Annotated in this window: 46 protein-coding genes, 1 pseudogene and 1 riboswitch (1 of these 48 cut by a window edge); of the genes and pseudogenes, 28 read left to right on the top strand and 19 right to left on the bottom strand. The window is 67.1% G+C overall.

Annotation, left to right across the window (positions count from 1 at the left end; genetic code table 11):
• The 4 genes and pseudogenes from AC5P5R_RS04865 to lpxC all read left to right on the top strand — a co-directional run.
• A pseudogene (locus AC5P5R_RS04865) lies at positions 1-104 on the top strand (cell division protein FtsQ/DivIB); its annotated part reaches 574 nt to the left of the window's first position; the annotation flags it as partial.
• Between the two features lie 68 nt (positions 105-172).
• A complete protein-coding gene (gene ftsA, locus AC5P5R_RS04860) occupies positions 173-1,408 on the top strand; it encodes a cell division protein FtsA (RefSeq protein WP_005408083.1) in 1,236 nt (411 codons plus the stop codon).
• A 169-nt stretch (positions 1,409-1,577) separates the two neighbouring features.
• Positions 1,578-2,813 (top strand): cell division protein FtsZ, encoded by a 1,236-nt coding sequence (gene ftsZ, locus AC5P5R_RS04855; RefSeq protein ID WP_005408084.1) that lies wholly within the window; start codon positions 1,578-1,580, stop codon positions 2,811-2,813.
• A gap of 192 nt (positions 2,814-3,005) precedes the next feature.
• Complete coding sequence (gene lpxC, locus AC5P5R_RS04850) at positions 3,006-3,917, top strand: UDP-3-O-acyl-N-acetylglucosamine deacetylase (RefSeq protein WP_005408085.1); 912 nt, start codon at positions 3,006-3,008, stop codon at positions 3,915-3,917.
• Positions 3,918-4,199: 282 nt separating this feature from the next.
• Here the strand turns inward: lpxC and AC5P5R_RS04845 are convergent, their stop codons facing one another.
• Positions 4,200-4,649, bottom strand: coding sequence for a DciA family protein (locus AC5P5R_RS04845; RefSeq protein ID WP_162292030.1), 450 nt, complete (start codon positions 4,647-4,649; stop codon positions 4,200-4,202).
• A gap of 12 nt (positions 4,650-4,661) precedes the next feature.
• Here AC5P5R_RS04845 and AC5P5R_RS04840 point away from each other — a divergent pair, with 12 nt between their 5' ends.
• From AC5P5R_RS04840 to AC5P5R_RS04830, 3 genes are all read left to right on the top strand, one after another.
• Complete coding sequence (locus AC5P5R_RS04840; RefSeq protein ID WP_005408087.1) at positions 4,662-5,618, top strand: M23 family metallopeptidase; 957 nt, start codon at positions 4,662-4,664, stop codon at positions 5,616-5,618.
• A gap of 278 nt (positions 5,619-5,896) precedes the next feature.
• Positions 5,897-8,629 carry a preprotein translocase subunit SecA gene (gene secA / locus AC5P5R_RS04835; RefSeq protein WP_088431937.1) on the top strand — a complete coding sequence of 911 codons (2,733 nt, stop codon included), beginning with the start codon at positions 5,897-5,899 and terminating at the stop codon, positions 8,627-8,629.
• A gap of 102 nt (positions 8,630-8,731) precedes the next feature.
• Positions 8,732-9,688: a Nudix family hydrolase gene (locus AC5P5R_RS04830; protein WP_100438880.1), complete on the top strand. Its 957-nt coding sequence runs from the start codon at positions 8,732-8,734 to the stop codon at positions 9,686-9,688.
• Between the two features lie 51 nt (positions 9,689-9,739).
• On the opposite strand, the gene AC5P5R_RS04825 is transcribed toward AC5P5R_RS04830, so the two are convergent.
• Complete coding sequence (locus tag AC5P5R_RS04825; RefSeq protein WP_005408090.1) at positions 9,740-10,324, bottom strand: DUF4124 domain-containing protein; 585 nt, start codon at positions 10,322-10,324, stop codon at positions 9,740-9,742.
• Between the two features lie 40 nt (positions 10,325-10,364).
• Positions 10,365-11,192 carry a methylenetetrahydrofolate reductase [NAD(P)H] gene (gene metF, locus AC5P5R_RS04820; protein WP_033834442.1) on the bottom strand — a complete coding sequence of 276 codons (828 nt, stop codon included), beginning with the start codon at positions 11,190-11,192 and terminating at the stop codon, positions 10,365-10,367.
• A 203-nt stretch (positions 11,193-11,395) separates the two neighbouring features.
• Here metF and AC5P5R_RS04815 point away from each other — a divergent pair, with 203 nt between their 5' ends.
• The 3 genes from AC5P5R_RS04815 to AC5P5R_RS04805 are packed head-to-tail and all read left to right on the top strand — an operon-like array spanning position 11,396 to position 14,121.
• Positions 11,396-12,322: an alpha/beta fold hydrolase gene (locus AC5P5R_RS04815; RefSeq protein WP_060380071.1), complete on the top strand. Its 927-nt coding sequence runs from the start codon at positions 11,396-11,398 to the stop codon at positions 12,320-12,322.
• A 24-nt stretch (positions 12,323-12,346) separates the two neighbouring features.
• Positions 12,347-13,393, top strand: coding sequence for a sensor histidine kinase (locus AC5P5R_RS04810; protein WP_059036362.1), 1,047 nt, complete (start codon positions 12,347-12,349; stop codon positions 13,391-13,393).
• Positions 13,390-14,121 carry a LytR/AlgR family response regulator transcription factor gene (locus AC5P5R_RS04805; protein WP_005408094.1) on the top strand — a complete coding sequence of 244 codons (732 nt, stop codon included), beginning with the start codon at positions 13,390-13,392 and terminating at the stop codon, positions 14,119-14,121. Before AC5P5R_RS04810 ends, AC5P5R_RS04805 begins: the two co-directional genes overlap by 4 nt.
• Before the next feature lie 6 nt (positions 14,122-14,127).
• Here the strand turns inward: AC5P5R_RS04805 and AC5P5R_RS04800 are convergent, their stop codons facing one another.
• On the bottom strand, positions 14,128-15,645 hold the full coding sequence (locus tag AC5P5R_RS04800; protein ID WP_100438882.1) for an amidohydrolase family protein: 1,518 nt from the start codon (positions 15,643-15,645) through the stop codon (positions 14,128-14,130).
• A 137-nt stretch (positions 15,646-15,782) separates the two neighbouring features.
• On the opposite strand from AC5P5R_RS04800, the gene AC5P5R_RS04795 reads away from it, so the two are divergent.
• Complete coding sequence (locus AC5P5R_RS04795; RefSeq protein WP_033834446.1) at positions 15,783-16,340, top strand: DUF3228 family protein; 558 nt, start codon at positions 15,783-15,785, stop codon at positions 16,338-16,340.
• A 75-nt stretch (positions 16,341-16,415) separates the two neighbouring features.
• Here the strand turns inward: AC5P5R_RS04795 and AC5P5R_RS04790 are convergent, their stop codons facing one another.
• The 3 genes from AC5P5R_RS04790 to ahcY all read right to left on the bottom strand — a co-directional run bounded on the left by AC5P5R_RS04790 (position 16,416) and on the right by ahcY (position 19,021).
• Positions 16,416-16,901, bottom strand: a complete 486-nt coding sequence (locus tag AC5P5R_RS04790; protein WP_033834447.1) for a hypothetical protein — start codon at positions 16,899-16,901, stop codon at positions 16,416-16,418.
• On the bottom strand, positions 16,901-17,374 hold the full coding sequence (ybaK, locus tag AC5P5R_RS04785; protein WP_100438883.1) for a Cys-tRNA(Pro) deacylase: 474 nt from the start codon (positions 17,372-17,374) through the stop codon (positions 16,901-16,903). The genes AC5P5R_RS04790 and ybaK overlap by 1 nt, the downstream gene beginning before the upstream one ends.
• 201 nt (positions 17,375-17,575) lie before the next feature.
• Entirely contained in the window at positions 17,576-19,021 is a 1,446-nt protein-coding gene (gene ahcY, locus AC5P5R_RS04780) for an adenosylhomocysteinase (RefSeq protein WP_004154241.1), read from the bottom strand.
• Between the two features lie 36 nt (positions 19,022-19,057).
• A riboswitch (S-adenosyl-L-homocysteine riboswitch) is annotated at positions 19,058-19,141 on the bottom strand.
• Positions 19,142-19,261: 120 nt separating this feature from the next.
• Between ahcY and AC5P5R_RS04775 the strand changes: the two genes are divergently transcribed.
• Together AC5P5R_RS04775 and ppc are read left to right on the top strand one after the other, a co-directional pair.
• Complete coding sequence (locus AC5P5R_RS04775) at positions 19,262-21,778, top strand: S9 family peptidase (protein ID WP_100438884.1); 2,517 nt, start codon at positions 19,262-19,264, stop codon at positions 21,776-21,778.
• Positions 21,779-21,950: 172 nt separating this feature from the next.
• Positions 21,951-24,662 (top strand): phosphoenolpyruvate carboxylase, encoded by a 2,712-nt coding sequence (gene ppc / locus AC5P5R_RS04770; RefSeq protein WP_049419131.1) that lies wholly within the window; start codon positions 21,951-21,953, stop codon positions 24,660-24,662.
• An 87-nt stretch (positions 24,663-24,749) separates the two neighbouring features.
• Here ppc and AC5P5R_RS04765 read toward each other — a convergent pair whose 3' ends face one another.
• Positions 24,750-25,256: an acyl-CoA thioesterase gene (locus AC5P5R_RS04765; protein ID WP_005412266.1), complete on the bottom strand. Its 507-nt coding sequence runs from the start codon at positions 25,254-25,256 to the stop codon at positions 24,750-24,752.
• A gap of 160 nt (positions 25,257-25,416) precedes the next feature.
• Positions 25,417-26,628: a methionine adenosyltransferase gene (gene metK, locus AC5P5R_RS04760; RefSeq protein ID WP_005408103.1), complete on the bottom strand. Its 1,212-nt coding sequence runs from the start codon at positions 26,626-26,628 to the stop codon at positions 25,417-25,419.
• A 322-nt stretch (positions 26,629-26,950) separates the two neighbouring features.
• Between metK and olsF the strand changes: the two genes are divergently transcribed.
• The 3 genes from olsF to AC5P5R_RS04745 all read left to right on the top strand — a co-directional run bounded on the left by olsF (position 26,951) and on the right by AC5P5R_RS04745 (position 30,672).
• A complete protein-coding gene (olsF, locus tag AC5P5R_RS04755) occupies positions 26,951-28,666 on the top strand; it encodes a bifunctional ornithine lipid synthase OlsF (protein ID WP_049459460.1) in 1,716 nt (571 codons plus the stop codon).
• Positions 28,663-29,463, top strand: coding sequence for a UDP-2,3-diacylglucosamine diphosphatase (locus AC5P5R_RS04750; RefSeq protein ID WP_049459459.1), 801 nt, complete (start codon positions 28,663-28,665; stop codon positions 29,461-29,463). The genes olsF and AC5P5R_RS04750 overlap by 4 nt, the downstream gene beginning before the upstream one ends.
• Before the next feature lie 150 nt (positions 29,464-29,613).
• Complete coding sequence (locus AC5P5R_RS04745) at positions 29,614-30,672, top strand: metal-dependent hydrolase (RefSeq protein WP_164281584.1); 1,059 nt, start codon at positions 29,614-29,616, stop codon at positions 30,670-30,672.
• A gap of 50 nt (positions 30,673-30,722) precedes the next feature.
• Here the strand turns inward: AC5P5R_RS04745 and AC5P5R_RS04740 are convergent, their stop codons facing one another.
• From AC5P5R_RS04740 to AC5P5R_RS04720, 5 genes are all read right to left on the bottom strand, one after another.
• Positions 30,723-31,733 (bottom strand): glycosyltransferase family 2 protein, encoded by a 1,011-nt coding sequence (locus AC5P5R_RS04740; protein WP_049459457.1) that lies wholly within the window; start codon positions 31,731-31,733, stop codon positions 30,723-30,725.
• A complete protein-coding gene (locus AC5P5R_RS04735; protein ID WP_223846472.1) occupies positions 31,730-33,463 on the bottom strand; it encodes a DUF3292 domain-containing protein in 1,734 nt (577 codons plus the stop codon). The genes AC5P5R_RS04740 and AC5P5R_RS04735 overlap by 4 nt, the downstream gene beginning before the upstream one ends.
• A 255-nt stretch (positions 33,464-33,718) precedes the next feature.
• Entirely contained in the window at positions 33,719-34,546 is an 828-nt protein-coding gene (locus AC5P5R_RS04730) for a class I SAM-dependent methyltransferase (protein ID WP_043035378.1), read from the bottom strand.
• A gap of 57 nt (positions 34,547-34,603) precedes the next feature.
• Positions 34,604-35,599, bottom strand: coding sequence for a tRNA dihydrouridine synthase DusB (gene dusB / locus AC5P5R_RS04725; RefSeq protein ID WP_012479176.1), 996 nt, complete (start codon positions 35,597-35,599; stop codon positions 34,604-34,606).
• Between the two features lie 413 nt (positions 35,600-36,012).
• Positions 36,013-36,930, bottom strand: a complete 918-nt coding sequence (locus AC5P5R_RS04720; RefSeq protein WP_043035379.1) for a LysR family transcriptional regulator — start codon at positions 36,928-36,930, stop codon at positions 36,013-36,015.
• A 91-nt stretch (positions 36,931-37,021) separates the two neighbouring features.
• On the opposite strand from AC5P5R_RS04720, the gene AC5P5R_RS04715 reads away from it, so the two are divergent.
• Positions 37,022-38,242 carry an MFS transporter gene (locus AC5P5R_RS04715; protein ID WP_043035380.1) on the top strand — a complete coding sequence of 407 codons (1,221 nt, stop codon included), beginning with the start codon at positions 37,022-37,024 and terminating at the stop codon, positions 38,240-38,242.
• Between the two features lie 111 nt (positions 38,243-38,353).
• Here AC5P5R_RS04715 and AC5P5R_RS04710 read toward each other — a convergent pair whose 3' ends face one another.
• Both AC5P5R_RS04710 and AC5P5R_RS04705 read right to left on the bottom strand, forming a co-directional pair.
• Positions 38,354-39,319, bottom strand: a complete 966-nt coding sequence (locus AC5P5R_RS04710; protein WP_005408114.1) for a ribokinase — start codon at positions 39,317-39,319, stop codon at positions 38,354-38,356.
• 25 nt (positions 39,320-39,344) lie between these two features.
• Positions 39,345-40,643 (bottom strand): NupC/NupG family nucleoside CNT transporter, encoded by a 1,299-nt coding sequence (locus AC5P5R_RS04705; protein ID WP_005408115.1) that lies wholly within the window; start codon positions 40,641-40,643, stop codon positions 39,345-39,347.
• 193 nt (positions 40,644-40,836) lie between these two features.
• On the opposite strand from AC5P5R_RS04705, the gene AC5P5R_RS04700 reads away from it, so the two are divergent.
• The 5 genes from AC5P5R_RS04700 to AC5P5R_RS04680 all read left to right on the top strand — a co-directional run bounded on the left by AC5P5R_RS04700 (position 40,837) and on the right by AC5P5R_RS04680 (position 46,308).
• Positions 40,837-41,808 carry an aldo/keto reductase gene (locus tag AC5P5R_RS04700; RefSeq protein WP_049397461.1) on the top strand — a complete coding sequence of 324 codons (972 nt, stop codon included), beginning with the start codon at positions 40,837-40,839 and terminating at the stop codon, positions 41,806-41,808.
• Between the two features lie 304 nt (positions 41,809-42,112).
• Complete coding sequence (gene hemP / locus AC5P5R_RS04695; protein ID WP_005412278.1) at positions 42,113-42,307, top strand: hemin uptake protein HemP; 195 nt, start codon at positions 42,113-42,115, stop codon at positions 42,305-42,307.
• 153 nt (positions 42,308-42,460) lie between these two features.
• On the top strand, positions 42,461-44,704 hold the full coding sequence (locus AC5P5R_RS04690; protein ID WP_414488612.1) for a TonB-dependent hemoglobin/transferrin/lactoferrin family receptor: 2,244 nt from the start codon (positions 42,461-42,463) through the stop codon (positions 44,702-44,704).
• Positions 44,705-44,708: 4 nt separating this feature from the next.
• A complete protein-coding gene (locus AC5P5R_RS04685; protein WP_005408118.1) occupies positions 44,709-45,308 on the top strand; it encodes a ChuX/HutX family heme-like substrate-binding protein in 600 nt (199 codons plus the stop codon).
• A 73-nt stretch (positions 45,309-45,381) separates the two neighbouring features.
• Positions 45,382-46,308: a DUF6607 family protein gene (locus AC5P5R_RS04680; protein WP_044569529.1), complete on the top strand. Its 927-nt coding sequence runs from the start codon at positions 45,382-45,384 to the stop codon at positions 46,306-46,308.
• A 107-nt stretch (positions 46,309-46,415) separates the two neighbouring features.
• On the opposite strand, the gene AC5P5R_RS04675 is transcribed toward AC5P5R_RS04680, so the two are convergent.
• Together AC5P5R_RS04675 and AC5P5R_RS04670 are read right to left on the bottom strand one after the other, a co-directional pair.
• Complete coding sequence (locus tag AC5P5R_RS04675; protein ID WP_049397452.1) at positions 46,416-48,932, bottom strand: ABC transporter permease; 2,517 nt, start codon at positions 48,930-48,932, stop codon at positions 46,416-46,418.
• A complete protein-coding gene (locus AC5P5R_RS04670) occupies positions 48,929-49,576 on the bottom strand; it encodes an ABC transporter ATP-binding protein (protein ID WP_005408121.1) in 648 nt (215 codons plus the stop codon). The genes AC5P5R_RS04675 and AC5P5R_RS04670 overlap by 4 nt, the downstream gene beginning before the upstream one ends.
• A gap of 75 nt (positions 49,577-49,651) precedes the next feature.
• On the opposite strand from AC5P5R_RS04670, the gene AC5P5R_RS04665 reads away from it, so the two are divergent.
• The 3 genes from AC5P5R_RS04665 (at position 49,652) to AC5P5R_RS04655 (ending at position 52,525) form a co-directional block, all read left to right on the top strand.
• Positions 49,652-50,296 (top strand): arylesterase, encoded by a 645-nt coding sequence (locus AC5P5R_RS04665; RefSeq protein ID WP_049397453.1) that lies wholly within the window; start codon positions 49,652-49,654, stop codon positions 50,294-50,296.
• A gap of 87 nt (positions 50,297-50,383) precedes the next feature.
• The gene (locus tag AC5P5R_RS04660) at positions 50,384-51,097 is read left to right on the top strand and encodes a response regulator transcription factor (protein ID WP_002811889.1); all 714 of its coding nucleotides are present in this window, start codon (positions 50,384-50,386) and stop codon (positions 51,095-51,097) included.
• 156 nt (positions 51,098-51,253) lie between these two features.
• Positions 51,254-52,525: a sensor histidine kinase gene (locus tag AC5P5R_RS04655; protein ID WP_005412286.1), complete on the top strand. Its 1,272-nt coding sequence runs from the start codon at positions 51,254-51,256 to the stop codon at positions 52,523-52,525.
• 311 nt (positions 52,526-52,836) lie between these two features.
• Here AC5P5R_RS04655 and AC5P5R_RS04650 read toward each other — a convergent pair whose 3' ends face one another.
• Positions 52,837-53,538 (bottom strand): SGNH/GDSL hydrolase family protein, encoded by a 702-nt coding sequence (locus AC5P5R_RS04650; protein WP_099490459.1) that lies wholly within the window; start codon positions 53,536-53,538, stop codon positions 52,837-52,839.
• Between the two features lie 212 nt (positions 53,539-53,750).
• Here AC5P5R_RS04650 and AC5P5R_RS04645 point away from each other — a divergent pair, with 212 nt between their 5' ends.
• From AC5P5R_RS04645 to AC5P5R_RS04635, 3 genes are all read left to right on the top strand, one after another.
• The gene (locus AC5P5R_RS04645; RefSeq protein ID WP_005408126.1) at positions 53,751-54,146 is read left to right on the top strand and encodes a diacylglycerol kinase; all 396 of its coding nucleotides are present in this window, start codon (positions 53,751-53,753) and stop codon (positions 54,144-54,146) included.
• 33 nt (positions 54,147-54,179) lie between these two features.
• Positions 54,180-54,929 (top strand): TerC family protein, encoded by a 750-nt coding sequence (locus AC5P5R_RS04640; protein WP_005408127.1) that lies wholly within the window; start codon positions 54,180-54,182, stop codon positions 54,927-54,929.
• A gap of 223 nt (positions 54,930-55,152) precedes the next feature.
• Complete coding sequence (locus tag AC5P5R_RS04635) at positions 55,153-56,313, top strand: MFS transporter (RefSeq protein WP_049395379.1); 1,161 nt, start codon at positions 55,153-55,155, stop codon at positions 56,311-56,313.
• Positions 56,314-56,797 lie beyond the last annotated feature (484 nt).

Below are 56,797 nucleotides of genomic sequence, written 5' to 3'. Positions count from 1 at the left end.
CGCGCTCGCGCATGCAGCGCTTCGTCAAGGTACTGCCGCAGCTCAACCGTCAGGACGCGCCGATCGAGCGCGCCGACCTCCGTTACACCAATGGTTTCACGCTGAGCTGGGGTACCCCGGCCACGCCGGCGAAAGCGCCGGCGACCCCGGCCAGAAGCACGCAGGAAAGGACATGAATCGCAAGGGTGACAAATCGCTGATCGTTGGCCTGGACATCGGCACCTCCAAGGTGGTGGCGCTGGTGGGCGAGTATTCGCCGGGCAACCCGATCGAAGTGATCGGCATCGGCTCGCACGAGTCGCGCGGTTTGAAGCGCGGCGTGGTGGTGGACATCGAATCGACCGTGCAGTCGATCCAGCGCGCGGTGGAAGAAGCCGAGCTGATGGCCGGCTGCGAGATCCGCTCGGTGTACGCCTCGATCTCCGGCAACCACGTGCAGTGCAAGAACTCGCCGGGCATCGTGCCGATCCGCGACGGGGAAGTGACCTGGGGCGACCTGGATCGCGTGCTCGATGCGGCCAAGGCGGTGGCGATTCCGGCCGACCAGAAGATCCTGCACGCGATCCCGCGCGAGTACGTGCTGGACGATTCGCAGGAAGGCATCCGCAATCCGGTCGGCATGACCGGCGTGCGCCTGGAGGTGCATGCGCACCTGGTGGTGTGCGCGCAGTCAGCCGCGGCCAACATCAGCAAGTGCGTGCAGCGCTGCGGCCTGCAGGTGGATGACCTGGTGCTGTCCTCGCTGGCCTCCAGCGTTGCGGTGCTGACCGCCGACGAACGCGAGCTGGGCGTGGTGCTGGTCGACATGGGCGCCGGCACCACCGACATCGCGGTGTTCGTGCAGGGCGCGATCTGCCACACGGCTTCGCTGCCGATCGCCGGCGACCACGTCACCAATGACATCGCGCACATGCTGCGCACGCCCACCCCGGAAGCCGAGCAGATCAAGGTGCGCTACGCCTGCGCCCTGGCCCAGCTGGCCACTGCCGAGGAAAGCATCCAGGTGCCGTCGGTGGGCGACCGCCCGCCGCGCCGCATGCCGCGCCATTCGCTGGCGCAGGCGGTGCAGGGCCGTTACGAGGAAATCTTCGAGATGGTGCAGGCCGAACTGCGCCGCTCCGGCTTCGAGGAACTGGTGCGCGCCGGCATGGTGCTGACCGGTGGTGCCTCGAAGATGGAAGGCGTAGTCGAGCTGGCCGAGGAAATGCTGCAGATGCCGGTGCGCGTGGGCATCCCGCAGCACGTTACCGGCCTGGGCGAAGTGGTGGGCAATCCGGTGCATGCCACCGGCGTGGGCCTGCTGCTGATGGGCAGCCAGATCGAGCACCCGCGGCGGCCGTCGCTACCGACCGGGCGCGCCGGAAGCATGTTCAAGAAACTCAAGACCTGGTTCCGCGGCGAGTTCTGACGCGGAACCCGTAACACCGGGGTCACCCCGGCGCACCACCTGCAGTACCCGCATCACAACGCAGCAACGCAATACACAACCCACACAGCCGCAACGGCAACATGACACGCGAAGGCAGGAGGCCCGACCGTCCATGCCACCGACAAGCGGATACAACGAGGACACGGACATGGCGCATTTTGAACTGATCGAAAAGATGGCACCCAATGCGGTGATCAAGGTGGTTGGCGTGGGCGGCGGCGGCGGCAATGCCGTGGCGCACATGGTCAACTCGGCGGTGGACGGCGTGGAGTTCATCACCGCCAACACCGACTCGCAGGCCATCAAGAATTGCGGTGCCAAGCTGCAGCTGCAGCTGGGTACCAACGTGACCAAGGGCCTGGGCGCAGGCGCGAACCCGGAAGTCGGCCGCCAGGCCGCGCTGGAAGACCGTGAGCGCATCATGGACGCCCTGCAGGGCGCGGACATGGTGTTCATCACCGCCGGCATGGGCGGCGGCACCGGTACCGGCGCTGCACCGGTGGTGGCGCAGCTGGCCAAGGAGATGGGCATCCTGACCGTGGCCGTGGTCACCAAGCCGTTCCCGTTCGAAGGCCGTCGCCGCATGCAGGTGGCGCTGAAGGGCATCGAGGAACTGAGCCAGCACTGCGACTCGCTGATCACCATCCCGAACGAGAAGCTGATCACCGTGCTGGGCCGCAACGCGACCATGATCCAGGCATTCCGCGCCGCCAACGACGTGCTGCAGGGCGCCGTGCAGGGCATCGCCGACCTGATCGTGCGTCCGGGCCTGATCAACGTCGACTTCGCCGACGTGCGCACCGTCATGTCCGAAATGGGCCTGGCGATGATGGGTACCGGCACCGCCCGTGGCGATGACCGCGCCCAGGCCGCTGCCGAATCGGCCATCCAGAACCCGCTGCTGGACGACGTGAACCTGGCCGGTGCCAACGGCATCCTGGTCAACATCACCGCCGGTGCGGACTTCACCATGGCCGAGTTCGACGAGATCGGCCGCACCATCGACGGCTTCGCTTCGGAAGACGCCACCGTGGTGGTCGGCACCGTGCTCGACCCGGACATGCAGGACGAAGTGCGCGTGACCGTGGTTGCCACCGGCCTGAACCGCGTGTCGGCCAGCAAGGCCCAGCGTCCGGGCGAGCGCGCGCCGATCAAGCTGGTCCGCAACGCCACCACCGGCCAGCCGGAGTTCGGCGACTTCGACAACGGCGGCGACGCCGTGTCCAAGGCCGTCGGCGGCATGGGCCTGGGCCTGCGTCGCGCCAGCAGCGATACCGCGGCGGCTTCGGCCCCGTCGGCGCCGTCCTCTTCGGCCCCGGCCGCGGCAGAACTGCCGAACGACTACCTGGACATCCCGGCGTTCCTGCGCCGCCAGGCGGACTGAGCGGGCCGGCCCGGGGTTGTCCTCCCCGGGTTGCGCCACCATGTCCTGAAAACGCGGGCGCCGGGCCAGGATGGGCCCGGCCGCCCTGCTTCATGTGCGTCCCATTGACGCGCCGGTGTGTCCTGCCTGCCTTTCAGCCGGGGTAGGGGACCGTGCGTGTTAATCTAATGTGTCACTTCCGGTCCATCCCCCATGATCCAGCAACGCACCCTCAAGAACACGATCCGCGCCACCGGCGTTGGCCTGCACAGCGGCGACAAGGTCTACATGACCCTGCGCCCGGCACCGGTCAACCATGGCATCGTGTTCCGCCGCGTGGACCTGGACCCGGTGGTGGAAGTGCCGGCCAAGGCCGAGCTGGTCACCGAAGTGACCCTGTGCACCGGCCTGACCTGCAACGACGCCAAGATCCAGACCGTCGAACACCTGATGTCGGCGCTGGCCGGCCTGGGCGTGGACAACATCATTGTCGAACTGTCCTCGGCCGAGCTGCCGATCATGGACGGTTCGGCCGGCCCGTTCGTGTTCCTGCTGCAGTCGGCGGGCATCGTGGAACAGGATGCGCCCAAGCGCTTCATCCGCGTGCTGAAGACCGTGGAAGTGACCGAAGGCGACAAGGTGGCCCGCTTCAGCCCGTACGAGGGCTACAAGCTGGGCTTCACCATCCAGTTCGACCACCCGATGATTCCGGCCAAGCAGTCGCGCCAGGAAATCGAGTTCTCGACGCTGGCCTACACCAAGGAAATCTCCCGCGCGCGCACCTTCGGCTTCATGCGCGACCTGGAATACATGCGCGAGCGCAACCTGGGCCTGGGCGGTTCGATGGACAACGCCATCGTGCTGGACGAGTTCCGCGTGCTCAACGAAGACGGCCTGCGCTATGCCGACGAATTCGTGCGCCACAAGATCCTCGATGCGATCGGCGACCTCTACCTGGCCGGTGGCCAGGTGCTGGGTGCCTACGAAGGCTTCAAGTCCGGCCACGCCCTCAACAACAAGCTGGTGCGGGCGCTGATGGCCGACGCCACTGCCTGGGAATGGGTCAGTTTCGACTCGCCGGCGACGCCGGATCCGGTGGAATATGCCACTCCGGCCTACGCCTGATTTCTGTAGGTTGTTGAATTAAAAGACAAAAACGCCGCCTTCCAGGGCGGCGTTGTCGTTTCAGGGGTGTTCGGCGCATTCAGCATGCTTGACACGCGTCAAGGCCGGTTCGAGGTCACGGTTTTGTGAACCTGTTGGATCGGAAGCCTGAATTTAACGCGATTTTAACAACAATCTAACGACAGGCCCCCGGATGGCAGCTAGGATGCGACCCGGCCCCCGAAATGTTTCACGCCGTGGTGACACGCGCGACGGGGAGCGGAGCCGGATGCTCCGTTGTCGTCAGGACTGCTTCTTCGGCTTCGAGGGAACGTCCTGCAGGCAAGCCAAGGCGTCGCGTAGCCCTTTGTGCGTGGCGGCTGAAACTGCGTGGGGTCCATTCCGGTTGTCGAGCGCTGGGGAGCGCGTGGGAGTGGGAGACGCAGTCTTGATGGTCACCCTGGTGGCCTTCAGCCCGATGGAACGGGCCGCGTCGAGCAACTGGGCTTCGGCAAGCCGCAACTTGGCATGCCAGACCGGGGACTCGACGAGAAAAACGAGGTGTTCCCCGTCCACATTGGCCAGCCGGCAACGGCTGCGCAGAGGTGGCGGCAACTGGGGGCGCAACTGACGGTCCAGCGCGTCGAGCCACAAGGCACGCCGCAGCGGGTTCCCGCTTTTGTCCGCCATCACCGCATCCAGCGCCGGCTTCGGCACTGACGCGGGGCGAACGCTGGATTTCGGCTCAGACATGAAAACTCACTGATGGCATTCAAAAAGATCGTAATCAAAACGCGTGAAGGACAGGCCAAGTCGTCGCCGATCGCGCGTTTGCGGTTCTATTTCGAGGACCGCCCCCGCGCCCTGCTGGGAAGCGTGCTCGGGGTAGGCTGCATTATCGGCCTTGCTGGCGGCATTGGCGCCAGCGCGCTGAATGATTCCCGGCTGCAGGCCAAGGTCGAGCGCCAGGATGCGGAACTGGCCAAGGTCAAGCGCGATGCGCAGACCCAGGTCAACGCGCTGGCGGCACGCCTCGGCGAGCTGCAGGCGCAGGCTACCCGCCTGAACGCCCTTGGCGAACGGCTGACCCAGATGGGCAAGCTGGAAGACGGCGAGTTCGACTTCAACGAGACGCCTGGCCTCGGTGACGGCGATGCCGGCGGCCCGACCAGCGACATCCCGGTCAAGGACGTCAACGCCGACTTACAGGTGCTGGAGCAGCGTTTCGCTGCTTCAGGCCGTCAGTTGTCGGTGATGGAATCGCTGATGTTCGACCACCAGCTGCAGCAGAACGCCGTGCCGTCGCGCATGCCGATCCGCAACAGCTACGTGACCTCCGGCTTCGGCACCCGTGCCGACCCGTTCGGCCGCGGTGCCGCGACCCACAAGGGCATGGACTTCCACGCCAAGGTCGGTGACCCGGTGATGGCCGTGGCCGAAGGCGTGGTCAGCTTCGCCGGCGTGAAGGGCGGCTACGGCAACGTGGTCGATGTCGACCACGGTAATGGCTACGTCACCCGCTACGCGCACAATTCGCGCCTGGTGGTGAAGGCCGGTGACCTGGTCCGTGCCGGTCAGGAAGTGGCCAAGGCCGGTTCCACCGGACGTTCGACCGGCGCCCACGTGCACTTCGAGGTGTGGGAGAACGGCAACGTGGTCAACCCGCGCAAGTTCCTCGGCGACGGCGGCAACACGCCGGTCGGCCGCATCAGCCGCGGCTGATGCCCGGGTCGGATCCCTTCCGCGCCGCGGGAGGGCTCTGACCCGATGCGGTTGATCTGGTAGTGCCGGCCGCTGGCCGGCAACCTCATGATCTTCGGCAGCATCGCGGATCACCGGCCAGCGGCCGGCACTACCCCTCGGGGTTGAAACCTCAGCCGCCCGTCCCAAGCTACAATGGGTGTTGCCATCGACAGGGCGCCAGGCGCCCTGTTTCGTTTGCGGCGGACGGATCCCAAGGGGGAGGCCGGGCGTCGTGTCCATCCAACCCGGTTCCTTCAATGATCAACAGCCTGCTTACCCGCGTATTTGGCAGTCGTAACGAACGACAGCTGCGCCAGCTCAACCGCATCGTCGCCAAGATCAATGCGCTGGAGCCGGAGATCGAGAAGCTTTCCGACGAGCAGCTTCAGGCCAAGACGCCGGAGTTCAAGCAGCGCATCGCTGACGGTGAAGCCCTGGACAAGGTGCTGCCGGAAGCCTTCGCGGTCTGCCGCGAAGCCGGCCGCCGCGTGCTGGGCATGCGCCACTACGACGTGCAGCTGATCGGCGGCATGGTGCTTCACCTGGGCAAGATCGCAGAAATGCGCACCGGTGAAGGCAAGACCCTGGTGGCGACCCTGCCGGTGTACCTCAACGCGCTGGAAGGCAAGGGCGTGCACGTGGTCACCGTGAACGACTACCTGGCCCGCCGCGACGCCGCGCAGATGGGCAAGCTGTACAACTGGCTGGGCCTGAGCGTGGGCGTTGTCTACCCGGGCATGCCGCACAGCGATAAGCGCGAAGCCTATGCTGCGGACATCACCTACGGCACCAACAACGAATTCGGCTTCGACTACCTGCGCGACAACATGGCGCTGTCCAAGGCCGACCGCTACCAGCGCGGCCTGCACTACGCCATCGTCGACGAAGTCGACTCCATCCTGATCGACGAAGCGCGTACCCCGCTGATCATCTCCGGCCCGGCCGATGATTCCCCGGAGCTGTACATCCGTGTCAACCGCGTCGTGCCGCACCTGGTCAAGCAGGAAGCGGAAGACGGCGAGGGCGACTTCTGGGTCGACGAGAAGGGCAAGCAGGTGCACCTGTCCGAAGCGGGCATGGAGCACGCCGAGCAGCTGCTGGTGGAAGCCGGCATCCTCAACGGCGAAACCGAAGGCCTGTACGCGGCGCAGAACCTGACCGTGGTCCACCATCTCAACGCCGCCCTGCGCGCGCACGCGATCTACCAGCGTGACGTGGACTACATCGTGCGCGACGGCGAAGTGGTCATCGTCGATGAGTTCACCGGCCGTACCCTGGCCGGCCGCCGCTGGTCCGATGGCCTGCACCAGGCGGTGGAAGCGAAGGAAGGCGTGCCGGTCCAGCGCGAGAACCAGACGCTGGCGAGCATCACCTTCCAGAACCTGTTCCGCATGTACAAGAAGCTGTCCGGCATGACCGGCACGGCCGATACCGAAGCCTTCGAGTTCCAGAGCATCTACGGCCTGGAAGTGGTGGTGATCCCGACCAACCGCCCGACCATCCGCAAGGACAGCCCGGACCAGGTGTTCCTCAACCGCAAGGGCAAGTTCAATGCGGTGCTGGCCGACATCGAAGAGTGCGCCAAGCGCGGCCAGCCGGTGCTGGTCGGTACCACCTCGATTGAAACTTCGGAAATGCTGTCCGAGCACCTGAACAAGGCCGGTGTGAAGCACGAAGTGCTCAATGCCAAGCAGCACGACCGCGAAGCGACCATCGTCGCCAACGCCGGCCGTCCGGGCGCGGTGACCATCGCCACCAACATGGCCGGCCGTGGTACCGACATCGTGCTGGGCGGTTCGCTGGAAGCAGAGCTCCACGCGCTGGGCGAGGACGCGACCGACGAGCAGAAGGCTGCGGTCAAGGCCGACTGGCAGAAGCGCCACGAGGCAGTGAAGGCGGCGGGCGGCCTGCACATCGTCGGCACCGAGCGCCATGAGTCGCGCCGTATCGACAACCAGCTGCGTGGCCGTTCGGGCCGCCAGGGTGACCCGGGTTCGTCCCGCTTCTACCTGTCGCTGGAAGACAACCTGATGCGCATCTTCGCCTCCGACTGGGTGCAGAAGGCCATGCGCATGATGGGCATGAAGGAAGACGACGTCATCGAAGACCGCCTGGTCAGCCGCCAGATCGAGAAGGCGCAGCGCAAGGTCGAGGCCCACAACTTCGACATCCGCAAGAACCTGCTGGACTTCGACGACGTCAACAACGACCAGCGCAAGGTGATCTACGCCCAGCGCGACGAACTGCTGGACGCCGAGTCGGTGAAGGACAACGTCGACGGCATCCGCGACGACGTGATCTTCGACGTGGTGGCCCGCTTCGTGCCGCCGAACTCGATCGACGAGCAGTGGGACCTGCGTGGCCTGGAAGCGACCCTCGAGTCGGACTTCGGCCTGCAGATGTCGCTGACCGACCTGGTCAAGGAACACGAGGAGCTGGACGCCGAGGCGATTGCCGCCAAGGTGCAGGAACGCGTCAACCAGCACTTCGCCGAGAAGGAAGCCGGCGTGGGCGAAGAGACCATGCGCGCGCTGGAGAAACACGTGATGCTGACCGTGCTGGACCAGAGCTGGAAGGAGCACCTGGCGCGCATGGATTACCTGCGCCAGGGCATCTACCTGCGTGGTTACGCGCAGAAGCAGCCCAAGCAGGAATACAAGAAGGAAGCCTTCGAGCTGTTCTCGGACATGCTGGAAAACGTCAAGCGCGAAGTGGTGACCCTGCTGTCGCGCGTGCGCATCCGCAGCGACGAGGAAGTGCAGGCGCTGGAAGCGGCCGAACGCCAGCAGGCCGAAGCCCGCCTGAGCCAGTCGCAGTTCCAGCACCAGGACGTGGGCGGCTACAGCGCCGACGAGGAAGCCGCGCAGGTGCAGGCTGCCCAGCAGGGCGTGGCGCAGATGCAGCGCGACGAGCCGAAGATCGGCCGCAACGATCCGTGCCCGTGCGGCAGTGGCAAGAAGTACAAGCACTGCCACGGCCAGCTGAGCTGATGCCGAAGAGCCCCGCGAAAGCGGGGCTTTTCGTTTGTGGCAGGGGAGTTGCAGCGGATCCGTGATTGCGCCGGCCGCCCTGTTCTGGGCATGCTTCCCCCCATGCCTTCCCCCACCCGATCGATCCATGTCGTGGCCGCCGTCATCACCGACGCCCGTGGCCGCGTGCTGCTCAACCGCCGTACCGAGAACCGCGACATGGCCGGCCTGTGGGAGTTTCCCGGCGGCAAACGCGAATCCGGCGAGACCTCCGAACAGGCGCTGGTGCGCGAGCTGCGCGAGGAACTGGGCATCGAGGCCGATGTCGGCGAGTGGCTGATGGATGTGCCGCAGCGCTATCCGGACAAGCACCTGACCCTGGAGGTGCGCCATGTGCGCAGCTGGAAGGGGACGCCGCGCGGGCGGGAGGGCCAGGCAATCACCTGGGTGGCGCCGGACAAGCTGGGCCGCTATTCAATGCCACCGGCCGACCTGCCGGTGGTGGCTGCCCTGCGCCAGCCCGACAGCTACCTGATCACCCCGGCGCCGGCCGATGATGAGGGCGGCTTGCAGGATTGGCATGAACAGCTGCAGCGCGTGGTGGCCGCGGGCCAGCAGCGCATCCAGCTGCGGTTGCCGACGGCGCATCCGCAGCGGCAGGCGATGGTCGAACAGGCCGTGCGCGCGCATCGTCGCAGCGGGGTGCAGTGGCTGCTCAATCGCGATATCGAACTGGCACGCGCATTGGGCGTGGGTGTGCATCTGGGCAGCGAACAGCTGCTGCAGCTGTCGCAGCGCCCGCTGCCCGAGGGCCAGCTGGTGGCCGCGTCCTGCCACGACCTGCAGCAGCTGCAGGCAGCACAGCAGCTGGGCTGCGACTTCGCCGTGCTGGGCCCGGTGCAGGCCACGGCCAGCCATCCGGACGCGGTGCCGCTGGGCTGGGACGCGTTCGCCGAGCTGCGGGCGCAGGTGTCACTGCCGATCTATGCGCTGGGCGGCATGGGCCGCGGTCACGTCGCCGAAGCGCGTCGCCATGGCGGGCAGGGCATCGCCGCCATTCGCGGGCTGTGGCCGGAGTGAGCCGGCATGCGGGGTCAGATCCCTGCGCAGCAGGGCTCTGACCCCTCCCGATCACAGCGTGATCCAGAAACACCCATACTGCCGCCGCAGCCCAAGCACCGTCGAAGCGCGCGCCACGCTGCCCGGCAAGGTCTGCTCCAGGCGCAGGCCGACCGGATGCCGCACGGCCGGCGGCTCAGGGTCGGACCCCTGCGCAGCAGGGCTCTGACCCTCCTCCGGCACTGCGACCTGGTCCTGCCGCGGATACACCGGCACCACGTCCACCAGCGGCCGCCGCGCCAACGATTCCAGTTGGCCGAGAATGCGCTGCGCGCCCGCGTCGGACACCGAACCCCACAGGTACAGTGAAGACAGCCGATTGACGTCGTTGCTGAGGATGCCGTTGCGCAATGCGTCCACGAGCTCGCTCAGCCGGCGCGGGCAGCGTGCACCCAGCGTGTCGCGCGCTGCGGTATTGCCGGTCGGGGAGGGCGGCGGCAGCCGTGACCGTGCACCCACGCTGTCGCAGGGCCGGTCGGTATACACGCTCTGGCCCTGCGCATCGGTGCAGCGGTTCAGGCGCGTGGACTGTGCGTGGGCGACGCTCGACAGTACGCATAGCGGCAGCAGCAACAGCAGGAAGGAAAGCCGGATCATCCTCGCAGGGTAGCGCCGATCCGGTCCGCATGGCGTGCTTTCAGCCCTGCAGCAGCTTCAGCACCGAGGTGGTCGGCTTGGCCAGGTTCAAGGTGTAGAAGTGCAGGCCGGGCGCGCCGCCTTCGATCAGGCGCTGGCACAGCCGGGCCACCACTTCCGTGCCGAATGCACGTACCGACTCGGCGTCATCGCCGTAGGCCTGCATCTTGCGGCCGATCCAGCGCGGAATCTCCGCACCACACTGCTCGGAGAAGCGGCGCAACTGGCTGAAGTTGGCGATCGGCATGATGCCGGGCGTGATCGGCACCTGCACGCCGAGCCGGCGCACTTCATCGACGAAGTGGAAGTAGGCGTCCGGGTTGAAGAAGTACTGGGTGATCGCCGCATCGGCACCGGCATCGATCTTGGCCTTGAAGTGCTTCAGGTCAGCCAGCGCATCGGTCGCCTGCGGATGCGTTTCCGGATACGCGCCCACTTCGATGTGGAACGCATCGCCGTGCTCGGTGCGGATGAAGTCGATCAGCTCGGCGGCGTAGCGCATGTCGCCGGGGAAGCCCATGCCCGAGGGAAGGTCACCGCGCAGCGCGACCAGGCGACGGCAGCCGATGGCGCGGTACAGCTTGAGCAGTTCGCGGATCTCCTGGCGGGTGCCGCCCACGCACGACAGGTGCGGCGCGGCATCGAACCCATGGTGCTGGTTGAGGTGGCGCACGGTCTCGGAGGTATAGCTCAGGGTCGAGCCACCGGCGCCGAAGGTACACGACACGTATTCGGGGGCGTAGTCCTTCAGCTTGGCCGCAGCACGGTCCAGCTGGCTGCGCTGTTCGTCGGTCTTGGGCGGATAGAACTCGAAGCTGATGGCGGTCATGGCGCGGATGGCGGCGGCGGGTGCAGATCAGTATATCGCTTCATCAAGATGGATGTGCGATTGATATGTGAGGGTGGGCCATCCATGGCATGCGACCGTTCGCCCCGCCGTGCGGCCGCTGCTCCGAAATCGCAACCGGGGTGCCTCCGCCAGGCCCACGCTGCTCCCATCCCGGCACCACCCACCCAATGAAGGAGCAGACGATGAAGATCTTCCTGGCACTCTGGTACGCAATGAAGGCCCTGGCCCGGCTGGCGATGATCGGCATGGCGATGGCCGTGCTCGGTTCCGGCTCGGCGCATGCGGCGGCCGCCACCGGCACCGGCAAGGTGCAGGTCGAGGTGGTCGGCAAGGGCCGTCCGCTGCTGATGATCCCCGGCCTGAACAGCAGCGCCGAGGTCTGGCGCGAGACCTGCCTGGCGCTGAAGGACGTGCAGTGCCATCTGGTGCAGCTGCCGGGCTTTGCCGGCGCTGCGCCCGTCGACCCGCGCCCGGCCGAATTCCTGCCGGCCATGCGCGGGCAGCTGCTGGCCTACCTGCATGACCAACAGCTGGGCCCGGTGGTGGTGATCGGCCACAGTCTTGGCGGCCTGCTGGGGCTGCAGATGGCGCAGGCCGAGCCGAAGGCAGTCAGTGCGCTGGTGGTGGTCGACGCATTGCCGTTCCTGCCGGCCGCGCGTGACCCGAACGCCACCGCAGACAGCGTGCGGCCAATGGCCGACCAGCTGCGCAAGGGCATGCTCGCCGCCGATGCCGCGCAGTGGCAGGCGCAGCTGAAGGCCGGCCTGCCGGGCATGACCCGCGATCCACAGCGGCAGGCCGAGCTGGGGCGCTGGGGCGAAGCCAGCGACCGCCAGACCACCGCTGACGCCATGCATGCGGTGATGACCACCGACCTGCGTGACAACATCGCCTCGATCACCGCACCGACGCTGGTGCTGGGCAGCTGGGCCGGCTACCAGCCGATGGGCGGCACCGAGGACAGCACGCGCGCGGTGTTCCAGGCGCAGTACGCGAAACTGCAGGGCGTGCAGATCGCGATGAGCGCGCAGGGTTTCCACTTCCTGATGTGGGATGATCCGCGCTGGCTGCGCGGTCAGGTGCAGGCCTTCCTCGACCACCACCACTGAGTTTCAACACGCCTCGGAATGGACATGCCGGATTCCTCCTCGACGGTACGCTTCTGGCTGCTCAATGCGCTGGTGTGGGTGCTCTATGGCGTTGCCGGAATCGGCCTGCGCCAGGCCTATTTCAGCGATGCCGGAAGCGCAGGCGTGTTGATCACGCTGGGTCTGGCGTTGGCCCTGTTCGGGTGCAGCGGTGCCATCCGCGCGCTGGCGCTGCGTGCCGACTGGTGGGCGCGCGGCACGGCCGGGCTGTTGCTGCGGCTGGCTCTGTCGGTGGCATTGGGCGCGGCAGTGGCGCAGCTGCTGGTGAACATCGCGCTGCACTCGGCGCTGGCCTGGAACTGGGTGAGCCTGGGACGGCAGACGGCCGACTTCAGCCCCAAGGCGCTGCTGCTCTACTGGTACACCACTGCGGTGATGCTGGCCCTGTGGGCAGCGCTCTGGGCAGGCCTGCACAGCCTGCGCCGGATACGCAGTGCGGAACTGGCCCGCCTGCGCGCCGAGGCCGAGCGCAGCGCGCTGGAGCGCGATGCACTGCGTGCACGGCTCAACCCGCATTTCATGTTCAATGCGCTGAACAACCTGCGCGCGCTGATCCTGGAAGATCCTGAGCGTGCGCGCGACATGGTCACCCGCCTGTCGCGCACGCTGCGCCAGGCGCTGGCACACAACCGCAGCGAGCAGGTCACCCTGGCCGAGGAACTGGTGGTCGTGGACGACTACCTGGCCATCGAGGCAGTCCACTTCGAACAGCGCCTGCAGGTAAGCCAGCACATTGATGCCGATGCCATGCAGGCACAGCTGCCGGCGATGGCGCTGCAGCTGCTGGTGGAGAATGCGATCAAGCATGGCATCGCCAGCCGCCCGGGCGGCGGTGAGGTGCAGATCCGTGCCACGCTGGACAATGATGTGCTGCGCCTGCAGGTGGACAATCCGCTGGGCAGCGCCAACGAGCCCACCCATGGCCATGGCGTTGGCCTTGCCTACCTGCGTGCGCAGCTCGGCACGCAGGGTCGTTTCACCCTGCAGCCGGTCGGCGACCGCATGCAGGCCCTGCTGGAGATTCCGCAATGAGTGGCGTGCTGCGTGTGTTGATCGTTGATGATGCACGGCTGGCGCGGCAGGAGCTGCGCACGCTGTTGTCGGCGCTGCCATGGGTGCAGTGCGTGGGCGAGGCCGACGATGTGCCCGCTGCACGCGAGGCGATCGCCACACTGGCGCCAGACCTGGTGCTGCTGGATGTGCAGATGCCCTCCGGCAGCGGCTTCGATGTGCTGGATGGGCTGGAGACGGTTCCGGCGGTGGTCTTCGTTACTGCCTACGACACCTACGCGGTGCGCGCGTTCCAGGCCAATGCGCTGGATTATCTGGTGAAGCCGGTCGAGGCGCCGCGCTTGCTGGAAGCGTTGCAGCGGGCGCGCCAGCGCGAGGTGGTGGCGGGCGAAACGCCGGAGCCGCGCAGCACGCTGGGCGCGCAGGACCAGGTGTTTGTGCGCGAGGGCGAACGCTGCTGGTTCGTCGCGGTCTCGGAGATCCGTCGGCTGGTGGTGGATGGCAACTACACACGGCTATGGTTCCGCGACCAGAACGCCCTGCTGACCCGCAGCCTGAGCGCGCTGGAAGCACGCCTGCCGCCGGAGTTGTTCTTCCGCGCCAACCGCAACACGCTGGTCAACCTGCGCCGCATCCGAGGCGTGACGCCCAGCATCGCTGATGGCTACGACCTGGCGCTGGACGACGGCAGCGAGGTGGAGGTATCGCGGCGGCAGGCACGTGAACTGCGCGAGCGGATGGCGTTGTAGCTGCCGCTACAGCTCGGCACTGACCGGGCTGGTGATGAATCCCCACAGCAGGCGTGCCATCACTGCGGGCGAGCGTGCCTGCCTGCGCGCATAAGTCTGTAGCGCATCCAGCCGCGGGTGGTCATAGAGGTGGCCGGCCAGCAGCACGGCATGCACGCGGCGGGTATTGGCGATGTCGTGCAGCGGGTTGCCATCAAGCAGCACCAGGTCTGCGGCTTTGCCGACCTCGACGCTTCCATGCGATGCCTGCCGTTGCAGATGACGTGCGGCCTGCAGCGTAGCTGCGCGCAGCACGTCGGCCTGGCTCAGGCCGGCCTGTCGCAGCCACTGCAGTTCATCGTGGTAGCGGAAGCCGCCCAATCCGGTATCGGTGCCGACCAGCACGGTGACGCCAGCACGATGGGCCGCACCGGTGAGAGCCAGGCCATGCTCGAAGTAGGTCTTCAGTGCGTCTTGGCCGCGTCGGCCGGGATAGCGCGCTGCGGTGGCCTGCAGGTCATCACGCCACGCCCAGCGTGAAAGCGGGTCCAGATAGGCCAGGCGCGGATCGTCGACGAAGGCGGGGTCGCTTGCGCGTGCATCTTCTTCGCGGGTGACATGGGTCGGTACGAACGCGGCACCGCTGGCCTGCATCAAAGCGAACGCCTTGTTGCAGAGCGTGGGCTGATAGCTGGCAACCATGCGTTCGGCCAATACGATCGGGTCTTCGCCGTCGAGCGTGCCACCGCGCCATGCCGCCGCGTTGTCGAAGCAGTGGCGCACGAACAGATGGGCGTGCTCGAAGCTGCGCTGGCCCGCCTGCACCGCGTCGTCCAGAGGCACCGCCTTGGGCAGGTGGCCGACCAACGGACGGCGCAGCTGCTGCGCCTCGGTGGCCAGCCGCTGATAGGTGTCCGCACGCAGCCGGTTGTAGACCTTCAACGCCTCGACCCCGCGCGCGCTGTACGTCCGTGCACGCGCAGCGGCGGCCTCCGGCGTGAGTGACGGATCTTCGAAGTAGAAACTGGCGATCTGTACGAAGCGCGGTGCAACCTGCTGCCCGGCAATGGCCTGTGCGGTCCAGCGGCGCTTGTCGGCCACGCAGGCGATCAGCGGATCGGTGGTCTGCGGGCAGTCCATCATGTCACGGGTGCCGGTGATGCCGTTGGCCAGCATCAGCGGGAACTGCAGCTGCGGCGACAATTGCAGTGCATGGGTGTGCATGTCCCAGAAACCGGGCAGCAGCCAGCGGCCGCCGGCGTCGAGCACGGGAAGCCGCGCGTCCTGCGGATCTTCCCCAATGGCAGTGATGGTGCCGTGGCGCACTGTCACGGTGGTGGGTTCGCTGACCTGGCCGCGCGCCACGTCCACCACCCGCGCGTTGACGATCACGCGGCTGTTGCCCGGCTCGGGCAACGGCGGAGCCGACAGCGGCCAGAGCAGAGCGGCGGCGAACAGCAATGGCGGCGCCAGCAGGAGGATGACCAGTACGATCGGCCACTGCCGAAGGTGGGCGGAACGGGGCAATGCGCATGCTGCATCCATGAGCCGGCGATCCTTGTAGTGGGTCGCCCGCAGGGTGCTGCAAGCGGGACGCTGGCGCCAGTGACCATCGGCATCCGGCCCTGTCTGCCTCCGGGGCGGTTACCCTGTGCAGCAGAACTCCTGATCACACCCGCGCCATGTCCATCGTCCTCACCGATTTCGCCCGTCCCCGCCTGTTCCCGCGCGTGCCGCGTGGCAACACCATCCAGGACTGCACTGCCGAGCAGTTCGAGGCACACCTAAATGCGCATGCGCCGCTGAAGGTGCTGGATGGCTACGCGCCGTTCTGCAAGCTGTTCGTCTACGAGAACTGGACCAGCACGCGCTGCCTGACCGTACCGATCACCGAGGCCAACCGCCACCTGCTGCGCAGTGGTTACGAAGCGCGCAACCGCGAGGAACTACCGGTCCTGGTGCGCTGGTTCGAGGGCGTGGAATCACCGCGTGCGAACTACCTGGTGGTGATCCTGTACAGCGCCGGGCAGCTGGCCAGGGAAGGCTCGCCGATCGAGGCCGACTGGGGCATCGTCGGCTGCATCTACACCGCCGAACCGGAAGAGGTACCGATGGCGCCGATCACGATGATGCGCAATGCGCTGGGCGTGGACGAGGGCGGATCCGGCGTGCCGCTGGACCGCGAAGCCTACCGGCGTTCCGTCGAGTTCTGGGAGAACAACGCGAACTGGCGGCCGTGAGCAACATTTGTCATCCACGCATCGCGTGAATGTGCGGACCGCAGTAGAGCCACGCCATGCGTGGCCGCTTGGCCTTCAGGCAGCTTTCCATTCCCACCACGGGTAATGGTACTCGCGGTCGATGGCCTGCCAATGCTGGCCGCATTGCGTGCAGGCAACGGTGTGGCAGTCGCCCCAGCAGCCCTCAGCCTCTTCCACCGAGAGCAGCTGCATCTGTCCTTGTTCAATCAGGCGACGGGGATCGAAGAACGGGTAGCCGGGGTTGAGCGCGCACAGGCAACCCTCGCGTGCACGCCAGTAACGCAGCCGACGCAGGGCGGCCTTCAGATACGCCTGGTTGCTGATCAGCATGCCGCCAAGCGCGATGCCCTGGCAGCGTTGTTCGATCAGATCCACATGTGCGCTCAACGCGTCCAACGATGAGGCACTGAACAGTCGTGCGACAACGCGGGCGGCATCGGTGATGCGCGTTGCGTCGCGCGACAACAGGTCCTGCAGCAGCACATCGGCCTGTGCATCGTCGAGCCGGGGAATGGGCGCTGCAGACCACGGCCAGCGCATCAGCGTGACTTGCCGATGGCAGCGTAGTTGCCGGTTGTCAGGCGCAGCAGATCGGCCGGCGCCAGTTCCACTTCCAGACCGCGGCGACCGGCGCTGACATGCAGCCTGGGCAGCGCTTCGGCGCTGGCGTCCAGGAAGGTGCGCAGGCGCTTCTTCTGCCCGAGCGGGCTGATGCCACCGACCAGGTAACCGGTCGCGCGCTGCGCGGCATCAGCAGCAGCCATCTCGCACTTCTTGCAGCCGGCCGCTTCGGCCAGTGCCTTCAGGTCCAGCTGGCCGGCCACCGGCACGATCGCCACCAGCAGTTCGTGTGCCTCGGTGCTGGCCAGCAGGGTCTTGAACACCTGGGCCGGATCGAGGCCGAGCTTGTCGACAGCTTCGCCGCCATAGGATTCGGCGTGGGCGTCATGCACGTAGCTGCGCACGGTGTGGGCGATCTTCTCGCGCTTGAGCAGGTTGATGGCCGGGGTCATGTAGGCATGGTAGCGCGCGCTGGGCGCGTTGCCTTGACCGAGCCTACTGCCGGAGAGCATCCACGCATGGCGTGGATCTACCGTGGGGACTGGATGAGGGGTGTACGGCCACACGCAAACGCAGAACGGACGCCCGAAGGCGCCCGTTCCGTGTGTTGCATGCACCGGTGGTGCCGGCCGCTGGCCGGCACCCCGCAGGCATCAGTAGCGGTAGTGGTCCGGCTTGAACGGGCCTTCCACCGGCACGCCGATGTAGTCGGCCTGTTCCTGGCTCAGGGTGGTCAGCTTCACGCCGATCTTTTCCAGGTGCAGGCGGGCCACTTCCTCGTCCAGCTTCTTCGGCAGCAGGTAGACCTTCTTCTCGTAGCTGTCCTTGTTCGCCCACAGGTCGATCTGTGCCAGGGTCTGGTTGGCGAAGCTGTTGGACATCACGAAGCTCGGGTGGCCGGTGGCGCAGCCCAGGTTCACCAGGCGGCCTTCGGCCAGCAGGAAGATCGCGTTGCCGTTCGGGAAGATGTACTTGTCCACCTGCGGCTTGATGTTGACGTGCTTGATGCCGGCGAACGACACCAGCGCATCGACCTGGATCTCGTTGTCGAAGTGGCCGATGTTGCAGACGATGGCCTGGTCCTTCATCGCGCTCAGGTGCTCGATGCGGATGATGTCCTTGTTGCCGGTGGTGGTGACGTACAGGTCGGCACGGCCCAGGGTCGATTCGATGGTGTTGACTTCATAGCCTTCCATCGCCGCCTGCAGGGCGCAGATCGGGTCGATCTCGGTGACGATCACGCGCGCGCCGTAGGCACGCAGCGAGGCCGCGCAGCCCTTGCCGACGTCGCCGTAACCGCAGACCACGGCCACCTTGCCGGCCAGCATCACGTCCATCGCGCGCTTCAGGCCGTCGGCCAGCGACTCGCGGCAGCCGTACAGGTTGTCGAACTTGCTCTTGGTGACCGAGTCGTTGACGTTGATCGCCGGGATCAGCAGGGTGCCGGCCTGGGCCAGCTGGTACAGGCGGTGCACGCCGGTGGTGGTCTCTTCGGAGACGCCCTTCCAGTCCTTGACCACGCGGCCCCAGTAACCCGGGCGTTCCTTGGCGACGCGCTTGAGCAGGTTCTTGATGACCTGTTCTTCGTGCGAGGACGAGGCGGTGTTGACCCAGTCACTGCCGTTTTCCAGCTCGTAGCCCTTGTGAATCAGCAGGGTCACGTCACCGCCGTCGTCCACCACCAGCTCCGGGCCGGTCAGGGTGCCATCGGCCAGGGTGAAGGTCAGCGCGTCCAGGGTGCAGTCCCAGTACTCTTCCAGGGTCTCGCCCTTCCAGGCAAACACCGGGGTGCCGGTGGCCGCAATGGCGGCAGCGGCGTGGTCCTGGGTCGAGAAGATGTTGCACGAGGCCCAGCGCACGTCGGCGCCGATGTCCTTCAGGGTCTCGATCAACACCGCGGTCTGGATGGTCATGTGCAGCGAGCCGGTCACGCGCACGCCCTTCAGCGGCAGCTCAGCCTGGTACTTGCGGCGGATCGACATCAGGCCCGGCATTTCGTGCTCGGCGATGTCCAGTTCCTTGCGGCCCCAGTCGGCCAGCGTGATATCGCGGATCTTGTAGTCACCTTCGGTGGAGAAGGTCTTGGCAACAGCGTTCATTCGTGTGCTCCGGTTGTGGACGAGCGGATGCTCGCATTTAGCCGGGCGCCGTTGTTACAAAGCCACCTTACCGAGCCTGGCCGGGCCTCGTGGGATCCGGTCGCAGCGCCCCTCGGCAGGGGAGAACCCCCATTATATCGCGGCCCCGACGTGACATCCGGATGACCCAACCATCGGCAGATGGGGCCGCGTGCACGGCCTGTTAAGGTCGGTGTTTTCACGCATCACACAGGTGGAACGATGAGCATGCACGCGCGCCGTACTCGGCGCTGGACCGGCCTGGTCCTGTCGATGGGACTGCTGGCGGTGGCCCCGCTGGCCTGGGCCGCAGCGCCGCAGCCGGTGGCCGCACAGGCCCAGGGCGTCAACGGCTACGAACTGCCGTCGGCCGCGCTGCAGGCGGTGGTGGACGCGCCGCGTGCACCCTCGTTGTACCTGTCGCCGCGCCGCGACGTGGCCGCGATGATGCAGATGCCGTCGCTGCCTTCGATCCAGGTGGTGGCGCAGCCGGAACTGAAGCTGGCCGGCCTGCGCATCAACCCGCGCACGTTCTCCGACAGCCGCTTCAGCTTCGGCGAGAAGCTGTGGCTGATGAACGTGGCCGACGGCAAGGAGCGGCAGATCAGCGGCCTGCCTGCCAAGCTGTCGATCGCCAGTGTGACGTGGTCGCCGGACCAGAAGTGGCTGGCCTTCAACCAGGTCGACGCCGGCAGTGGCGCCAATGAACTGTGGCTGGTGGACGTGGCCGGCGGCAGCGCCCGTCGCCTGGTTGCCGGCCTGAACACGGTGATCGGCAGCGGCTACCAGTGGCTGCCGGACAGCCGCGGACTGGTGGTGTTCACCCGCCCGGCCAACCTCGGTGCGGCCCCGGCCGCCGACGGCATTCCGACCGGCCCGGCAGTGCAGCAGACCAGCCAGGGCGGCGGCGTGGTGTCGATCCGTACCTACCAGGACCTGCTGAAGAACGAGGCTGATGCGCGCCAGTTCGATTACTACGCGACCACCCAGCCGATGGAAGTCAGCCTGGATGGCAGTACCCGCGCGATCGGCGCGGCCGGCATCTTCATGGGCTTCTCGGTGTCGCCGGATGGCCGCTTCGTGCTGCGCCAGCCGGTGCAGCGCCCGTATTCGTACGTGGTGCCGGTGGACAGCTTCCCGCGCCGCATCGAAGTGATCGACCGTGCCAGCGGCAAGCTGGTGCACACCGTGGCCGTGCGCCCGCTGGTGGAAGGGCTGCCGACCGGCAACGACGCCGAAGTGACCGGCGTGCGCGACATCCGCTGGCGCGGTGATGCCGACGCCACCCTGGTCTGGGCCGAAGCGCAGGACGGCGGCGACCCGAACAGGGACGCCAAGGTACGCGATGCGGTGCTGATGCAGGCCGCGCCGTTCGACAAACCGCCGGCCACCCTGGCCCAGCTTGGCAGCCGCCTGGCCGGCATCAGCTGGGGCCGCGGTGACCTGGCCCTGCTGACCGAATCGTGGTGGAAGACCCGCAGGACCAAGACCTGGCTGATCGCCCCGGACAACGCCGGTGCCGAGCCGCGCCTGCTGTGGGACCGCGATGCGCAGGACCGCTATGCCGATCCGGGCCGGCCGCTGTTGTCCAGCGACGACCGCGGGCGCTCGCTGCTGCAGACCAGCGCCGATGGCAGCAGCCTGTATCTGGCCGGTGCCGGTGCATCGCCGGAAGGCGATCGTCCGTTCGTGGACCGCTTCGACATCGCCACGGGCAAGGCAACCCGCCTGTTCCACTCGCAGGCGCCGAGCTATTCGCTGCCGGTGGCATTGCTGGACAACCAGGGCAGCTCGCTGCTGCTGAGCCGCGAGAGCCCGGACGAGCCGGCCAACTTCTACGTGCAGTCGCTGGCCGATGCTGGGAGCGCACCGCGCGCGCTGACCCACTTCGCCCATCCGCTGCCGCAGCTGAAGGGCGTGCAGAAGGAGCAGATCCGCTACAAGCGCAAGGACGGCGTCGACCTGACCGCGACCCTGCTGCTGCCGCCGGGCTACGACCCGAAGCGCGACGGCCCGCGCCCGCTGCTGATGTGGGCCTACCCGGGTGAGTTCAAGAGCGCAGCCGCGGCCAGCCAGGTGACTGATTCGCCGTACCGCTTCAACGCGGTCAGCTACTGGGGCCCGCAGGCGTTCCTGGCCAAGGGCTACGTGGTGCTGGCCAGCCCGTCGATGCCGATCATCGGCGAGGGCGACAAGGAGCCGAACGACACCTACATTGAACAGCTGGTGGCCAACGCGCAGGCCGCGGTGGATGAAGTGGTGCGCCGTGGCGTGACCGATCGCGATCACATCGCCATCGGCGGCCATTCCTACGGTGCGTTCATGACCGCCAACCTGCTGGCGCATACGCGCCTGTTCAAGGCGGGTATCGCGCGCAGCGGCGCCTACAACCGTACGCTCACGCCGTTCGGCTTCCAGGCCGAGGAGCGCAACTACTGGCAGGCGCAGGACGTCTACCAGAAGATGGCGCCGTTCAACTACGCCGACAGGATCAAGGACCCGATCCTCTTCATCCACGGCGTGGACGACAACAACTCCGGCACCTTCCCGATCCAGAGCGAGCGCATGTTTGCTGCGGTGAAGGGCCTGGGTGGCACCGCGCGGCTGGTGATGCTGCCGAACGAATCGCATGCCTACCGCGCACGCGAATCGATCATGACCATGCTGGCCGAGAGCGAGCGCTGGCTGGAGCAGACCATCGGCCCGGCCGAGCAGGGCAAGGCGAAGAAGAAGCGCTGACCGGGCCTGGTAGTGCCGGCCGCTGGCCGGCAACCTCATGGAGACATGCAACCTGAGGTTGCCGGCCAGCGGCCGGCACTACCAGATGAAACCATTTTTGCATCGCAGCACGACGCCCGATCTGGGATAGGCTTGGGGCCTGGATCCGTTGACCGAGGCCTGTGCGTCGCCGATGAACGAGTACCGCAGCAGCATCGAGTTTGCTTCTCCCGATCTTCCGCTTCGCGATGATGTGCGCCGGCTTGGCGCACTGGTCGGCGACCTGCTGGTCGAACAGGTGTCGGCCGCGTTTCTTGATGACGTCGAGGACGTGCGTACCCGCGCCATCGCCCGTCGCGAAAACCAGGCGCCGCTGTCGGAGCTGGCCGATGGCCTGGCCGGGCGCACGCCGCAGCAGGCCGAGACCATGGTGCGGGCCTTCAGCACCTACTTCCAGGTGGTCAACATCGCCGAGCGCGTGCATCGCATCCGCCGCCGCCGTGACTACCAGCGCGCCGGTACCGCAGGGGCGCAGCCCGATGGCCTGCAGGATGCACTGCAGCACCTGAAGGCGCAGGGCGTGGGCCTGGACGAACTGGCGCAGTGGCTCCCGCGCATCGACATCGAACCGGTGTTCACCGCGCATCCGACCGAAGCAGTGCGCCGCGCGCTGCTGGAGAAGGAGCAGCTGATGGTGGCCAGCCTGGTCGACAACCTCGACGGCCAGCGCACGCCGGGTGAGGCTGCCGCCGATGCCGCGCGCTTCCGCATGGCGCTCACCGCGTCGTGGCAGACCACCGATTCTTCACCGGTGCGGCCGACCGTCGATGACGAGCGCGAGCACGTCGGCTTCTATCTGGTGCAGGTGCTGTACCGGGTGATCCCGGTGCTGTACGAATCGCTGCAGCAGGCGCTGCGCGATACGTACGGCGAAGAACTGCCGCTTCCGCGCCTGCTGCGCTTCGGCACGTGGGTGGGCGGCGACATGGACGGCAACCCGAACGTGGATGCCCACACCATCCGCAATACGCTGGATGCGCAGCGGCAGGCGGTGCTCGGGCGCTACCAGAAGGAACTGCTGCAGCTGGCCAGCCTGCTCAGCCAGTCCACCGAGCGGGTAGGGGTGAGCGATGCGCTGCAGGCGCGCGTGGCGCAGTACCAGCAGCTGCTGCCGCAGGTGCAGTCGCGCCCGCGCCACGCCGATATGCCGTACCGCCTGCTCAACGACCGCATGCGCGCACGCCTGCAGGCCACGTTGGACGATGGCGGGGGCGCCTACGCCGGCCCCGCCGAATTGATCGACGACCTGCAGCTGATCCTCGACAGCCTGCTTGCGAACCGTGGCGAGCACGCTGGTGGTTTTGCCGTGCAGCGCCTGCTGTGGCGGGTGAAGACCTTCGGCTTCCATCTGGCGCGGCTGGATGTGCGCCAGGAGTCGAGCGTGCATGCGCGCGCGCTGGCCGCCGTGCTGGGTGGCGAAGAGGCCTGGCAGGCGCTGGATGCGGTGGGCCGTGCGCGGCTGCTGAGCCCGCATGCCAGCGGTGAAACGGCATTGCCCAACGGCGACGACGAGGGCAACCAGCGGCTGGATGCGGTGTTCGCCGCGCTGGCCGATGCGCGTGCGCGGCATGGCAGCGATGCGCTGGGCAGCTACATCATCTCGATGGCGCACGACCGCAGCGACGTGCTGGCGGTGCTGGCGCTGGCACGCCGTGGCGGCCTGGTGGAAGAGAACGGATCAGTACCGCTGGATATCGCACCGCTGTTCGAGACGGTGGATGATCTCAAGCGCGGCACCGCGACCCTGCGTGACCTGCTGGCCGACCCGATCTATCGCGCGCACCTGCAAGCACGCGACGACGTGCAGATGGTGATGCTGGGCTATTCGGACAGCAGCAAGGACGGCGGTATCGCGGCCTCGCGCTGGGGCCTGCAGCGTGCACAGGTGGAACTGCTGGAAGTGGCGGCCGAGGCCGGCATCCGACTGACCTTCTTCCATGGCCGGGGCGGCTCGATCAGTCGCGGCGGTGGCAAGACCACGCATGCGGTCGATGCGTCGCCGCGCGGCAGCATCGATGGTCGCCTGCGGGTGACCGAGCAGGGCGAGGTGATCCATCGCAAGTACGGTATCCGCGCGCTGGCTTTGCGCTCGCTGGAACAGGCCACCGGCGCGGTGCTGCGCGCCAGCCTGCGCCCGCGCGCGGCTGAGCCGCGCGAGGACGACTGGCGGCCGGTGATGGACGTGGTGTCCGCTGCCAGCAGCGAGGTCTACCGTGGCTTCGTCGGCCAGGCCGGCTTCATGGACTACTTCCGCACCGCCACGCCGATCGATGTGATCGAACGGATGACGCTGGGCTCGCGTCCGTCGCGCCGGCTCGGCCAGGACGCGGCACTGGGCAACCTGCGTGCGATTCCCTGGGTGTTCGCCTGGAGCCAAGCCCGGGCGGTGATCCCCGGCTGGTACGGCGTGGGCAGCGGCCTGCAGGCGGCGGTGGATGCCGGCCACGAACAGACCCTGCGCGATATGGCGCGAGACTGGCCGTTTTTCCGTACGTTCCTGGACGATATCGCGATGGTGCTGTCCAAGGGCGATATCACCATCGCCGAGCAGTTCTCGCAGCTGTCCGGCGAGTTGCACGGGCGCTTCTTCCCGCAGGTGCAGCGCGAACTGGAACTCACCCGGCACTGGCTGCTGGCATTGATGGACCAGCAGACGCTGTTGGACCACGATGCGCGACTGGCGCTGTCGATCCGCCTGCGCAATCCCTATGTCGATCCGATCAGCGTGCTGCAGGTGGACCTGCTGCAGCGCTGGCGGGCCAGCGGACGCGAGGATGACGATCTGCTGCGCGCGCTGGTGGCCTGCGTGAACGGGGTTTCGCAGGGCGTGCAGAACACCGGGTGAGGTGTCGCGGTAGTGCCGGCCGCTGGCCGGCAACCTCATGATGTCTGGCGGCACGCACGAGGTTGCCGGCCAGCGGCCGGCACTACCTCATTCCTCCGGCGACGGCGGGTTCGACGCCAGCAGTTCCAGATGGCGCTGTTCCATTTCCTGGCGCAGCTGGCGGCGGATCAGCGCGGCAGCCTGGCGGCGCTTTTCGTCCGAGGTGACCGGCTGCAAGGGTGGCACCGGCGTCGGCCGGCCTTCCTCATCCACCGCCACCATGGTGAAGAAGCAGCTGTTGGCGTGGCGCACGCTGCGCTTGAGGATGTCCTCGGCCACCACCTTGATGCCGATCTCCATCGACGAGGTGCCCGTGTAGTTCACCGATGCCAGGAAGGTGACCAGCTCGCCCACCGCGATGGGCTGGCGGAACATCACCTGGTCCACCGACAGGGTGACTACGTAGCTGCCGGCGTAACGGCTGGCGCAGGCGTAGGCGACCTGGTCGAGCAGGCGCAGGATCGCACCACCGTGGACCTTGCCGGAGAAATTGGCCATTTCCGGCGACATCAGCACGGTCATGGACAGCTGGTGGGTTTTCAGTTCGGTCGACATGCGGCGGATTGTATCGGCAACCGCGCGATTGTTTCCGGAGGCCATGAAAAAGCCGGCCAGCGGCCGGCTCTACCAGAAAGCAGAAGGGCCGCTTGCGCGGCCCTTCTTCAAGGTCAGCCGACTAACAGTCGGCTCTACCGGTCGGCTCTACCCGCCGGCTTTACTTCAGCTTCGCATCCGCGCGCAGGGCGGCGGCGCGGTCGGTCTTCTCCCAGGAGAAGGCCGTGGCGTTGACGGTCTCGCCTTCGCCGTTGAGGTAGCTGAACTCCTTCGGCTTGCGGCCGAAGTGGCCGTAGGCCGCGGTCTGCTGGTACATCGGGTGGATCAGGTCCAGCATCTTGATGATGCCGTACGGGCGCAGGTCGAAGTGCTTGCGGATCAGCTTCTCGATCTTGTCGTCGCTGATCTTGCCGGTGCCGAAGGTGGTGACCGAGATCGAGGTCGGCTCAGCCACGCCGATGGCGTAGGAGACCTGCACTTCGCAACGGTCGGCCAGGCCGGCGGCAACCACGTTCTTGGCGACGTAGCGGGCCGCGTAGGCCGCCGAACGATCGACCTTGGACGGGTCCTTGCCGGAGAAGGCGCCACCACCGTGACGGGCCCAGCCGCCGTAGGTGTCGACGATGATCTTGCGGCCGGTCAGGCCGCAGTCGCCCACCGGGCCGCCGATCTCGAACTTGCCGGTCGGGTTGATGTGGAACTTGGTGCCCTTGTGCAGCCACTTGGCCGGCAGCACCGGCTTGATGATCTCTTCGCGGACGGCCTCGATGAGGTCCTTCTGCTTGATGCCCGGGGCATGCTGGGTCGACAGCACCACGGCGTCGATGGCCGAGACCACGCCGTTTTCATAGCGCAGGGTGACCTGGCTCTTGGCGTCCGGACGCAGCCACGACAGCGGCGAGTTCTTCTTCTTGCGGATCTTGGCCTGCTGCTCGACCAGGCGGTGCGACAGGTGGATCGCGGCCGGCATGTAGCTGTCGGTCTCGTTGGTGGCGTAGCCGAACATCAGGCCCTGGTCGCCAGCGCCCATTTCTTCCGGCTTCTTGCGGTCCACGCCCTGGGCGATGTGCGGCGACTGCTTGCCGATCAGGTTCAGCACGCCGCAGGTGGCGCCGTCGAAGCCGACGTCGGAGCTGTCGTAGCCGATGTCCGTGATGACCTTGCGGGTCAGGGCTTCCAGGTCGATCCAGGCGCTGGTGGTGATTTCACCGGCCACGATGGCAACGCCGGTCTTGACCATGGTCTCGCAGGCCACGCGGGCGCGCTGGTCCTGGGTCAGGATCGCGTCCAGCACCGCATCGGAGATCTGGTCGGCAACCTTGTCCGGATGGCCTTCGGAGACCGACTCGGAGGTGAAGAGATAGCTGGACATCAGGCGTAATATCCCTTGATTCGGATGGAAAGATGGGCGCGCATGATACACGGGGTGCGCCGCCTGTGCATTGTGAACCTGTACCGGTTGCCGGTGGTTAAGCCCGCGTAGGCCCGGCAAGGGCCGTCCTGACGGGATTGGGCCCCGGCCTCGAGGCCCAGTGTTCCACCAGTGTGACAGCGGGCCGGGTGGCGAGCGGGCGGTTGCGGCCCCTCCGGCCGGGGACGACCGTCATCGTTCTGCCCCGAAACCGCCATCTGGCTGCCGCCTGCCGGGCGCAGGCTGTCGGCCAATACGGCCGCCGGGCATGAGTGGATCCGCCATGCAGGAACTTGAACAGCGTCTCCAGCAGCGCTTTCCCGATTGGTTCCATGGCCGTCGTGGCCAACTGGCGCGGCCATTGCTTCGCAGCGTCGGGCGCTGGTCGCGGTTGGACCAGATCGAAGCGTTCCTGCAGCGCAGTGCAGGATTGCGCGGATTCGGCTTCGTCGCCGCCGGGCTGGAGTTCATCGATGGCCAGTACCAGGTGGATCCGGCCGCGTTGGCGAAGATCCCGGCCACCGGTCGCCTGCTGATCGTCGCCAACCACCCGTCCGGCGCACTGGACGCGCTGGCTCTGCTGGACGCGGTCGGTCGCATCCGCCGCGATGTGCGAATCGTGGCCAACGACCTGCTGGGGGCGATCGCGCCACTGCAGGACCTGCTGTTGCCGGTGCGCATCCTCGGTGGCAAGGCCCAGCGTGGCAGCCTGCATGCGGTCGAAGAGGCGTTGGCTGCCGAGCAGTGCGTGATCGTGTTCCCGGCCGGCGAGGTCTCGCGGCTGTCGCTGCGCGGCATCCGTGATGGTCGCTGGCAGCGCGGTTTCGTCCGCTTTGCCCGTGCCGCCGGCGCGCCGGTGCTGCCGGTACGGGTGGAAGCGCGCAACTCGGCGCTGTTCTACGGCGCCTCGACCCTGTTCAAGCCGGCCGGCACCGCGCTGCTGGCGCGCGAGATGTTCACCCGCCGCGGCCGCCCGCTGCGCCTGAGCATCGGTGAGCCGATGCAGCTGGGCAAGGGCGGTGACCCGGGCGCACAGCTGCTGTCGGTACGCCGCGCGCTGTATGCGCTGGGCCGCAATGGCGCGGCCGGCAATGCCGCTGCCTTCGCAGGCCCCGAGCCGCTGGCGGCGCCGGTGCCACCCTCGCAGGTCGCCGCTGGGATTGCCGCAGCCACCCAGCTGGGCCAGACCGCCGACGGCAAGCAGATTCTGCTGGCCACTTGTACTGCCGATTCGCCGCTACTGCTGGAGCTGGGCCGCCTGCGCGAACTGACCTTCCGCCAGGTGGGCGAGGGCACCGGGCGCAGCCGGGACCTGGACGATTACGACCCGCAGTACGAGCACATCGTGATCTGGGACGCGGCCGCGCAGCGCATCGCCGGCGCGTACCGGATCATGCGCGGCGCCCATGCGCTGGCCCGGCACGGACTGTCCGGGCTCTACAGCGCGTCGCTGTTCCGCTATTCCGACGATGCCATCACCCACATCGCCGAAGGCCTGGAACTGGGCCGCAGCTTCGTGGTGCCCGACTACTGGGGCAGCCGCAGCCTGGACTACCTGTGGCAGGGCATCGGTGCCTACCTGCAGTGCCGGCCGGGTATCCGCTACCTGTTCGGCGCCGTGTCGATCAGCGCGGCGCTGCCACGCGATGCGCGCGAGCAGCTGGTGGCGTACTACCAGCGCTATTACGGCGGTACCGCCGGCCTGGCCGAATCGAACCGCCCGTTCCAGTACTTCGCCGCGCCGCCGAGTTTTGGCGAGCTGGATGCAGGCGCCGCGTTCGATGTGCTCAAGGCCAACCTGGCCGCACTCGGCACCGGCGTGCCGACGCTGTATCGCCAGTACACCGATCTGTGCGAACCCGGTGGCGCGCGCTTCCTCGCCTTCGGTGTCGACCCGGACTTCAGCGATTCGATCGACGGCCTGATCGAAGTGGACCTGTGCGCGATCCGGCCGAACAAGCGCAAACGCTACCTGCGCGATGCGGGGATGCCGGCATGAGCGTGCTGGCGAACCTGTCGCCGCACCGGCGCGCAGTGTTCGTCTCCGACGTGCACCTGGGTTCACGTCATTGCCATGCCACCGAACTGGCACGTTTTCTCTCGCAGCTGCGCTGTGAGCGTCTGTACCTGGTCGGTGACATCATCGACCTGTGGTGGATGGCCCATCGCCGTGCCAACTGGCGGCAGTCGCACAGCGAGGTCATCCAGGCCCTGCACGCGCTGCGCCGTGCCGGCACCGAGATCATCTACATTCCCGGCAACCACGATGCCTCGCTGCGCCAGGTGTGCGGGCTGATGCTGCCGGCGATGCAGGTGCGCCGCCGCGCCATCCACGTGACCGCCGATGGCCGCCGGCTGCTGGTCGCGCATGGCGACGACTACGACGGCGTGACCCACTTCGGCGGCCTGCAGGAAAAGTTCGGTGACTGGCTGTACTACCGCATCCTCACCGGCAACCAGGCGCTGAATGCAGTGCGGCGCCGGCTGGGCATGCGCTACTGGTCGCTGTCGGAGTTCCTGAAAAAGCGCAGTGGTGCGGCCGAACGCTACATCGAGCGCTTCGTGCAGGCCGGGCTGGACGACGTGCGCCGGCGTGGCCTGGATGGCATCGTCTGTGGCCATATCCACCGCGCCGCGCTGGTCGAACGCGACGGCCTGGTCTATGCGAACGATGGTGACTGGGTGGAAAGCCTGACCGCGCTGGTCGAAGACCACGACGGCGCGCTGCGCCTGCTGGACCACAACGGGCAGACCTTGGTGGAGCTACCGGGCGCGCGCTTGTCACAGGCGGCGTAACCCGTTTCCGTAGAGTCGACTGTTAGTCGACTATCGCGCGCAGCGCGCGGTGTCCGCAGCCTGATGGAAGAGCAGTCGACTAACAGTCGACTCTACAGAAACGGTGTCCGGGAGTGAGACGGCACGCCCGTAAGCCGTTAGCATCGGCCCATGGATTCCCTGACCCAGATCGTACTTGGTGGCGCCGTCGCCGCTGCCATTGCTCCGCCCGGCCATCGCCGTGCGGCACTGCTGGCCGGTGCCGCGCTCGGTACTCTGCCGGACCTCGACGCGCTGTGGCTCGGCTTCACCGCCACCGGCCCGGTAGCGAACATGGTCGAGCACCGCAGCTTCAGCCATTCGTTGCTGGTGCTGCCGTGTGTGGCGGCGCTGATCTGGTGGTTGTTCAAGCGCTTTGGAAATGGCCGGGTCGCGCAGTCACCGGTGCGCTGGTTCTGGGCGATCCAGCTGGCGCTGGTGACCCACCCGGTGCTGGATGCGTTCACTGTCTATGGCACCCAGTTGTGGTGGCCGCTGCGGCCACATCCAACCATGGGCTCCAGCGTCTTCATCATCGACCCTGCATACACTGTGTGGCTGCTGCTGGGCTGCGTAGTGGCCTGGTTCGGTCGTGCGCGCCCCTGGGTCGGCAAGGTGCTGGGCGTGTCACTGCTGGTCAGCAGCGCATACCTGGGCTGGGGCCTGATCGCCAAGGCGCAGGTCGACCGCGTCGCGCAGCAGAGCCTGGCCGCGATGGGCCTGGCCGATGCGCCGCGCTTCTCGGTACCGATGCCGTTCAACACGCTGCTATGGCGGGTAGTGGCGATGACGCCCAATGGCTACGTGGTCGGAGACCGCTCGCTGGTCGCCGATCATGGGCCGATGCAGTTCGAAGGCCATCCCTCCAACGTGCAGGCACTGCGCGAGGCGCAGGCGATTCCGGCGGTGCAGCGACTGCAGTGGTTCAACCGCGGCTTCATGCGTGCGCAGGTCGTTGACGGGCGCCTGGTGCTGAGTGATCTGCGCATGGGCCTGGAACCGGATTACACCTTCAACTTCGCCGTGGCCGAACAGGTGGGCGGGCAGTGGCGGCCGATCGTGCCCGAACAGCTGCGCGTGGACTACAGCAGCCCGGCAGCACGCGCCGACGCCGGGCGCCGGCTGGCCGCGATGTGGCAACGCATCTGGCACGAGCCGGCAGCATCCGCGACCGGCGCTGCGCACCCGTAGATCCACGCCATGCGTGGATGGCGCGAACAACAGCCACGCAGGGCGTGGCTCTACTGCGGCTGGCGGTTGAGCTTGATCGAACGGTTCAGCACCTGGCGCGGCACGTTGGCGATGTCAAAGCCAACGAACGCCAGCAGGAACTGCAGCCCGGAGATCAGCGCGACCATGGCGATCATGATGGTACCCACCGGCGTGGCGACATCGGCCTGGGCCGACCGTACCCAGTGGTACAGCCCGAACAGCCCCCCGAAGGCGAGCAGGCTGCTGCCGGCGATCAGCTCCAGCGACGCGATGCTGAGGTCGCGCAGGAAATAGTTGTAGGCAATGCGCTTGAGCGTGTTGCGCAGGTGCTTGAAGGTGAACTCACCCAGGATGCGACCAATGCGCAGGTTGCTGGTTTCGTCGCCGTAGTGGGCATCCATTGCCACATCCTGCACGACCGCGCGCACGGTGTTCAGTCGGAACAGCATGTCGGTCTCGAAGAAATAGCGGTCGCTGACCGCCTCGAGTTTCAGGTGGCTGGCGACCTTGGCATGGATGGCGGTGTAGCCGTTGGTCGGATCGAACACCTGCCAGTACCCGGACGAAGCCTTGGTCATGAAGGACAGCAGCAGGTTGCCCAGGCGCCGCACCGGGGGCATGCGGCGGATGTGGGTCAGGTTCCAGAATCGGTTGCCCTTGGTGTAGTCGGCATGGCCGTCGGCGATCGGCGCGACGAAGTCCATCAGCAGCGCCGGGTCCATCTGCCCATCGCCATCGACCTTGACCAGAATGTCCATGCCATCGGCGATGGCCGCGCGGTACCCGGTCTTGATCGCGCCGCCGACGCCGAGGTTGTGCTGATGGAACAGCACGGTGATGCGCGGGTCGTTGGCTTCGGCCTGGATCAGGCGGCCGCTGCCGTCGGGGCACGCATCGTCCACGCAGTAGATCGCCGTTACCGCATCATCGATCGCCGCCAGCACGGACAGCACGTGGCGGGTCACTTTGTAGCAGGGGATGATCACGGCGATCCGAGCCGGCGTGGATGCGGAGGGCGAAGTGGTGGTCATCGGATTCATGGGGCTGGGTGGGCCAGCAGGGGTTTTGCCGGCAGTTCCACCAGATCCCCCTGCAGCACCCGTGGTGCGTCGCCCTCAGGCGCTACGGTGATGTGGTGGTAGCGGTTGAAGGTGAAGTCGAACTGCTCGTCGGGCAGGGATGGGAAGTAGCGGCGGAAGTAATCCATCTGTGGCAGGTACAGCACATGGTTCACGGCGGGAATGCCAACACCCGGCAGGAGGGCCCCGAACCCACCGGGAGCCACCAGCGCGCCTTCGGTCGTGGTGGCTGAGCCGCGGGCCTGCAGGGAGTGCAGGACGGCAGTGCGGTCCATTGCGAAGATCGGGCCGGCCGGCTGCACGGGATTGAACAGGCCGTTGCCCAGCAGGTTGGCCAGCGCGGCCGTGGCCAGCACCAGGCTCGCGGCGTGAACCGACAACTGCGGGCGCCGCGCGGCGACGGCGAGTGCGGCCAGGCACAGGTAGGGAATGGCATCGGCAGCGCTGTGCAGGCGACTGAACTGGCCTTCACCGAACAGGAACTTGGCCAGGCTGCCGACCATCAGCAACGCCGCCAGAAGCAGCAGGCGCCAGCGCTGCAGGCGCACGCCGCAGTGCACCAGGATCATCGCGCAGGCGATGTTGAGCAACAGGCCGAAGGCCAGCAGTGCGCGAGCGGGGGGCACCATCGACAGGGTGGTCAGTTTGCCAACCACGGCAGGCACAGGCAGGAAGATCCAGCAGGCGATGAACAGCAGGCCGGCGGCGAGGATCAGCAGGGAGCTGCGATGGCTTTTCGCCCATTCACGCAGCCGTGCGCCATCGGCCAGCACCAGCGTGAACAGTGGCAGCAGGCTGCCCAGCACCGCGATTTCGCAATCGTTGGATGCCTTGAACAACGGCAGCGGTGCGAACCGGTAGGTCATCAGGTTCGGGAAGAGGTGCGCGAGCAGGCTGGTCAGGCCGACACCGCCACCGGCGCTCTGGCGCTGGCCGGGGTACACCGTGTTGCGCACGATCGGGATGATGTCGTGGAAGTAGCCGACGAACACCGCCAGTGCGATCGCGCCTGCGATGGCGGCATCGACCAGACGTACAACGGTGATGGCATCGCGCCGGACCGCCAGCACCAGCACCGCCAGGGCCAGCACCGAGGAAATGATGAAAGGTGGGTAGGACACCGCGATCAGCCATGCCGCCAGTGCATAGGCGCAGGCCACGATGCGCAGCGCGCGATGGCCGATGCCCAGCCATGCCACCGCAGCCCAGGGTGCCAGCGCGAAGGCACCGGCATTACTGGTCCACCAGACCTGCACGAACGGCGCGAAGAACAGCGTGGTCGAAACCAGTACTGCGGCTAGTGCCGGCATCCGCAGTTGGCGCAGGAGCAGGGCCCATCCGCTCAGGAAGGCCATGGCCATGAACATGAAGAAGAATGAATAGGCGTTCGCTGCAGGCAGCATGAAGAACGCCCAGTGGTACGGCTTGAACAGCAGCCCCCAGTCCTGCAGCGGCAGCGCCTGGAAGGTGCGCAGTGACTCGTGGTATGCCGAGTGCGCATTGAACTGCCCGAAGTCGTTGTTGACCGCGATCTGGATGTACGGCGTGAACACCATCCATTCGTCGGTGCGGATGTAGCGGGCGGTACCGAGCAGCGGCTGCTGCGGGGTCAGGCCGAGGTACTCGTAGGCCAGCGAGTAGGAAGAAGGCGTCAGTGCGAGCGCGACATACAGGATGCACAGCAGCGCCATGATCCCGGCAAGCAGGCGAACCTGGCCAGGGCGAAGTCCGCCCGTCTGGCCCGGGTCCTGGGCAGGGAAAGGCGTTCGGCCGCTGTCACTCATCATGCGCTCGCAGGTAAGGTCCATCCATGCGCGACGTACCCGCACACCGATGCCTGAGGGCAATAGAGGGGGATCCCGGCACGCGCCGTTCCGAGGCCGGGACTGCGGGATTCTAGCCGGTTGCCGCCGGAGCCGCAGGCCATCCTGTGGCGAGGATAGGCCTCAATACACCGTCGCGCGGCCCTGCACGAACGAGTAGAAGAACACCGCGTTCGGGTCGTTCTGCACCAGGCGGAACTCGCGGCGCATGCCTTCCACGGTTTCCTCGTCCACCGAGCCGGCCTGCAGCAGCTGGTCGGCGGCCGACAGCAGCAGCTGTTCCCAGAACGCGATCATCGTCTTGCGACGCGCCGGCTCGCGGTTGTCCAGGTGGATGGTCTTGATCTCGGTGTGCACGTCGCGGAAGCCGCCGGCCAGCAGCAGGTTGCCCAGCTTGGCGCCGACGAACGGGTCGCCCCCGTGGTCGTACTGGAAATCGTTGAAGGCCATCCAGTAGCGCCAGATGTGCGGCGAATACGGATCGAGCAAGAACGAGGCATTCATCACTTCGGTGATGTACACCGGCGAACCCGGTGCCAGCACCCGGCGCACTTCGCTCAGCACACGTGCGGGTGACGGCACGTGCTCCAGCACCCAGCACAGGAACGCCGCGTCGAAGCTGCGTGCCTCGAACGGCAGCTCACTGGCATCGGCCTGCTGCAGGGTATAGCGGTCGCTGCACCACGGCGTGCGCGCCAGGTTCTCGCGCGCGGTGGCCAGCTGCGTTTCGCTCAGGTCCACGCCGGTCACGTGCAGCTCGGGGAAGCGGCGCAGCAGGATCTCGGTCTGTGCGCCCACGCCGCTGCCGACTTCCAGCAGGCGCCGCGCGCCGCTGTAGTCGATCTGGCCGAAGATGCTTGACTCCAGCAGCCGGGCCTGGGTCATCAGGCGCTGCTGCTCGGTGCCGGAAAACCCGTGCAGATAGGTCGGGGAGGAAATCGGCGGGGTCATGGTGGGCTCTTGTAGCGTCGAGCTGGCTCGACTGTTCGCAAACGCGGGGCTGGCGGCTCAGGCCGCCGAAGGCAGCGCCGGTTCCCCGGCGATCAGGCGGTCGAAGTATTCGGTGGTCAATGCGATCTGGCTGGCCGGATCCTCGGCACGGTTGACCACCGCGCGGAAAGCGGCATTCTCCGGCCGGTCCTTGGCATACCAGCCCAGGTGCTTGCGCGCGATGCGCACGCCCTGCGGCTCGCCATAGAACGCATGCAGCGCGTGCAGGTGGCCAAGCAGGATGTCGCGCACTTCCGCCAATGATGGCGGTGGCAGTTCCTCGCCGGTGGCCAGGTAGTGCGCCACTTCGCGGAAGATCCACGGCCGGCCCTGCGCCGAGCGACCGATCATCACCGCATCCACGCCGGTTTCCTTCAGGACGTAGGCGGCCTTCTGCGGCGAATCGATATCGCCGTTGGCGATCACCGGAATGCGCAGCGCGGCCTTGATCTCGCCGATCGTGGCGTACTCCGCCTGGCCGGTGTAGTGCTGGTCGCGGGTACGGCCGTGCACCGCCAGTGCCGCGATACCGCTGTCCTCGGCGATGCGTGCGATCAGCGGGCCATTGCGATGATCGCAGTCCCAACCGGTACGGATCTTCAGCGTGACCGGCACGTCCACCGCGTTGACCACGGCCTCGAGGATGCGCGCCACCAGTTGCTCGTCGCGCATCAGTGCCGAACCGGCCCAGGCGTTGCACACCTTCTTGGCCGGGCACCCCATGTTGATGTCGATGATCTGCGCGCCGTGGTCGACGTTGTAGCGCGCGGCCTCGGCCAGCTGCTGCGGCTCGGTGCCGGCGATCTGCACGCTGATCGGGGCCGGTTCGCCGTCATGGTCCATGCGGTGGATCGACTTGCGCGTGTTCCAGAAGCGCGGATCACTGATGGTCATTTCCGAGGCGGCCAGACCCGCGCCCAGCCGTTTGCACAGCAGGCGGAAGGGCTTGTCGGTGACGCCGGCCATGGGCGCCAGCACGACGTTGGGGGCAATGGTGTACGGGCCGATCTGCATGCGCCCATTGTAGGGCGCGCGCGGCGGTACGGCCGCGTCGGGCGCGGTCCGGTTCAGGCCGATCGGCACCGACCTCATGCCGTACCGGCATCAGCAGATGCTTGATGGTTGCTTCCACCGCCCCCAAGGGCGGGTGATGGTGGGGTGCTTGGTGAAGGCCAATGCCGCCGGGCTGGGGATGTGGCGAGACGGGGTAGAGTCGACTGTCAGTCGACTATCGCGCGAAGCGCGGGGTTTCCGCGGCCTGGCCGGAAAGCAGTCGACTACCAGTCGACTCTACCCGGTCGCGCTGCCCCCGGCTGCCAGGCCCGGCGTTGCCCAGGCTTGGGAATGCCTCCAGCCTAGGGAGAATCGATTATCAGTCGACCAGGCTGCGATGGCACTGCCTGCGGTCGTCCCTGATGGCCCCGCGCTCAGCGCGGCGGATCGATCTGCAACCCGGCGCCGAGACGGTCCAATGCCACATCCACGCGCGGCAACAGCTGCCGGCCCTGTGGCCACAACAGGCGCAAGGGCAGGCCGCGGCAGTCCAGCGTTGGCAGGATCGAAACCAGGCTGCCGCGTGCCAGCGCGTCATCGACCAGCCAGGTGGCCAGCTGGGCGATGCCAAAGCCGGCCTCGACCGCCGCCACCTGCGCTTCGGCACTACCGACCACCAGGCGTGCGCGGGCCTGCAGCCATGCGCTGCGATTCCCGGCGTCAGCCACCTGCCACGGCCCGATGCTGCCGTCGGCGCGGCCGAACATCACGCCGTCGTGGTCGGCCAGTTCGGAGGTCGAACGGGGCAGGCCGTGCCGTTCCAGATAGGCCGGCGACGCGCAGAAGCACAGGCGCTCGTAGCCGAGCAGGCGGCTGCCCAGGGTCGCTGGCAGCGGCTCGGGGCCACCGATGCGCACAGCCAGATCGATGCCGTCCTCGGCCAGGTCGATGAAGCGGTCGCCGAAGGTCACCTGCGGCCGCAGGTGCGGGAACGCATCGGCCAGCTGCAGCAGCAACGGCCAGACTTTGAGGCGCCCGAAGGTGGCCGGCGCATCCACGCGCAGACGCCCCACGGGCGCCCCGCCATGTGCGGCCAGCACTGATTCGGCATCAGCCAGTTCGGCCAGCACCCGCACGCAGGTGCGATGGAATCCTTCACCGGCTTCGGTCAGGCGCAATCGCCGGGTGCTGCGTTCGAACAATCTGGCTCCCAGCCGTGCCTCGAGCCGTGCGATGGTCTTGCCGACCGCCGAACTGGTTACATGCAGGCGCTCGGCGGCAGCGGTGAAGCTGCCGGCGTCAGCGGTGGCGACGAAGGCCTCGATGCCACGCAGGCGTTCGGTGGGGAGCATGGGAAATTTTGTCTTGAATAGGTGGAAAATATAGCAGTAATCGGAACTACGGGAATAAATAGTCTGGCGGCTCCAGTTCTGGTGCTCCTCCATGTCCTCCCCCGATTCTCCCGTGGCCGCTGGCCACGCCAATGTGCGCCGACAGCTTTCGGTCGCCCTGCTGGCGGTGTCCGCTTTCGTCATCGTTACCACCGAGTTCCTGATCGTCGGCCTGCTGCCGGCACTGGCCCACGACCTTGGCCTGGGCATTGCCCGTGCCGGGCAACTGGTCACCCTGTTTGCGTTCACCGTGATGCTGGCCGGGCCACCGTTGACCGCGCTGCTCGCGCACGTCGACCGACGCCGCCTGTTCGTGGCCATCCTGCTGCTGTTCGCCGGCTCCAACGCGCTGGCCGCGATGTCCACGCAGCCATGGCTGCTGGCGCTGGCACGGGTGCTGCCGGCGCTGGCCCTGCCGGTGTTCTGGGGCACGGCCAGCGAGACTGCTGCACTGCTGGCACCTGCGGAGCAGGGGGGGCGTGCGGTGGCACGGGTCTATCTGGGCATCACCGCCGCGATGCTGTTCGGCATTCCGCTGGGCACGTTGGCTGCCGATGCCATCGGTTGGCGCGGCAGCTTCTGGTTGCTGGCAGCGTTGTCACTGCTGATGGCCGCTGCATTAGCGTTGTGGATGCCCGATACGGTTGCCGGGCCGCGGCGCGCGCTGCGCGAACAGGCACGCGTGCTGCGCCAGCCCTGGCTGCAGGGCAATGTGCTGTTGTCGGTGCTGGTGTTCACCGCCATGTTCGCTGCCTATACCTATCTGGCCGATGTACTCGAACGGCTGCTGTGGGTTCCTGCCGCACAGGTGGGGTGGTGGCTGATGGGCTTCGGTGCGGTTGGATTGATCGGCAACGCGTTGGGCGGCCGCTGGGTGGATCGCGCGCCACTGGGTGCGACCTTGGCGTTCTGTGGCGTATTGGCGCTGGGCGTGCTGGGCAGCGTCGGGCTGGCCGGGCAGGGAGCATTCGCGCTCATCGCGCTGGCGGTCTGGGGCGTGGCCCACACCGCGCTGTTTCCGCTGTGCCAGGTGCGGGTGATGCGTGCAGCGCCGCAGGCACAGGCGCTGGCCGGAACCTTGAATGTCTCGGCGGCCAATGCAGGCATCGGCCTGGGGGCGCTGTTGGGAGGCGGCGCCATCGAACGCTTCGGCCTGGCATCGCTGGGTGCGGTGGGCGCGGCCGTTGCGTTGCTGGCGATTGCCGCAGGCCTGTTGCTGCGATGGCTTGCCCGGTCTCGTGCATCCACGCATGGCGTGGATCTACCCCATTGAACGTGCCGCCGTGGTGCTTGCAGTAGATCCACGCCATGCGTGGATGGAAGACCCACAAAAAAGCCCGGGCATCTGCATGCCCGGGCTTCTTCATCCACGCATGGCGTGGATCTACTTTGCTTCGGCGTCGGCCGGGGTGAAGCGCGGCATCGCCGCTGCAGCACCTTCCTTCTCGGTCGAACGACCGGCGAACTGGTTGGCGAAGCGCACGTGGCGGGCGAACGGGGCGTCGGCCACCTGCGCCAGCGACGCGGCCAGCGCACCGTTGAAGGCGTCACCGGCACCGGTGGTGTCGATGGCCTGTACCTGTTCGGCGCCCACGCGGTAGTACGGCTGGGTATCGCCGCGCAGGTTCTCGTCGGCATGCGACACGAACACGCCCACCGAGCCCAGGGTGACCACCACGGTACCGTTGCCGACCAGCTTGCGGCACAGCGCGTGCAGGCTGGCGCCATCCAGCGCGGCGACGTCGTTGGCATCCACGCGCTCACCGACATGGCGGCCGAGCAGGGCAGCGAACTCGGTCTCGTTCGGGGTGATCACATCGGCCAGCTTGAGCAGGCCGATGGTCGAGGGGGCATCGGCCGGTGCGGTGTTGAGCACGGTGGTGACGCCGGCCTCGCGGGCCGTGGCCAGTGCCGCTTCGATGGTCTGCACCGGCGATTCCAGCTGCACCAGCACCACCCTGGCGCCGGTCAGCAGGGCCTGCTGCTGTTGCAGGAAGTCGGTGCTCAGCGCAGCGTTGGCACCCGGGCCGATCACGATGGTGTTGCGGCCACGGGCATCGACGTAGATGCCGGCGGTGCCGGTCGGTTCGCTGCTGGCTTCGGCGATGAGGCCGAAACCATCCTGCGCCGCCAGTTCGCGCGCGGTGGCGCCACCGGCGTCGTCGCCCAGCGCGCACACGAAGTGCGTCTCGGCACCGGCGCGGCAGGCCGCCACGGCCTGGTTGAAGCCCTTGCCACCGGGGCCGGTGCTGTAGCGGCCGGCAATGGTCGCGCCCGGTGCCGGCAGCGACTCGCACCGCCACACGTGATCGACATTGAAGGAACCGACGACAACGACACTGCTGCTCATAGGGAATCTTTTCTCAACCAAGGGTTCAACTGAAGTGCGTCAGCACGCCGGCGATGGTCGCCGTCATGAAGGTGGCAATGGTACCGCCCAGCACCGCGCGCAGGCCGAACTTGGCCAGGTCGTGGCGACGTTCCGGGGCCAGGCCACCGATGCCGCCGATCTGGATCGCGATCGAGCTGAAGTTGGCGAAGCCGCACAGCGCGTAGGTCGCGATCAGGCGACCTTCGCTGGACAGGCTGACGCCAGCCACCTGGCCGTTCACGATCTGCGACAACTCGGTGTAGGCCACGAACTCGTTGATCACGACCTTCTGGCCGATCAGCGAACCGACGGTGGTGGCATCGGCCCACGGCGTACCGATCACCCAGGCGATCGGGGCCAGCAGGTAGCCGAAGATGGTCGACAGGTTGGTCGGCTTGCCGATCTGCGCAGCCAGGCCGGTCACTTCACCGATCCAGGTCAGCGGGGCGTTCAGCAGCGCGATCAGGGCGATGAAGGCCAGCAGCATCGCGCCGATGTTCAGCGCCAGCTTCAGGCCGTCGCCGGCGCCGGCCGCAGCCGCGTCGATGATGTTGCTGGAGGTCTTTTCGACTTCCATCTTCACCGTGCCGCGGGTGAGCGGGGTGCCGGTTTCCGGGATCAGCAGCTTGGCCACGACCAAGGTGGCCGGCGCGGCCATGATGCTGGCCGCCAGCAGATGCTTGGCGTAGAAGGCCTGCTGCGCTGGGTCGCCGCCGCCAAGCATGCCCACGTAGGCCGCCAGCACGCCGCCGGCGATGTGTGCCATGCCGCCGATCATCATGGTCAGCAGCTCGGACTGGGTCATCCTGGCGATGTACGGGCGCACGGTCAGCGGCGCCTCGGTCTGGCCGATGAAGACGCTGGCGCAGACGCTGGTGGTTTCCGCACCGGACACACGCATGACCTTGGTGATCGCCCACGCCATCACGCGCACGATCGCCTGCATGATGTTCAGGTGGTACATCACCCCCATCAGCGCCGAGAAGAAGATGATGGTCGGCAGCACCTGGAAGGCGAAGATGAAGCCGTAATTCTTGGTGTCCATCAACGAGCCGAAGATGAAACCGGAACCCTCGTTGACGAAGCTCAGCACCTTGACGAAGCCGTGGCCCAGCGCGTCGAACACGTCGCGCCCGCCCGGCACCAGGATCACCAGCGCCGCGAAGGCGATCTGCAGGGTGATACCGGTGGCAACCAGCTTCCAGTCAACCGCGCGCTTGTTATTGGAAAACAACCAGGTGATGCCGATCAGCACCGCCAACCCGAACAGGCCGAAGCCGATCCTGCCCAAACCTTCGACCATGTGAGTGACTCCCCTGGGGCGTCGCGAAAAACGGGAAGCCTAGTGCAGGGCAGGGGCCGGGGCAAGAAAAAGCAGCGTGCGCGCGGCCAACGGTACCGATCAGGCCAGCAACGGCAAGGGCTTGCGGCTGGCGGCGGCAGGTAGAATGGGGGTCGATCCCGGCCCGGATGCGGGCCCGCAGCAGGAGATTCGCATGCAATACCGTCGCCTGGGCTCCACCGGCCTGCCGATTTCCGCCCTTTCCTTCGGCGCCTGGGTGACCTTCGGTGACCAGATCCCGCGTGATGAGGCGCGCAACCTGGTGGCCGCCGCCTGGGATCATGGTGTCAACTTCTTCGACAACGCCGAGGGCTATGCCAACGGCCGTGCCGAACAGGTCATGGGTGACGTGATCGCCGACCTGCGCCTGCCGCGCGACGGTTTCTGCGTGTCCAGCAAGGTGTTTTTCGGCAGCGCCAAGGACCCGCGGCCGACCCAGCGCGGGCTGTCGCGCAAGCACGTGACCGACGCCTGCCACGCTGCACTCAAGCGCCTGCGGGTGGACTACCTGGACCTTTACTACTGCCACCGCCCGGATCCGGACGCGCCGATCGCCGAGACCGTGCATGCGATGGACACCCTGGTGCGGCAGGGCAAGATCCTCTACTGGGGCACCTCGGAGTGGTCGGCGGTGCAGATCCAGCAGGCGCTGGACATCGCCGAGGCGCGCAACCTGCAGGGCCCGTCGATGGAGCAGCCGCAGTACAACCTGCTGCACCGCGAGCGGGTCGAGGTCGAGTACGCGCCGCTGTATGCCGGTGCCGGCCTGGGTACCACCATCTTCTCGCCGCTGGCGTCGGGCCTGCTCACCGGCAAGTACGACCAGGGCATTCCGGCCGATGCACGGCTGGGGCGGGAAGGCATGGAGTGGTTGCAGGACCTGGTGCTGGGGGCCGACGCCGGGGCCCGCCTGGGCCAGGTGCGGCGCTTCAGCGAGGTGGCACGCGCGCTGGGCCACGCCCCGGCCACGCTGGCCATCGCCTGGTGCCTGCGCAACCCGAACGTTTCCAGCGTGATCCTCGGCGCCAGCCGGGTCAGCCAGCTGCTGCAGAACCTGAAGGCACTGGACGTGCTGGAGCAGGTCGACGCGGCCGGCTGGGCGCAGGTCGAAGCCGTCTTCGCCTGAACCCCGGGGCCGGCCGGGCCTCGGGGGCCTCGCTCGGGCCGGTTCGGCCGAGGGAACGGGACGGGAACGGGAACGGGAACGGTAGAGTCGACTGTCAGTCGACTGCTTCGAATAACCGACTGCTTCGAGCAACAGCAGTCGACCAACAGTCGACTCTACACACCTGCGTCGCCATTTAATTGATGCGATCTATCGGATTACGGAATTCGATCATTAATCCCATCAATCAAATTGAGAATGGTTGTTGATTGTCAACTGAGAATCATTATCATTTAACTCGTCCCTCGCACGAGTCCAGATGCTCATGAATGCTCAACCTGTACTGCTGCGCCCCGAAACACTGACCCTCCGCGATCGTCCGGTCCGCGTCGTTCCGCCGGAAGAGGTCATCGACAGCGAAGCCCTGCTCAAGGGCCGTCGTGAAATCCTGATCCAGCACGGCGACCGCTTCTATCGCCTGCGGCACACCAGCAACGACAAGCTGATCCTGACCAAGTAATCGCGGTCTGGTCGCCCGCCTCCCTCCCTCCTGCCGGCAGCGCCGACAGGGTGGGCGACCCGTCCGCTCCCGCTCTCTCCCCCTCGGTCTACCGCGTGCACCTTCCGGGTGTGCCGGTAACCGGGGGTTCCCCTGCCTGACCGAACGAACCCGATGACCCGCCATACCGCCCTTTGCCTTGCTGTCTGGATGGTGCTGCCGCTGTCCGCCCACGCTGCTGCCACTGCTGCCCCCGATGCGCGCGAATTCGATCGGGTGCAGGTCACCGCCACCCGCACCGAGCGGGCGGTGAGCGACGTGGCGGCCACGGTGGATGTCATCGACCGTGAGCAGATGGACCGGCACCTGGTGCAGGACATCAAGGATCTGGTGCGCTACGAGCCGGGCCTGTCGGTCACCCGCAGCGCGACCCGCTTCGGCCTGGATGGTTTCCGCATCCGTGGCCTGGACGGCAACCGCGTGCGCATCCAGACCGACGGCATCGTCATGCCGACCCGGTTCGACATCGGTTCGTTCGCCAGTTCCAACCGCAACTTCACCGACCTCGATACGCTCAAGCGCGTCGAGATCGTGCGTGGACCGGCCAGCTCGCTGTACGGCTCCGACGCACTCGGTGGCGTGGTCGCGTTCGTGACCAAAGACCCGGCCGACTATCTCAAGGACGGCAAGAACAGCTACTTCGGTCTGAAATTCGGCTACGACGGTGAGTGGAAGGGCCTGCTCGGCGGTGTCACCGCCGCCTTCGGTGGCGACCACTGGAGCGGCCTGGTCAACGTCAACCATCACCAGGGCCAGGAAACGGACAACAAGGGGACGGTGCGCAGCGACAACGACACCCGCACCGCGTCCAATCCGCAGGATCGCGACGGCCGCAGCCTGCTCAGCAAACTGGTCTATGCACCCAGCGAGGACCAGCGCTTCCGCCTGACCGTGGAAGGCAACGAAGACACCACCGATACCAATGTGCTGTCGGCGATCGCCAGCGTTGCACCGCGCCCCGGCGCGATGGCTGCGGCCACTGGCATGAAGTCCCACGACACCCAGAAGCGCAACCGCGTGTCCTTCGCCCACGAGATGGATGCGCTGGACCAGCCGTTCGCCGACAGCCTGCATTGGCAGGTGTACGCGCAGAACAGCGAAACCCGGCAGCAGACCGACGAGACCCGCACCGACGGCACCCGTCGCCACCGCGTGTTCTCCTTCGACCAGCATGCCTATGGCCTGCAGGCGCAGTTCAACAAGGCGTTCGCCACCGGCAGCGTCGAGCACGCATTGACCTACGGTTTCGAAGGCACCCGTACCGAGATCCGCCAGAAGCGCGACGGCTATCAGGTCAGCAAGGCTGGCGTGGTCAGCAACACGGTGCTGCCGGACACCTTCCCGGTGCGTGACTTCCCGATCAGCAAGACCACCGAGCTGGGCCTGTATGCACAGGATGAGATGCGCTTTGCCGATGGCCGGCTGTCGCTGGTGCCGGGCGTGCGCGTGGACCGCTACGAGCTGAAGCCGGAAGTGGACAGCATCTTCGCCGAAGACAACCCGACCACGGCCGTGGCGCAACTGAAGAAGACCAGCGTGTCGCCGAAGCTGGGCATGGTCTGGCGCTTTACCGACGAATGGTCGCTGTTCGCCGGTTATGCGCGTGGCTTCCGTTCGCCGCCGTACAACGACGTCAACATCGGCCTGACCAACGTCGCCTTCCGCTATACCGCCATCGCCAACCCGGATCTGAAGCCGGAAACCAGCGACGGTTACGAACTGGGCCTGCGCTTCATCGCGCCGGCGGCGTACGTCAGCGTCAGCGGCTACTACAACGACTACAAGGATTTCATCCAGTCCAACGTCGATACCGGTCGCAACGCACAGGGTTTGACCGTGTTCCAGTCGCAGAACATCGCCGACGCGCGCATCTATGGCGCGGAAATGAAGGCCGGCATCGAGTTCGGCGAACTCAGCCCGGCGCTGAAGGGCTGGGCGCTGCGCAGTGCGTTGGCATGGTCGCGTGGTGACAACCGGACCGATGACGAACCGCTGGCCTCGGTCGATCCGCTGCGTGGCACGCTGGGCCTGATGTACGACACCGATACCTGGGGCGTCGAACTGGCCGGTACCTTCGTGCAGCGCAAGAAGCGCCTGCCGCCGCCTGCAGCGCAGACCAATCCGAACGCACCGGCGCCGTTCGTCTACCAGCCGGCCGGCTACGGCGTGCTGGACCTGATGGCGCACTGGAACTTCGCGCCGGGTGCCACCTTCAATGTCGGCGTGTTCAACCTGGCCGACAAGCGCTACATCGAATGGTCGTCGATCACCCCGAGCCTGATCAGCGATCGCGCACTGAGCGATCGTTTCAGCAGCCCGGGCCGCACCTTCTCCGCCAGCCTTGCCGTTTCCTGGTGACCTCATGAGCCGAGCACTGTCCGCACGCAGGAATGACTCCATCGCCGCGCCGAACAGCGCGGCCTGGCCGACCCCGGCACAGCTGGCCACGCTCGGCACCGTGTTGTGCCTGTACCACGCCGACGGCAACGAGCTGGGCGGCTGGCGCCAGGCCGTACGCGTACACGCCTGTCAGGGCGTGGACAGCGAGGGCCTGCGCGAAAGCCTGTGCTTCCTTGATGGCCGCGGCCGCTGCGTGTGGCGCCTGTACCTGCTGCCCGACAGCGATTTCCTGGCCTGGGACCGTCTGGTCGCGGCGCTGCCGCCGGGACCGGAACACGACAGCGAGGCGAGCGTTGGCGAACGCCTGTGGCGGCGTTTGGCCGGCCATCTTGGCGGCCAGCGCTGGCGCCTGTGCGCGCTGCGCCTGCATGCCGCCGACGACGGACGCACGCTGGCCGCCAGTCTGTCGACCCTGTCCTCGCTGGGCGCGGCCACCGCGCGCCGCATCGCACGCCTGGAAGGTGCTGAAGGCGAGCTGGCGATCGACGACTGCTGCTGTGCCGACGCCGCCCGGCGTCCGGCGCCCCAGATTCCCGGCGACCTGCCGCTGATCCGCCTGTGACCCTCTCCTGATGGAACGCCCGTTGGCCACGGATGGCCCCTCAATGAATCTGCAACCCCGAAGGAAGACCCCGATGAAGCTCCAGACAGCCAGCGCCATGCTGCTGCTCGCCGCCAGCGGCGTGGCCAGCGCGCAGCCCTCCGATATCGCCCGCGACCACGACAGCATCCTCGCCATGCAGGGTGAGTACACCGTGGACTTCGCCTTCGACGAGACCGTGCTGCTGAAGCCGGGCTACGAGCGTGCACCGGCGATGCGCAGCGGCGGCAGTGAAGTGGTCATCGTGGTCGAGAACACCCCGAAGCGCATCGTGCTGCAGCACCTGCTGCTGGATGAAAAGAGCGGCCACATCACCAAGCACTGGCGCCAGGACTGGGTGTACGAAGCGCCGAACCGTTTCGAGTTCAGCGCCGACCAGACCTGGAAGGTGCGCAGTATTCCGTCGGCGGTGAACCAGGGCGCCTGGACCCAGTGCGTGTACGAAGTGAGCGACGCACCGCGCTACTGCGGCACCGGCACCTGGACCTACACCAACAACGTGCCGAGCTGGACCAGCGATCTGAGCTGGCGCCCGCTGCCGCGCCGTGAGTACACCAAGCGCAGCGACTACAACGCGCTGGCTGTGGTCAACCGCCATACGCTGACCCCGAACGGCTGGACCCACGAACAGTTCAACACCAAGGTGCAGCGCAACGCCGATGGCAGCCAGGTGGAGATCGCACGCGAGTTCGGCTTCAACGACTACGTGAAGACCACCGAGGTCGACTTCACCCCGGCGCGCAACTACTGGAAGGCCACCGCCGGTTACTGGGCCAAGGTGCGCCAGCGCTGGGACGGTTTCCTGACCCAGGCCCCGGGCGTGCACCTGAAGACCAGGATCGACGGCATGGCGATGATCATTCCGCTGTTCACCCAGGCCGAAGAGATCCAGTCCGGCAAGAAGGTGAAGGACAAGCAGATCGACGAAGTGTTCGCCAAGTACGTGGAAAAGGCCCAGTAGATCCACGCCATGCGTGGATGTGCTTGTTCCTTGAACACTGGCAGCGCCGTCCTGGGCTCTTGGTAGGTGCCGAGCTTGCTCGGCACGCGCCCCGGTCCGGCGCCGCCTCAGGCCTCGCGCAGCGCCAATGCCGGCGGCGTATGCAGGATCGCCCGCGTACCCCACCAGCCTGCCAGCAGGCTCAGCCCGATGCCGACCACGCCGCCGATCAGCAGGCCCGGCCACGGCGGCAGCAATGGCAGCTCGAACACCTTCTGCGAGACTGCCACGCCGATGGCGGCCGCCGCGCCCACCGCGAGCAACGCGGCCAGCGTGCCCAGTGCGCCGAACTCCACCAGCACCGCACCGCGCAGCTGGCGCCGGGTCGCGCCCAGCGTGCGCAGCACCGCGCTGTCGTAGCGACGCTCGCCCGCCGTGGCCTGCAGCGCGGCCAGCAGCACCAGCACGCCGGCCAGCAGGCTGAACACCATCACCAGCTGCACCGCCTGTGCCACCCGCTCCATCACATCGCGCACCTGCGAGATCACCGCGTCCACGTCCAGCAGCGACAGGTTGGGCTGAGCGCGCACCAGCTCGCCCAGTCCGGCTGCCTTGCCGGCCGGCAGGTGGAATGCCGACAGCAGGTTGTGCGGTGTATCGCCCACCGCGTTCGGGTTCAGCAGCACGAAGAAGTTCGGCCGGAAGGTGTTCCAGTCGGCCTTGCGCACACTGGTCACGGTGAACTCGCGCTCCTGCTCGCCTACTGCAATGGTGATGCGGTCGCCGGGATACACGCCGTAGCGCTTGGCCCAGCCGATTTCAACCGACGCCTCCGGCGCCGTGCTGTCGGGCGTCCAGAAGGTGCCGTTCATCAGCGTATTGGCCGGCGGGAAGCTGCTGCGCCAGCTGAAGTTCAACGGCCGGTTCTCGTCGTCGTCATCGCGCTGGGCTTCGCCAGACGCCGGCTGCCCGCTCTGGTCCGGCGAGCGATCCACGCGCAGCGGCGGCTTGCCGTTGATCGCGATCAGGCGGCCGGTGGCCATCGGTTCGATGCTGGCGTCGTTGGCGCCCAGTCCACGCAGCGCGGCCAGCACGCTGTCGCGCTGTTCGGGCTGGATGTTGATCAGGAAGTAGTTCGGCGTGTCCGCAGGCAGTCGCTCGCGCCACTGCTGCAGCAGGCCGGGGCCGGTCACCGCCAGCAGCAACAGCGCGCACAGCGACAGCGACAGCCCGACCAGCTGCATCACCGCCAGCATCCGGCGCCGGGTCAGCGCCGCCAGGCCCAGCCGCCAGTGGCCGTGCAGGCGGTGCTGCAGGCCGCGCAGCAGCTGCAGCAGCACGAAACCGACCACGCCGGCCGCCACCGCCAACGCGGCCAGGCCGCCCAGCACCCATAGCGCCAGCTTGAGATCACCGGTCACCTGCACCGCCAGCAGCAGGCTCGCCGCCAGCGCTGCTACGTAGGCCAGCAGCGAGGCCGGGGGCAGGGCGGCGAAGGAGCGGTTGAGCACGCGCATCGGCGGCACCCCGCGCAGGCGCAGCAGCGGCGGCAGGCCGAAGCCGAACAGCAGCAACAGGCCGATGCCGGCGCCGGTCAGCGCCGGGATTGCCTCGGGTAGCGGCAAGCGCTGCGGCACCAGGCTGCCCAGCACCTGCACCAGGCCTTCCTGCGCGGCCATGCCCAGGCCGATGCCGAGCGCACAGGCCGGCAGCGCCAGCATCAGCAGCTGCAGCGCCAGGCCAAGCAGGATGTCGCGCTGGCGCGCGCCCAGGCAGCGCAGGATCGCCACCTGGTCGATGCGGCGCAGGGCAAAACGGTTGGCCGCCAGCGCGGTCGCCACGCCGGCCAGCAATACCGCCAGCAGTGCGCTCAGGCCGAGGAAGCGCCCGGCAAGATCAAAGGCCTGGCGCACGCCGCGCTGGGTGTCGTCCACGCTCAGCAGGCGAAGGCCTTTTACCTGTGGCAGCAGCCACTGGCGCAACGCGGCAACCTGGTCGGCGGAGCCGGCGAACATGAGCCGGTAGTTGATGCGGCTGCCAGGGCCGAGCAGGCCGGTGCCCTCCACATCGGCGCGGTTGACCAGCAGGGTGGGGGAGAGCGTCAGCAGGTCGCCACCGGTATCCGGTTCGGCCTCGATGATGCCGGCGATGCGCAGCGTGCCAGCGCCGAACTCGAGATCGTCGCCGGCCTTCAGTCCCAGCCCCTGCAGCAGGCGCGGGTCGGCATAGGCCTGGCCCTTGGGCGGCATGCCGGCCTCGGCGACCAGGGCGCCGCCGGGTGTGGCCCGCACCCGCAGCGTGCCACGCAGCGGATAGCCCGCCTGCACCGCCTTGATGCTGGCCATCTGGCTGGCATCACCGTTGAACAGCACGCTGCCGAAGCTGGCGATGCGGGTGAAGGCCAGTCCACGCCGCTGCGCCTCGTCGGCGAACGCCTGCGGCGGGTCATCGCGCCCGGCGATGCCGAGGTCGCCACCGAGCATTTCCGCTGCGCTGCCGGTCAGTGCCAGGTTGACCCGATTCACCAGCGTGCCGACCGCGGTCATCACCGCCACGCCCAGCACCAGTGCGGCGAACACGGTCAGCAGGTCACCGGCCAGCGCCTCGCGGCGCAGCGCGCGCCACGCATGCCGCAGCAGGTTCATGCCTGCGCCCCGCGCTCGACCGGCAGCAGGCGGCCGTCGTCGATGCGGTGGATGTACTGGCAACGCTGGGCCAGGCGCAGGTCGTGGGTGACCAGCACCAGGGTGGTGCCGCTGCCGGCGTTGAGTTCGAACAGCAGGTCGCTGATGTGCTGGCCGGTGGCGTGGTCCAGCGAGCCGGTCGGTTCGTCGGCGAACAGGATGCGCGGGCGGGTGACGAACGCACGTGCCAATGCCACGCGTTGCTGCTCGCCGCCCGACAACTGGCGCGGATAGTGGCGGGCGCGATGGGCCAGCCCGACCTGGGCCAGCACTTCATCGACCCGCGCCCGGTCTTCGCGTCCGGCCAGTTCCAGCGGCAACGCGACATTCTCGGCGGCGGTCAGCGCCGGCAGCAGGTGGAAACTCTGGAACACGAAGCCGACCTCACGCGCGCGCAGCTGGGCGCGGGCCTCCTCGTCCAGCGCCGACAGGTCCTGGCCAGCCAGCGCGATGCGGCCGCGACTGGGCAGGTCCAGCCCGGCCAGCAGGCCAAGCAGGGTGGTCTTGCCGGAACCGGAGGCGCCGACGATGGCCACGCTGGTGCCTTCATGGACCGTCAGGGTGATGTTGTCCAGTATGTGGACTTCACCCTCCGGGCCCTGCACGGACTTGCCGACCTGGTCGACGGCGATGGCGGCGGGCGCGCTGCGGGGGGACAGGCTGTCGATGAGGAGACTCCAATGCGCAAGACGGGATGGAGCCGGCGAGCCGGCGCGATGATGGTGCTGCTGCTAGGGTTCCTGCTGCTGCCGGGGCTGGCCTGTGCCAAAGGTCCGGCCGGCACCGTGCTGGTGCTCGGCGACAGCCTCAGTGCTGCCCACAATATCCCTGCCGACGCCGGCTGGGTCAGCCTGCTGCAGCAGCGGGTCAGGCAGCAGTCGAAAACCCCGGTGCGCATCGTCAACGCCAGCATGAGCGGCGAGACCACCGCCGGCGCGCTGACCCGCCTGCCGGCCCTGCTGGCGAAGGAAAAGCCGACCGTGGTAGTGATCGCCCTTGGCGGCAACGATGCACTGCGCGGGCTGACCCCGGCGCAGGTGCAGGGCAACCTGGGAAAGATGGTGCAGGCCAGCCAGAAGGCGGGCGCGAAGGTGCTGCTGCTGGGCATTGACGTGCCGCCCAACTACGGGCCGGCCTATCGCCAGCGCCTGGCGGCGGCCTACAGGGCGCTGGCCACGCAGTACAAGGTGCCGCTGCTGCCCTTCCTGCTGGAGGGGGTGGCCCTGCAGCCGGGCATGATGCAGGCCGACGGCCTGCACCCGACCGCACAGGCGCAGCCAAAGGTGCTGGACAACGTCTGGCCGCTGCTGAGGCCGCTGCTCTGAACCGTTTGTTTACCTCTTGACGGAACTTCACATCGCGTCCACCGTCGATCCGGCATGTTTCACAAAGCTGAAGTTAGAGGGAATCACATGCGTCAGACGAAGGAGACCTCCGGCTTGGTGCTGGTGGTCGAAGACAACCGCAACATCTCCGAGATGATCGGGGAATACCTGGAAGGTCGCGGCTTCGAAGTCGACTATGCACAGGACGGCCTGGATGGCTACCGCCTTGCGGCGGAGAACAGCTATGACGTCGTGGTGCTCGACTTGATGTTGCCGCGCCTGGATGGCATCGAAGTGTGCCGTCGCCTGCGCAACGATGCGCGCAAGTCCACCCCGGTGCTGATGCTCACGGCACGCGACACGCTGGACGACAAGCTCACCGGCCTGGGTTTCGGTGCCGATGACTACCTGACCAAGCCGTTCGCGATCCAGGAGCTGGAAGCCCGCCTGCGCGCGCTGATCCGTCGCGAACGTCGCCAGGTCGGTTCGGAAGTGCTGAAGGTGGCCGACCTGGTGCTCGATCCGGTCAGCATGCGTGCGACCCGTGCCGGCACCGAGCTGCAGCTTTCGCCGATCGGCCTGCGCCTGCTGACCATCCTGATGCGCGAATCGCCGCGCGTGGTCACCCGCCAGGAGATCGAGCGCGAGATCTGGGGCAATGGCCTGCCGGATTCGGACACCCTGCGCAGCCACCTGTACAACCTGCGCAAGATCATCGACAAGCCGTTCGACCGTCCGCTGCTGCACACCGTGCAGAGTGCCGGCTACCGCATTGCCGACATCGCCCAGCCGATGGCCTGAGCAGGATACTCGCCGGTGCAGCAGCAGGCCCGGCCGGGTTGTGGCCACGTACGAGGGCAGGGCATGACCGGCCGGCGTTGCCGCCGGTCATCGCCCATGCACCCGCACGGCGTGGCGCGCTGCCTATAATCGCAGCGCTCTGACCGGGACTCCGCAATGCCGCACGGCCTGCCGCGCAAGATCCGTATCGCCTTCATCCTGCAGGCAGTGCTGGCCAGCCTGGGCATCCTGCTGGGTGCGTGGCTGGTCTCGCTAGTGATCAAGCACAGCCTGGTGGGCGCTGCCCTGCGCGAGGAGGCGGCGTACTACTGGACGCTGCACGAAGCGTCCCCGGTGCAGCCGCCGCCCAATACCCAGAACATCCGCGGCTACCTGCTGGAAAGCGGGCAGTCGGCACTGTCGTTGCCGGCCAACCTGCGCAATCTGGAGCCCGGCTTCCACGAACTGCCCAAGGACGACCAGCTGGTGCTGGTTGATGTGCGCCCGGCTGGCCGCCTGTACCTGGTGTTCCTGCGCTCGCGCGCAGAGATGCTGGCGTTCTGGTTCGGCATCGTGCCGGTGCTGCTGACCCTGTTGGCGGTGTATGGCGCCAGCTGGGTGACCTACCGCGCGTCCAAGCGCCTGGTGTCGCCGGTGAACTGGCTGGCTCGGCGCGTCTCGCGCTGGGACCCGGGGCATCCGGAAGCGGCCGACCTGGAGCCCAACAAGCTGCCGGCGGACATGCAGGGCGAGACCCGGCAGCTGGCGGCCGCGTTGCACTCGCTGGCCAACCGGGTGAGCGCGCACGTGGCACGCGAGCGCAACTTCACCCGCGATGCCAGCCATGAACTGCGCACGCCGCTGACCGTCATCCGCGTTGCCAGCGACATGGCACTGGGTGATGAAAGCCTGCAGCCGCGCCTGCGCCGCAGCCTGCAGCGCATCCAGCGGGCTGGCCGCGACATGGAAGCGGTGATCGATGCGTTCCTGATCCTGGCCCGCGAGGCAGACGTCGAACCGCAGATCGAGCTGTTCGACGTCAACGACATCGTCCGCTATGAAGTGGACAACGCCAACGAACTGCTGGGGGCTCGCCCGGTGTCGGTGCACCTGCACAGCGATGGCCCGGTGCAGCTGCATGCGCCGCCGCGGGTGCTGCAGGTGGTGGTCAGCAACCTGGTGCGCAATGCATGCAGCTACACCGACGAGGGGCGCATCGACGTGCATGTGCACAACGATCGGGTGGTGGTGCACGATACCGGCATCGGCATGTCCCCCGAAGCGCTGTCGCGGGCGTTCGAACCGTTCTATCGCGCCGAACCCAGCCGGCCGCAGGGTACCGGCCTGGGCCTGTCGATCGTACGCAGGCTGTGTGATCGCTTCGGCTGGAAGGTCAGCCTGGCCAGCGAGCCGGGTCAGGGCACCGAGGCAACGGTGATCTTCCGGTAGAGGGATTTTGCCGGGCTGCGCCCGGCACCCGCCGAGGCAACATCAACATCAAAAGCGGGCATTCCGTGGAATGGCGGGGCGGTGTGGGTTTGCAGGACACGCCGTAAACCCCCCTCCGGGGTCCGGCCCAGCCGCTGGCGGCTGTGCGTTCGGGCGCTTGCGAAGCAGTGCTTCGCAAGCAAAGCGCCCTCACCCATGGGGGCTCGATGGCGCCATCCATGGCGCCAACGGTCCTGCAAACCCACACCGCCCCGCCTTCGACAGTTTCCCGCGATCCGCAGTACATCCACGCCATGCGTGGATGGGGTTGCTCAGTTGCAGTTGACCTTCGGCGCCAGCGCCTTGGTCCAGATGTCATACCCGGCCGGGGTCATGTGCAGCATGTCCTCGCGGAACAGCGTTGCATCCGGCTGGCCATCCGCGCCCAGCATCGGCGTGTAGATATCGGTGAAGCCGGTGTTGGGCAGCTTGGCCAGCGCGGCCTTGATCAGCGTGTTGGCCTCGTTGATCGCCGGCAGCAGGTGCGCCCGCGACGGGCTCGGCTTGATCGACAGGTACTCGACCTTGGTCTTCGGCAGGTCGCGATGCACGCGCTGCACGAAGGCGACCACGTCGTCGCGGACCTGGGTCGCGGTGCGGCCGCTGTTGAGGTCGTTGTCACCGGCGTAGAAGAACACCTTGCACGGCGCATACGGCACCACGATCTGGCCGGCATACCAGGTGCTGTCGCGCACTTCCGAGCCGCCGAAACCGCGGTTGAATACAGGCTGGCCGGGGAAGTCGGTGGCCAGGCTCTCCCAGAAGCGGATGGAGGAGCTGCCGATGAATTCGATGCCACCGCGGGGCGGCGGGTTGGCCTGGTCGGCGCTGGCGAACCGGGCCATGTCGCCGGCCCAGGCCACGTTGGAGACCTGTTCGGGTACCTGGGGCGACGTGGTCGGGCCCAGGGCCTGGGCCAGCGGTGCGGCGGTCAGCAGGCCCAGCATCAGCAGGCAGGTACGGCGACGGGACATCAGGCGCTCCAGCAGGGAAGGGAACGCCATCATAGAAGCTGGGGCGGGCCGGGGCTTGCCCCTGGCAGTCCATTCACCGGGCCGGCGCCGGGATGCGGCTGGCGGCCTTGTGGCAAAATGGCGGCCATCTGCCTATTCCTGTGCACCCATGATTCCCTGCCGTGCGTCTGAGCGGTCGCTGCGCCGCGCCCCTATTGCTGGATGTTCCACCCGTGGCTGATCAGTTCGGCCATCTGCCGCGTGGCCCGCGCCGCATCTTCCAGGCCGCCCGCTGGTCCTGGCAGGGCCTGCGCGCCGCCTGGCTGCACGAATCGTCGTTCCGGCTGGAGGTCTACCTGCTGATCCTGCTGGCGCCGGTCGCGGTCTGGCTGGGGCAGACGCCGGTCGAGCGTGCGCTGATGATCGGTTCGATGCTGCTGGTGCTTGCGATGGAACTGGCCAACTCGGCGATCGAGGCGGTGATCGAACGTTACGGCAGCGAAATCCACGAGTTGGCTGGCCGCGCCAAGGACATGGGCTCGGCGGCGGTGTTCGTGCTGATGATGAACGTGCTGTTGTGCTGGGCCCTGGTCGTGGTTCCACACGCGCTGGCCGGCAGCTACGGCTGAAACCCCATTCCCCCACTGCCTTGAAGAGATTCCATGTCCTTTGAGTTCCTCGCCGACCCCAATGCCTGGGTAACCCTGTTCACGCTCAGCGCGCTGGAAATCGTGCTCGGCATCGACAACCTGGTGTTCATTTCCATCGCGGTCAGCAAGCTGCCGGAAGAGCGTCGCCCGTTCGCACGCAAGCTCGGTATCGCCGTGGCCTGCATCACCCGTATCGGTCTGCTGGTGTCGCTGGCGTATCTGGCGCACATGGCGGCCAACCTGTTCACGGTGGCCGGCATGGGCATCTCCATCCGTGACCTGGTGCTGATCGTCGGTGGCCTGTTCCTGATCATCAAGGGCTGCATGGAGATCAAGGAACTGATCAGCGGCGGCGAGGATGAAGATCCGAGCACCACCAAGGCCTCGGCCGTGTTCGGCTACGTGATCGCGCAGATCGCGGTGATCGACATCGTGTTCTCGCTGGACTCGGTGATCACCGCGGTTGGCATCGCCGACCACATCCCGGTCATGGTCGCCGCCATCCTGCTGTCGGTGTTGGTGATGCTGCTGGCCGCCAACCCGCTGGGCCGCTTCATCGACGCCAACCCGACCGTGAAGATGCTGGCGCTGGCCTTCATCCTGATGATCGGTGCGGTGCTGATCCTGGACGGCCTGGACGTGCACGTGCCCAAGCCCTACATCTACGCCGCGATGGGCTTCTCGGTGCTGGTGGAATGGCTGAACCTGCTGATGCGCCGTCGCGCCCGCGAGCACAACGTGCCGGGCGCTGGTAACTGGTAAGCGCCTCTGGCATGTAAGTCCCTCAGAACCCCCGGCCCGACCGGGGGTTCTGCGTTTGTGGGGGCACGGCTCTGCTACGGCGCTGCGGTTTTTGCACTTGTAGCGGGTTTCCGTGCCCCACTTGTGAACCAGGATCAACAGTGTTTTCCCGGGACGAGGCTTAATCCGCCACAGCAAAGCGCGCAGGCTACGCACTCCCGAATCCCTCCCCCAGGACCCCCCCATGAATTCCAGAGCCGCCTTGCTGGCGCTTGCCGTCGGCGCCTTCGCCATCGGAACCACCGAGTTTGCGCCGATGGGCCTGTTGCCGGTCATCGCCGACGGCGTGGGCGTGGGCATTCCCACTGCCGGCATGCTGATCACCGCTTACGCCGTGGGCGTGATGCTGGGCGCACCGGTGATGACCCTGCTGATGGGCCGCTTCGGCAAGCGCACCGCGCTGATGCTGCTGATGTCGATCTTCGTGGTCGGCAACCTGCTTTCGGCACTGGCCCCGAACTACGGCCTGCTGTTGCTGTCGCGCCTGGTCACCAGCCTCAACCACGGTGCCTTCTTCGGCATCGGTGCGGTGGTTGCCGCCAGCCTGGTGCCGAAGGACAAGCAGGCCGCCGCCGTGGCCACCATGTTCATGGGCCTGACCATCGCCAATATCGGCGGCGTGCCGCTGGCGACCTGGGTGGGCCAGCAACTGGGCTGGCGCCTGTCCTTCGCCGGTACTGCAGTGCTGGGCCTGATTGCGATCACCGCGCTCGGCTTCGCGCTGCCGGCATCTGCACCGGGGCCGCGCCCGGACGTGCGCCGCGAACTGAAGGCCATCCTGCAGCCGCAGGTACTGCTGGCGATGGGCACCACGGTGCTCGGCGCGGGTGCGATGTTCACTCTGTACACCTACGTGGCGCCGGTGCTGACCGAACTGACCGGCGCCTCCAACACCTTCATCGCGATGTCGCTGGCCCTGATCGGTATCGGCTTCACGTTTGGCAATGGCATCGGTGGGCGCATGGCCGACTGGTCGCTTGATGGCGCGACCCGCATCCTGCTGGCGGTCCTGGCCGTGCTGATGTTCTTGCTGCCGCTGGCGTTCATGCACCACGCCACTGCGGCGCTGGGCGTGCTGCTGTTCGGCGCGGCGACCTTCGCCATCGTGCCGCCGCTGCAGATCCGGGTGATGCAGGCGGCGAGCGAGGCGCCGGGCCTGGCGTCGTCGATCAACGTGGGTGCGTTCAACCTCGGCAACGCGGTGGGTGCCGCGCTGGGTGGTGCGGTGATCAGCTCGGGTTTGGGTTACGCGGCGATTCCGGTGGCCGGTGGCCTGCTGGCGGCATCGGGGCTGCTGCTGGCGTGGCTGGGGCGTCCGCGCACTGCGGTGGCTGAGGCCTGCTGAGGGGAGAGGGTTTCCGGCAGGGCTTGCAGCCCTGCACCCGCTGCAATCAACGTCAACGTCAAAAGCTGGCTATCCGTGGGGTGGCGGGGTGGGTCCGGTTGAGGGGGACGCTGCAAGTACGTCCATGTAAGCTCGGTCGCCGCATCCATGCGGCTCACGCCCCCTCAACCGGACCCACCCCGCCTTCGACAGATTCCCGCGGTCTGTCGGAACGGTGTTCTGCTCTGGTAGGTGTCGACCTTGGTCGACACGAATGCCTGAAGAACCGCGTTTTGCTTTTGATTTTTCTTTTGATCTCCCCGCGGTGCCCAGGAAACCGTATGAGGCCGGGCGGGTGGGCGTGGCGGGGGTATCTGATCTGGCCCCCCGTCAGCGGACGCCAAGAAGCGATACTTTGATCGCACTTGGAGGTCCCTTATGTCCCGTATCACCCGCCGTAGCTACACCGATGAGTTCAAGCACCAAGCCGTGGAGTTGGCCGAGT

The sequence above is a fragment of the Stenotrophomonas sp. YJH_SMC_19 genome (genome assembly GCF_059367915.1).
The sequence above is the reverse complement of the archived record's forward strand: the minus strand, read 5'-3'. Positions and strand labels throughout refer to the sequence as shown.

What these genes read in the sequence shown, in the direction of transcription:
- AC5P5R_RS04665 (WP_049397453.1), top strand. Translation starts at nt 49,652, where the DNA reads ATGCGCAAGACGGGATGGAGCCGGCGAGCCGGCGCGATGATGGTGCTG.
- AC5P5R_RS04800 (WP_100438882.1), bottom strand. Translation starts at nt 15,645, where the DNA reads ATGGATGCAGCATGCGCATTGCCCCGTTCCGCCCACCTTCGGCAGTGG.
- AC5P5R_RS04745 (WP_164281584.1), top strand. Translation starts at nt 29,614, where the DNA reads ATGGATTCCCTGACCCAGATCGTACTTGGTGGCGCCGTCGCCGCTGCC.
- metK (WP_005408103.1), bottom strand. Translation starts at nt 26,628, where the DNA reads ATGTCCAGCTATCTCTTCACCTCCGAGTCGGTCTCCGAAGGCCATCCG.
- AC5P5R_RS04765 (WP_005412266.1), bottom strand. Translation starts at nt 25,256, where the DNA reads ATGTCGACCGAACTGAAAACCCACCAGCTGTCCATGACCGTGCTGATG.
- AC5P5R_RS04635 (WP_049395379.1), top strand. Translation starts at nt 55,153, where the DNA reads ATGAATTCCAGAGCCGCCTTGCTGGCGCTTGCCGTCGGCGCCTTCGCC.
- AC5P5R_RS04845 (WP_162292030.1), bottom strand. Translation starts at nt 4,649, where the DNA reads ATGTCTGAGCCGAAATCCAGCGTTCGCCCCGCGTCAGTGCCGAAGCCG.
- ybaK (WP_100438883.1), bottom strand. Translation starts at nt 17,374, where the DNA reads ATGACCCCGGCCATCAACCTGCTCAAGCGCGAGAAGATCGCCCACACC.
- AC5P5R_RS04680 (WP_044569529.1), top strand. Translation starts at nt 45,382, where the DNA reads ATGAAGCTCCAGACAGCCAGCGCCATGCTGCTGCTCGCCGCCAGCGGC.
- AC5P5R_RS04795 (WP_033834446.1), top strand. Translation starts at nt 15,783, where the DNA reads ATGTCCATCGTCCTCACCGATTTCGCCCGTCCCCGCCTGTTCCCGCGC.
- ftsA (WP_005408083.1), top strand. Translation starts at nt 173, where the DNA reads ATGAATCGCAAGGGTGACAAATCGCTGATCGTTGGCCTGGACATCGGC.
- AC5P5R_RS04815 (WP_060380071.1), top strand. Translation starts at nt 11,396, where the DNA reads ATGAAGATCTTCCTGGCACTCTGGTACGCAATGAAGGCCCTGGCCCGG.
- AC5P5R_RS04715 (WP_043035380.1), top strand. Translation starts at nt 37,022, where the DNA reads ATGTCCTCCCCCGATTCTCCCGTGGCCGCTGGCCACGCCAATGTGCGC.
- ahcY (WP_004154241.1), bottom strand. Translation starts at nt 19,021, where the DNA reads ATGAACGCTGTTGCCAAGACCTTCTCCACCGAAGGTGACTACAAGATC.
- AC5P5R_RS04810 (WP_059036362.1), top strand. Translation starts at nt 12,347, where the DNA reads ATGCCGGATTCCTCCTCGACGGTACGCTTCTGGCTGCTCAATGCGCTG.
- AC5P5R_RS04685 (WP_005408118.1), top strand. Translation starts at nt 44,709, where the DNA reads ATGAGCCGAGCACTGTCCGCACGCAGGAATGACTCCATCGCCGCGCCG.
- AC5P5R_RS04650 (WP_099490459.1), bottom strand. Translation starts at nt 53,538, where the DNA reads ATGTCCCGTCGCCGTACCTGCCTGCTGATGCTGGGCCTGCTGACCGCC.
- AC5P5R_RS04660 (WP_002811889.1), top strand. Translation starts at nt 50,384, where the DNA reads ATGCGTCAGACGAAGGAGACCTCCGGCTTGGTGCTGGTGGTCGAAGAC.
- AC5P5R_RS04775 (WP_100438884.1), top strand. Translation starts at nt 19,262, where the DNA reads ATGAGCATGCACGCGCGCCGTACTCGGCGCTGGACCGGCCTGGTCCTG.
- AC5P5R_RS04735 (WP_223846472.1), bottom strand. Translation starts at nt 33,463, where the DNA reads ATGGCGCTGCTGTGCATCCTGTATGTCGCGCTCGCACTGACGCCTTCT.
- ppc (WP_049419131.1), top strand. Translation starts at nt 21,951, where the DNA reads ATGAACGAGTACCGCAGCAGCATCGAGTTTGCTTCTCCCGATCTTCCG.
- AC5P5R_RS04840 (WP_005408087.1), top strand. Translation starts at nt 4,662, where the DNA reads ATGGCATTCAAAAAGATCGTAATCAAAACGCGTGAAGGACAGGCCAAG.
- AC5P5R_RS04690 (WP_414488612.1), top strand. Translation starts at nt 42,461, where the DNA reads ATGACCCGCCATACCGCCCTTTGCCTTGCTGTCTGGATGGTGCTGCCG.
- AC5P5R_RS04805 (WP_005408094.1), top strand. Translation starts at nt 13,390, where the DNA reads ATGAGTGGCGTGCTGCGTGTGTTGATCGTTGATGATGCACGGCTGGCG.
- AC5P5R_RS04790 (WP_033834447.1), bottom strand. Translation starts at nt 16,901, where the DNA reads ATGCGCTGGCCGTGGTCTGCAGCGCCCATTCCCCGGCTCGACGATGCA.
- dusB (WP_012479176.1), bottom strand. Translation starts at nt 35,599, where the DNA reads ATGCAGATCGGCCCGTACACCATTGCCCCCAACGTCGTGCTGGCGCCC.
- secA (WP_088431937.1), top strand. Translation starts at nt 5,897, where the DNA reads ATGATCAACAGCCTGCTTACCCGCGTATTTGGCAGTCGTAACGAACGA.
- metF (WP_033834442.1), bottom strand. Translation starts at nt 11,192, where the DNA reads ATGACCGCCATCAGCTTCGAGTTCTATCCGCCCAAGACCGACGAACAG.
- AC5P5R_RS04675 (WP_049397452.1), bottom strand. Translation starts at nt 48,932, where the DNA reads ATGAACCTGCTGCGGCATGCGTGGCGCGCGCTGCGCCGCGAGGCGCTG.
- AC5P5R_RS04655 (WP_005412286.1), top strand. Translation starts at nt 51,254, where the DNA reads ATGCCGCACGGCCTGCCGCGCAAGATCCGTATCGCCTTCATCCTGCAG.
- AC5P5R_RS04825 (WP_005408090.1), bottom strand. Translation starts at nt 10,324, where the DNA reads ATGATCCGGCTTTCCTTCCTGCTGTTGCTGCTGCCGCTATGCGTACTG.
- AC5P5R_RS04710 (WP_005408114.1), bottom strand. Translation starts at nt 39,319, where the DNA reads ATGAGCAGCAGTGTCGTTGTCGTCGGTTCCTTCAATGTCGATCACGTG.
- AC5P5R_RS04720 (WP_043035379.1), bottom strand. Translation starts at nt 36,930, where the DNA reads ATGCTCCCCACCGAACGCCTGCGTGGCATCGAGGCCTTCGTCGCCACC.
- AC5P5R_RS04750 (WP_049459459.1), top strand. Translation starts at nt 28,663, where the DNA reads ATGAGCGTGCTGGCGAACCTGTCGCCGCACCGGCGCGCAGTGTTCGTC.
- hemP (WP_005412278.1), top strand. Translation starts at nt 42,113, where the DNA reads ATGAATGCTCAACCTGTACTGCTGCGCCCCGAAACACTGACCCTCCGC.
- lpxC (WP_005408085.1), top strand. Translation starts at nt 3,006, where the DNA reads ATGATCCAGCAACGCACCCTCAAGAACACGATCCGCGCCACCGGCGTT.
- AC5P5R_RS04740 (WP_049459457.1), bottom strand. Translation starts at nt 31,733, where the DNA reads ATGAATCCGATGACCACCACTTCGCCCTCCGCATCCACGCCGGCTCGG.
- AC5P5R_RS04830 (WP_100438880.1), top strand. Translation starts at nt 8,732, where the DNA reads ATGCCTTCCCCCACCCGATCGATCCATGTCGTGGCCGCCGTCATCACC.
- olsF (WP_049459460.1), top strand. Translation starts at nt 26,951, where the DNA reads ATGCAGGAACTTGAACAGCGTCTCCAGCAGCGCTTTCCCGATTGGTTC.
- AC5P5R_RS04700 (WP_049397461.1), top strand. Translation starts at nt 40,837, where the DNA reads ATGCAATACCGTCGCCTGGGCTCCACCGGCCTGCCGATTTCCGCCCTT.
- AC5P5R_RS04730 (WP_043035378.1), bottom strand. Translation starts at nt 34,546, where the DNA reads ATGACCCCGCCGATTTCCTCCCCGACCTATCTGCACGGGTTTTCCGGC.
- ftsZ (WP_005408084.1), top strand. Translation starts at nt 1,578, where the DNA reads ATGGCGCATTTTGAACTGATCGAAAAGATGGCACCCAATGCGGTGATC.
- AC5P5R_RS04640 (WP_005408127.1), top strand. Translation starts at nt 54,180, where the DNA reads ATGTCCTTTGAGTTCCTCGCCGACCCCAATGCCTGGGTAACCCTGTTC.
- AC5P5R_RS04705 (WP_005408115.1), bottom strand. Translation starts at nt 40,643, where the DNA reads ATGGTCGAAGGTTTGGGCAGGATCGGCTTCGGCCTGTTCGGGTTGGCG.